General features: G+C 71.2%; 59 protein-coding genes and 1 pseudogene (1 of these 60 cut by a window edge). 32 read left to right on the top strand and 28 right to left on the bottom strand.

Translation table 11 applies throughout. The features are described 5' to 3' along the window. The 6 genes from CF165_RS25005 to CF165_RS24980 all read left to right on the top strand — a co-directional run. Positions 1-340, top strand: partial view of a sensor histidine kinase gene (locus CF165_RS25005; protein ID WP_093949998.1) — the 3' end only. 2,810 nt of this gene lie to the left of the window's left edge; the window shows 340 of its 3,150 coding nt (coding positions 2,811-3,150); its start codon lies off the left edge, out of view; it ends in the stop codon at positions 338-340. 20 nt (positions 341-360) lie between these two features. Next, a complete protein-coding gene (locus CF165_RS25000) occupies positions 361-822 on the top strand; it encodes a roadblock/LC7 domain-containing protein (RefSeq protein ID WP_020641706.1) in 462 nt (153 codons plus the stop codon). Positions 823-847: 25 nt separating this feature from the next. Next, entirely contained in the window at positions 848-1,630 is a 783-nt protein-coding gene (locus tag CF165_RS24995) for a DUF742 domain-containing protein (protein WP_093949997.1), read from the top strand. Then, positions 1,611-2,219: a GTP-binding protein gene (locus tag CF165_RS24990; protein WP_020641704.1), complete on the top strand. Its 609-nt coding sequence runs from the start codon at positions 1,611-1,613 to the stop codon at positions 2,217-2,219. The genes CF165_RS24995 and CF165_RS24990 overlap by 20 nt, the downstream gene beginning before the upstream one ends. A gap of 403 nt (positions 2,220-2,622) precedes the next feature. After that, entirely contained in the window at positions 2,623-3,039 is a 417-nt protein-coding gene (locus CF165_RS24985; protein ID WP_093949996.1) for a roadblock/LC7 domain-containing protein, read from the top strand. Between the two features lie 6 nt (positions 3,040-3,045). After that, positions 3,046-4,011 carry a DUF742 domain-containing protein gene (locus CF165_RS24980; RefSeq protein ID WP_093949995.1) on the top strand — a complete coding sequence of 322 codons (966 nt, stop codon included), beginning with the start codon at positions 3,046-3,048 and terminating at the stop codon, positions 4,009-4,011. Between the two features lie 9 nt (positions 4,012-4,020). Here CF165_RS24980 and CF165_RS24975 read toward each other — a convergent pair whose 3' ends face one another. Further along, positions 4,021-4,608: a hypothetical protein gene (locus CF165_RS24975; RefSeq protein ID WP_240521773.1), complete on the bottom strand. Its 588-nt coding sequence runs from the start codon at positions 4,606-4,608 to the stop codon at positions 4,021-4,023. A 56-nt stretch (positions 4,609-4,664) separates the two neighbouring features. Further along, positions 4,665-6,902: a helicase-associated domain-containing protein gene (locus CF165_RS24970; RefSeq protein WP_093949993.1), complete on the bottom strand. Its 2,238-nt coding sequence runs from the start codon at positions 6,900-6,902 to the stop codon at positions 4,665-4,667. Positions 6,903-6,992: 90 nt separating this feature from the next. Here CF165_RS24970 and CF165_RS24965 point away from each other — a divergent pair, with 90 nt between their 5' ends. Together CF165_RS24965 and CF165_RS24960 are read left to right on the top strand one after the other, a co-directional pair. Beyond that, complete coding sequence (locus tag CF165_RS24965; protein ID WP_013230250.1) at positions 6,993-7,172, top strand: hypothetical protein; 180 nt, start codon at positions 6,993-6,995, stop codon at positions 7,170-7,172. A 104-nt stretch (positions 7,173-7,276) separates the two neighbouring features. Beyond that, positions 7,277-8,665: an NAD-dependent malic enzyme gene (locus tag CF165_RS24960; protein WP_093949992.1), complete on the top strand. Its 1,389-nt coding sequence runs from the start codon at positions 7,277-7,279 to the stop codon at positions 8,663-8,665. 3 nt (positions 8,666-8,668) lie between these two features. On the opposite strand, the gene CF165_RS24955 is transcribed toward CF165_RS24960, so the two are convergent. Next, entirely contained in the window at positions 8,669-9,079 is a 411-nt protein-coding gene (locus tag CF165_RS24955; protein ID WP_093949991.1) for a PIN domain-containing protein, read from the bottom strand. Further along, positions 9,067-9,333: a type II toxin-antitoxin system Phd/YefM family antitoxin gene (locus CF165_RS24950; RefSeq protein ID WP_093949990.1), complete on the bottom strand. Its 267-nt coding sequence runs from the start codon at positions 9,331-9,333 to the stop codon at positions 9,067-9,069. The genes CF165_RS24955 and CF165_RS24950 overlap by 13 nt, the downstream gene beginning before the upstream one ends. A gap of 80 nt (positions 9,334-9,413) precedes the next feature. On the opposite strand from CF165_RS24950, the gene moaC reads away from it, so the two are divergent. Further along, positions 9,414-9,884, top strand: a complete 471-nt coding sequence (moaC, locus tag CF165_RS24945; RefSeq protein WP_086852742.1) for a cyclic pyranopterin monophosphate synthase MoaC — start codon at positions 9,414-9,416, stop codon at positions 9,882-9,884. Further along, a complete protein-coding gene (locus CF165_RS24940; protein WP_093949989.1) occupies positions 9,881-10,804 on the top strand; it encodes a molybdenum cofactor biosynthesis protein MoaE in 924 nt (307 codons plus the stop codon). Before moaC ends, CF165_RS24940 begins: the two co-directional genes overlap by 4 nt. Positions 10,805-11,014: 210 nt before the next feature. Here CF165_RS24940 and CF165_RS24935 read toward each other — a convergent pair whose 3' ends face one another. The 3 genes from CF165_RS24935 to moaA all read right to left on the bottom strand — a co-directional run bounded on the left by CF165_RS24935 (position 11,015) and on the right by moaA (position 13,872). Continuing rightward, a complete protein-coding gene (locus CF165_RS24935; RefSeq protein WP_093949988.1) occupies positions 11,015-11,650 on the bottom strand; it encodes a LysM peptidoglycan-binding domain-containing protein in 636 nt (211 codons plus the stop codon). A 952-nt stretch (positions 11,651-12,602) separates the two neighbouring features. Beyond that, positions 12,603-12,863, bottom strand: coding sequence for a MoaD/ThiS family protein (locus CF165_RS24930; RefSeq protein ID WP_205660965.1), 261 nt, complete (start codon positions 12,861-12,863; stop codon positions 12,603-12,605). A gap of 1 nt (position 12,864) precedes the next feature. Beyond that, positions 12,865-13,872, bottom strand: a complete 1,008-nt coding sequence (gene moaA, locus CF165_RS24925; RefSeq protein WP_093949987.1) for a GTP 3',8-cyclase MoaA — start codon at positions 13,870-13,872, stop codon at positions 12,865-12,867. 160 nt (positions 13,873-14,032) lie between these two features. On the opposite strand from moaA, the gene CF165_RS24920 reads away from it, so the two are divergent. From CF165_RS24920 to CF165_RS24900, 5 genes are read left to right on the top strand one after another with little or no spacing between them, the layout of a single operon-like run. After that, complete coding sequence (locus CF165_RS24920; protein WP_093949986.1) at positions 14,033-14,512, top strand: MarR family winged helix-turn-helix transcriptional regulator; 480 nt, start codon at positions 14,033-14,035, stop codon at positions 14,510-14,512. Between the two features lie 33 nt (positions 14,513-14,545). After that, a complete protein-coding gene (locus CF165_RS24915) occupies positions 14,546-14,950 on the top strand; it encodes a TOBE domain-containing protein (RefSeq protein ID WP_093949985.1) in 405 nt (134 codons plus the stop codon). Continuing rightward, a complete protein-coding gene (modA, locus tag CF165_RS24910; RefSeq protein ID WP_093949984.1) occupies positions 14,947-15,759 on the top strand; it encodes a molybdate ABC transporter substrate-binding protein in 813 nt (270 codons plus the stop codon). The genes CF165_RS24915 and modA overlap by 4 nt, the downstream gene beginning before the upstream one ends. Positions 15,760-15,817: 58 nt before the next feature. Beyond that, the gene (locus CF165_RS24905; protein WP_093949983.1) at positions 15,818-16,585 is read left to right on the top strand and encodes an ABC transporter permease; all 768 of its coding nucleotides are present in this window, start codon (positions 15,818-15,820) and stop codon (positions 16,583-16,585) included. Beyond that, positions 16,582-17,649 (top strand): sulfate/molybdate ABC transporter ATP-binding protein, encoded by a 1,068-nt coding sequence (locus tag CF165_RS24900; RefSeq protein ID WP_093949982.1) that lies wholly within the window; start codon positions 16,582-16,584, stop codon positions 17,647-17,649. Before CF165_RS24905 ends, CF165_RS24900 begins: the two co-directional genes overlap by 4 nt. Before the next feature lies 1 nt (position 17,650). Here the strand turns inward: CF165_RS24900 and CF165_RS24895 are convergent, their stop codons facing one another. After that, a complete protein-coding gene (locus tag CF165_RS24895) occupies positions 17,651-19,423 on the bottom strand; it encodes a multicopper oxidase family protein (protein ID WP_093949981.1) in 1,773 nt (590 codons plus the stop codon). 190 nt (positions 19,424-19,613) lie between these two features. Here CF165_RS24895 and CF165_RS24890 point away from each other — a divergent pair, with 190 nt between their 5' ends. Next, positions 19,614-20,408, top strand: a complete 795-nt coding sequence (locus CF165_RS24890; RefSeq protein WP_093949980.1) for an HAD-IIA family hydrolase — start codon at positions 19,614-19,616, stop codon at positions 20,406-20,408. 37 nt (positions 20,409-20,445) lie between these two features. Beyond that, positions 20,446-21,246 (top strand): metallophosphoesterase, encoded by an 801-nt coding sequence (locus CF165_RS24885; RefSeq protein ID WP_093949979.1) that lies wholly within the window; start codon positions 20,446-20,448, stop codon positions 21,244-21,246. Here CF165_RS24885 and CF165_RS24880 read toward each other — a convergent pair whose 3' ends face one another. The 6 genes from CF165_RS24880 to CF165_RS24855 form a co-directional block, all read right to left on the bottom strand. After that, on the bottom strand, positions 21,247-21,621 hold the full coding sequence (locus CF165_RS24880) for a YccF domain-containing protein (protein WP_093949978.1): 375 nt from the start codon (positions 21,619-21,621) through the stop codon (positions 21,247-21,249). It lies immediately after the preceding gene. Continuing rightward, positions 21,621-22,376 (bottom strand): PhzF family phenazine biosynthesis protein, encoded by a 756-nt coding sequence (locus CF165_RS24875; protein ID WP_093949977.1) that lies wholly within the window; start codon positions 22,374-22,376, stop codon positions 21,621-21,623. The genes CF165_RS24880 and CF165_RS24875 overlap by 1 nt, the downstream gene beginning before the upstream one ends. A gap of 64 nt (positions 22,377-22,440) precedes the next feature. Then, a complete protein-coding gene (locus CF165_RS24870) occupies positions 22,441-23,862 on the bottom strand; it encodes a hypothetical protein (RefSeq protein ID WP_093949976.1) in 1,422 nt (473 codons plus the stop codon). A 14-nt stretch (positions 23,863-23,876) separates the two neighbouring features. Then, positions 23,877-24,434, bottom strand: coding sequence for a DUF3558 family protein (locus CF165_RS24865; protein WP_093949975.1), 558 nt, complete (start codon positions 24,432-24,434; stop codon positions 23,877-23,879). Next, positions 24,431-24,931 carry a hypothetical protein gene (locus CF165_RS24860; protein ID WP_093949974.1) on the bottom strand — a complete coding sequence of 167 codons (501 nt, stop codon included), beginning with the start codon at positions 24,929-24,931 and terminating at the stop codon, positions 24,431-24,433. Before CF165_RS24860 ends, CF165_RS24865 begins: the two co-directional genes overlap by 4 nt. Positions 24,932-25,002: 71 nt before the next feature. Beyond that, on the bottom strand, positions 25,003-25,722 hold the full coding sequence (locus CF165_RS24855; protein WP_240521772.1) for an ESX secretion-associated protein EspG: 720 nt from the start codon (positions 25,720-25,722) through the stop codon (positions 25,003-25,005). 43 nt (positions 25,723-25,765) lie between these two features. Between CF165_RS24855 and CF165_RS52780 the strand changes: the two are divergent. From CF165_RS52780 to CF165_RS24835, 5 genes and pseudogenes are all read left to right on the top strand, one after another. Then, positions 25,766-26,347, top strand: a pseudogene (locus tag CF165_RS52780) (RICIN domain-containing protein); the annotation flags it as partial. Between the two features lie 148 nt (positions 26,348-26,495). Further along, positions 26,496-28,526, top strand: a complete 2,031-nt coding sequence (locus CF165_RS24850) for a WD40/YVTN/BNR-like repeat-containing protein (RefSeq protein WP_240521771.1) — start codon at positions 26,496-26,498, stop codon at positions 28,524-28,526. A gap of 102 nt (positions 28,527-28,628) precedes the next feature. Continuing rightward, positions 28,629-29,159, top strand: coding sequence for a SigE family RNA polymerase sigma factor (locus CF165_RS24845; protein ID WP_093949973.1), 531 nt, complete (start codon positions 28,629-28,631; stop codon positions 29,157-29,159). Continuing rightward, positions 29,156-29,947: a hypothetical protein gene (locus CF165_RS24840; RefSeq protein WP_093949972.1), complete on the top strand. Its 792-nt coding sequence runs from the start codon at positions 29,156-29,158 to the stop codon at positions 29,945-29,947. The genes CF165_RS24845 and CF165_RS24840 overlap by 4 nt, the downstream gene beginning before the upstream one ends. Positions 29,948-30,019: 72 nt before the next feature. Then, positions 30,020-31,678, top strand: a complete 1,659-nt coding sequence (locus CF165_RS24835) for an AMP-binding protein (protein WP_093949971.1) — start codon at positions 30,020-30,022, stop codon at positions 31,676-31,678. A gap of 9 nt (positions 31,679-31,687) precedes the next feature. Here the strand turns inward: CF165_RS24835 and CF165_RS24830 are convergent, their stop codons facing one another. Both CF165_RS24830 and CF165_RS24825 read right to left on the bottom strand, forming a co-directional pair. Beyond that, positions 31,688-32,656, bottom strand: coding sequence for a R2-like ligand-binding oxidase (locus CF165_RS24830; RefSeq protein WP_093949970.1), 969 nt, complete (start codon positions 32,654-32,656; stop codon positions 31,688-31,690). Further along, complete coding sequence (locus CF165_RS24825) at positions 32,653-33,252, bottom strand: TetR/AcrR family transcriptional regulator (protein WP_093949969.1); 600 nt, start codon at positions 33,250-33,252, stop codon at positions 32,653-32,655. The genes CF165_RS24830 and CF165_RS24825 overlap by 4 nt, the downstream gene beginning before the upstream one ends. Before the next feature lie 95 nt (positions 33,253-33,347). Between CF165_RS24825 and CF165_RS24820 the strand changes: the two genes are divergently transcribed. Further along, positions 33,348-33,965 (top strand): HAD family hydrolase, encoded by a 618-nt coding sequence (locus CF165_RS24820; protein ID WP_093949968.1) that lies wholly within the window; start codon positions 33,348-33,350, stop codon positions 33,963-33,965. Here CF165_RS24820 and CF165_RS24815 read toward each other — a convergent pair. Beyond that, positions 33,962-34,198, bottom strand: a complete 237-nt coding sequence (locus CF165_RS24815; RefSeq protein ID WP_167441562.1) for a hypothetical protein — start codon at positions 34,196-34,198, stop codon at positions 33,962-33,964. The two genes, CF165_RS24820 and CF165_RS24815, sit on opposite strands and share 4 nt — an antisense overlap. Positions 34,199-34,329: 131 nt before the next feature. On the opposite strand from CF165_RS24815, the gene CF165_RS24810 reads away from it, so the two are divergent. Then, positions 34,330-34,716: a cold-shock protein gene (locus CF165_RS24810; protein ID WP_013230216.1), complete on the top strand. Its 387-nt coding sequence runs from the start codon at positions 34,330-34,332 to the stop codon at positions 34,714-34,716. Between the two features lie 10 nt (positions 34,717-34,726). Here CF165_RS24810 and CF165_RS24805 read toward each other — a convergent pair whose 3' ends face one another. The 3 genes from CF165_RS24805 to CF165_RS24795 are packed head-to-tail and all read right to left on the bottom strand — an operon-like array spanning position 34,727 to position 37,909. Next, positions 34,727-35,203: a DUF2771 family protein gene (locus tag CF165_RS24805; RefSeq protein WP_093949967.1), complete on the bottom strand. Its 477-nt coding sequence runs from the start codon at positions 35,201-35,203 to the stop codon at positions 34,727-34,729. A gap of 10 nt (positions 35,204-35,213) precedes the next feature. Further along, the gene (locus CF165_RS24800) at positions 35,214-37,091 is read right to left on the bottom strand and encodes an MFS transporter (RefSeq protein ID WP_093949966.1); all 1,878 of its coding nucleotides are present in this window, start codon (positions 37,089-37,091) and stop codon (positions 35,214-35,216) included. A 50-nt stretch (positions 37,092-37,141) separates the two neighbouring features. Then, positions 37,142-37,909 carry a glutaminyl-peptide cyclotransferase gene (locus tag CF165_RS24795; protein ID WP_093949965.1) on the bottom strand — a complete coding sequence of 256 codons (768 nt, stop codon included), beginning with the start codon at positions 37,907-37,909 and terminating at the stop codon, positions 37,142-37,144. Positions 37,910-37,960: 51 nt separating this feature from the next. Between CF165_RS24795 and CF165_RS24790 the strand changes: the two genes are divergently transcribed. Both CF165_RS24790 and CF165_RS24785 read left to right on the top strand, forming a co-directional pair. Further along, positions 37,961-39,589: a DUF3027 domain-containing protein gene (locus CF165_RS24790; protein WP_093949964.1), complete on the top strand. Its 1,629-nt coding sequence runs from the start codon at positions 37,961-37,963 to the stop codon at positions 39,587-39,589. After that, positions 39,570-42,389: a sacsin N-terminal ATP-binding-like domain-containing protein gene (locus tag CF165_RS24785; RefSeq protein ID WP_093949963.1), complete on the top strand. Its 2,820-nt coding sequence runs from the start codon at positions 39,570-39,572 to the stop codon at positions 42,387-42,389. Before CF165_RS24790 ends, CF165_RS24785 begins: the two co-directional genes overlap by 20 nt. Before the next feature lie 3 nt (positions 42,390-42,392). Here CF165_RS24785 and CF165_RS24780 read toward each other — a convergent pair whose 3' ends face one another. Continuing rightward, positions 42,393-42,620, bottom strand: coding sequence for a DUF2530 domain-containing protein (locus CF165_RS24780; RefSeq protein ID WP_093949962.1), 228 nt, complete (start codon positions 42,618-42,620; stop codon positions 42,393-42,395). Between the two features lie 83 nt (positions 42,621-42,703). Here CF165_RS24780 and CF165_RS24775 point away from each other — a divergent pair, with 83 nt between their 5' ends. Beyond that, positions 42,704-44,173: an NCS2 family permease gene (locus CF165_RS24775; protein ID WP_093949961.1), complete on the top strand. Its 1,470-nt coding sequence runs from the start codon at positions 42,704-42,706 to the stop codon at positions 44,171-44,173. Here the strand turns inward: CF165_RS24775 and CF165_RS24770 are convergent, their stop codons facing one another. Then, positions 44,174-44,761: a hypothetical protein gene (locus tag CF165_RS24770; RefSeq protein WP_093949960.1), complete on the bottom strand. Its 588-nt coding sequence runs from the start codon at positions 44,759-44,761 to the stop codon at positions 44,174-44,176. A 104-nt stretch (positions 44,762-44,865) separates the two neighbouring features. Between CF165_RS24770 and CF165_RS24765 the strand changes: the two genes are divergently transcribed. Together CF165_RS24765 and CF165_RS24760 are read left to right on the top strand one after the other, a co-directional pair. Further along, positions 44,866-45,297 carry a MarR family winged helix-turn-helix transcriptional regulator gene (locus CF165_RS24765; protein ID WP_020641661.1) on the top strand — a complete coding sequence of 144 codons (432 nt, stop codon included), beginning with the start codon at positions 44,866-44,868 and terminating at the stop codon, positions 45,295-45,297. Positions 45,298-45,410: 113 nt separating this feature from the next. Continuing rightward, positions 45,411-46,667: an MFS transporter gene (locus CF165_RS24760; protein WP_093949959.1), complete on the top strand. Its 1,257-nt coding sequence runs from the start codon at positions 45,411-45,413 to the stop codon at positions 46,665-46,667. Positions 46,668-46,908: 241 nt separating this feature from the next. Here the strand turns inward: CF165_RS24760 and CF165_RS24755 are convergent, their stop codons facing one another. From CF165_RS24755 to CF165_RS24735, 5 genes are all read right to left on the bottom strand, one after another. Further along, a complete protein-coding gene (locus tag CF165_RS24755; protein WP_167441565.1) occupies positions 46,909-47,712 on the bottom strand; it encodes an arylamine N-acetyltransferase family protein in 804 nt (267 codons plus the stop codon). Between the two features lie 104 nt (positions 47,713-47,816). Then, positions 47,817-48,440 carry a superoxide dismutase gene (locus CF165_RS24750; RefSeq protein ID WP_093949957.1) on the bottom strand — a complete coding sequence of 208 codons (624 nt, stop codon included), beginning with the start codon at positions 48,438-48,440 and terminating at the stop codon, positions 47,817-47,819. A gap of 197 nt (positions 48,441-48,637) precedes the next feature. Beyond that, entirely contained in the window at positions 48,638-49,300 is a 663-nt protein-coding gene (locus CF165_RS24745; RefSeq protein ID WP_093949956.1) for a biliverdin-producing heme oxygenase, read from the bottom strand. Positions 49,301-49,365: 65 nt separating this feature from the next. Next, the gene (locus tag CF165_RS24740) at positions 49,366-49,965 is read right to left on the bottom strand and encodes a TetR/AcrR family transcriptional regulator (protein ID WP_093949955.1); all 600 of its coding nucleotides are present in this window, start codon (positions 49,963-49,965) and stop codon (positions 49,366-49,368) included. A 16-nt stretch (positions 49,966-49,981) separates the two neighbouring features. Beyond that, the gene (locus CF165_RS24735; protein WP_205660964.1) at positions 49,982-51,481 is read right to left on the bottom strand and encodes a glutamate-cysteine ligase family protein; all 1,500 of its coding nucleotides are present in this window, start codon (positions 51,479-51,481) and stop codon (positions 49,982-49,984) included. A gap of 207 nt (positions 51,482-51,688) precedes the next feature. Between CF165_RS24735 and CF165_RS24730 the strand changes: the two genes are divergently transcribed. Next, a complete protein-coding gene (locus tag CF165_RS24730) occupies positions 51,689-52,495 on the top strand; it encodes a TrmH family RNA methyltransferase (protein WP_093949953.1) in 807 nt (268 codons plus the stop codon). Positions 52,496-52,526: 31 nt separating this feature from the next. After that, positions 52,527-53,147: a DUF2537 domain-containing protein gene (locus tag CF165_RS24725; protein WP_093949952.1), complete on the top strand. Its 621-nt coding sequence runs from the start codon at positions 52,527-52,529 to the stop codon at positions 53,145-53,147. Here CF165_RS24725 and CF165_RS24720 read toward each other — a convergent pair. After that, positions 53,144-54,589 (bottom strand): hypothetical protein, encoded by a 1,446-nt coding sequence (locus CF165_RS24720; protein WP_240521770.1) that lies wholly within the window; start codon positions 54,587-54,589, stop codon positions 53,144-53,146. The two genes, CF165_RS24725 and CF165_RS24720, sit on opposite strands and share 4 nt — an antisense overlap. A gap of 57 nt (positions 54,590-54,646) precedes the next feature. Between CF165_RS24720 and CF165_RS24715 the strand changes: the two genes are divergently transcribed. After that, positions 54,647-54,997, top strand: a complete 351-nt coding sequence (locus tag CF165_RS24715) for an MmcQ/YjbR family DNA-binding protein (protein WP_093949951.1) — start codon at positions 54,647-54,649, stop codon at positions 54,995-54,997. The last annotated feature ends 18 nt before the right edge of the window (positions 54,998-55,015 follow it).

The raw sequence follows: 55,015 nt of genomic DNA, 5'->3' as shown, positions 1-55,015 counted from the left end.
GCAAGCGGCGCAGTCGCTGCTGGAGTCCAAGAACGAGGAGATCACCACGGCCGGGCTGCCCAAGCGCATCCCGAACGCCTACCTGGTGCCGGGATCGATCAACAGCCCGAGTTCGACGCCCGAGGCACCGGCCCAGAACAACTTCGCGGATGCAGGAGCGGGCATGCCCGGAACGGGTGCGATCACCCGCTCGGCGTCCGCGGCGCGGAGCCGGATGGCAAGCTTCCAACGTGGCTACACCTCGGGGCGGCACGCGTTGAAGGAACTCCCCGCCGAGGAGAGGCTGGAAGGCAGCGGAGTTCCGGGACGTGGCAACACCACAGACAGCAGTGAGGAGTGAAAGTGACACGGGCGGGTGCAATGCAGCCGGGTGGCTCCGCGCAGCCGAACGGCCAAGCGCATGCCAAGGCGAACAATTCCGGCAGCTTCGCTTGGCTGATCACGGATTTCGTGCACCGGGTGCCCGGCGCGGCCCACGCGGTCGTGGTGTCGGCCGACGGCCTGCTCCTGGCGGCCTCGCGTGGCTTGCCGAAGGACCGGGCGGACCAGCTGGCCGCGGTGGCGTCGGGGCTGACCAGCCTCGCGCGCGGCGCGGCCAAGGTGTTCGAAGGCGGCACGGTGGCGCAGACCGTGGTCGAGATGGCCAACGGCTTCCTCTTCCTCATGTCGGTATCCGACGGTTCCTGCCTGGCGGTCCTGGGATCGCCGGAGAGTGACATCGGCCTGGTCGTCTACGAGATGACCCTGCTGGTGGAGCGGGTCGGGCAGCAGCTGACCCCGGAGATGCGGGCGCAACTGCAGGGTTCGGCTGTCCGCCGCTGAGGACGTGGGAACCGAGGAGAGAGCCGTGGACGACGGGCGCGTGAGGGGTGGTGGCCGGCTCGGTGACGACTTCTCCGGCGGGTGGTCCGATCAACCGGACGACGGCCGGGAGGACTGGCAGTCGTTCCGGGACCGCGTCGACCGTGAGTGGCGGGCACGACGGGTGCAGGCCTCCGACAGCGACCCCGTACGGGAACCACCGAACTGGCTGACCGACAGCAACGCCGGGCAGGAACCGCTCCGGCCGATCCAGGCCGGCGGCACCGAGTACCGTGACCGCCTGCTCGGCGGGCCGGGCTCGGAGCTGTTCGGCGGCACGAGCGGGCCGCTGTACGACGCGCACGAGTTCGCCGCGTACAGCACCGAGCGCGACTTCTCGTCGGGACCGGACTCCGGTGAGTTCGCGGCGGCCTTGCCGCAGCAGGCCCACCAGGAGTACGTGGACGCGCCGCCGCCGACCGAGATGGAGACGTCCGGCCTGGTCCGGCCGTACTTCCGGACCCGCGGGCGGACGAAGGCGACCCTCGACCTGGCCATCGAAGCGCTGATCTCGACCAGCGAACAGGGCCGGATGCTCGACCGGGTCCGGGTGCCCGAGCACCGGTCGATCTGCGACCTGTGCCTCGACACCCGGTCGGTGGCCGAGGTGGCGGCGCTGCTGCGCCTGCCGCTCGGCGTGGTGCGCGTGTTGATTGGTGACGTGGCGGGCCTCGGGCTGGTGCTGGTGCACTCCAGCAGCACGACCGTGGGCGACCGCCCGAGTATCGAGTTCATGGAAAGGGTGCTCAGTGGGCTTCGGAGAATTTGACTCCGACGCGAACGCGCCGCAGGTGACGGGTCCGACCTCGTCGGCCAAGATCGTGGTCGCCGGCGGGTTCGGTTCGGGGAAGACAACCATGGTCGGGGCGATCTCCGAGATCGACCCGCTGACCACCGAGGCCATGATGACCGAGGCGAGCGTCGGGCACGACGACACCTCGGCCACGCCCAACAAGACCACCACCACCGTGGCGATGGACTTCGGGCGCATCTCGCTGGACTCGGACCTGGTGCTGTACGTGTTCGGTACCCCGGGCCAGCACCGGTTCTGGTTCATGTGGGACGACCTCGCGGTCGGCGCCATCGGCGCGGTCGTGCTGGTGGACACGCGGCGGCTCGCCGACGCGTTCCCCTCGATCGACTTCTTCGAGAACCGGAAGCTGCCCTACGTCGTGGCCATCAACTGCTTCGACCGGCTGCTGCACCACCAGATCGAGGACGTCCGGCACGCGCTCACCATCGCGCCGTCGGTCCCGATCATGGCGTGCGACGCGCGCGAGCGCGAATCCGCCAAGCAGGTGCTGATCTCGGTCGTCCAGCACGCGATCGCGCACGATACGGCCCTGCGCGCGGGCTGAGGGTATGTCTCCCCGGACCGGATGCGGCCGTTGGAGTGAACTCCGCGTGCTTCACCCACTTCGGGGAGTGCTGCCGCCGTCCGGAGGAGGAGGCCGCCGCGGCGGTTCGGTAACGTCGAAGGTGGCGCCGTCGACCCTGGCCACCGGCAACCCGGCTGACCTGCGCGGAAACCTCGCCGGCCCGGGGCGGTGCCGACGCCGGGGAGTGACCCCCGGACGGGCGGAGCGGCCTGGCCCGGCGCGGAACGGGCCGTGGTGCACACGTAGGGTGCGCAGCGGCCGTTCGGTGGTGGACTCGACACCGCCGGCGGCGCGCATACGCTTTACCGTGGCGTCGCCTGCCGGCCGTGCCGGACGCTCCGGGGTGCGGCGCGCGGCGCCGCACGAGCAAGGAGGAGCAGGAGTGACGGCTTCCGGCCAGGGTACGTTCGGCTGGCTCATCACGGACTTCGTGCGCCGGGTACCCGGCGCCGCGCACGCCGTTCTGGTGTCCGCGGACGGGTTGCTCCTGGCGCCGTCGGAAGGGCTGCCCCAGGAACGCGCCGAGCAGCTGTCCGCGGTCGCGTCCGGGCTGATCAGCCTGACGGCGGGGGCCGCGCGCTGCTTCGAGGCGGGCGGGGTCAACCAGACCGTGGTGGAGATGGAGCGCGGCTACCTGTTCCTGATGTCCGTTTCGGACGGCTCGTCGCTGGCGGTGCTGGCCGCGCCGACGTGCGACATCGGCACGGTCGCCTACGAGATGACCCTGCTCGTCGAGCGGGTGGGGCAGCAACTGACGCCCGAGCTGCGCGCGCAGCTGCAGGGCGGCGTGCGTGGGTAGGGCGAGATGAGGATTTCGGGATTCGACGATCCGGACTCCAGCGGCTGGGACGCACTGCACCGCGGCACCGAGCGCGAGAGTTTCGATTCGCCCAGCAAGTTCGACATGTCGACGCTGTCGATGATCATGCCCAAGCGCAAGCCGTCGCGGCCGAAGCCGGATGCGCAGGGCTACACCGACGAGGACACCCGGGAGTGGGGTTCCGACGCCGAGGACGACGGCTACGACCCCGTCGAGCCGGAGTGGCAGGACGAGGAGCGGTACGAGCCGGAGCCGCCGCCGCTGGAGCCGGCGTGGACCCCGCCGCGGGGTGCCCGCCCACCCGCGCCGCCGCGGCCCGTGGCGCCCCGGCCACTGGCCCCGCGCCCGCCCGCGCCCCGGCCGCCCGCGCCTCGTCCGCCACTGACCGGACCACGGCCCCAGGCGCCGCTGACCGGACCACAGCCTCAGGCACCGCTGACCGGGCCCCACCCTCAGGCGCCGCTGACGGGACCCCAGCCCCAGGCGCCTTCGTGGGGGCCGCCGGCCGACTGGACACCGCCACCGGACCCGGGGACGCGCTGGATCCCCCACCCGGAGCCGTGGGAGGAACCGGCCTGGAACGAACCGGCCCGCGTGGCTCCCGTCGCTTCGCCGGGGTCACGGGTCCGCCCGTACACCCGGACGGGTGGCCGCACGCGGTCCGACCACAACCTGGCGCTGGAGGCCCTGGTCTCGACGTCCGACGACGGGCGCCGCTACCGCGGGGTCCGCTCGGTCGAACACCGCCGGATCTGCGACCTGTGCCTGGACACGCGCTCGGTCGCCGAGATCGCCGCGCACCTGCAGCTGCCCCTCGGCGTGGTGAAGGTACTGGTCGGCGACATGGCGGACATCGGGCTCGTCCTGATCCACCAGACCGAGCTGGTCCTCGGGGACCGGTCGTCCCGCGAGTTCATGGAACGCGTCCTGGCCGGCCTGCGCGCCCTCTAGCCGGAGCGCTCAGGCGGCGGTGAGGTCCAGGGTGAGAGTGTTGTCCGGGCCGGAGATCACGGCGTTGATCACCGGCGTCGCCGAGCCGCAGTCCGTGAAGGCGCCGAGCGCGTAGGTCGAGGTCAGGCGGCCGCCCTTGCCCGCGACGAAGTCGTCCGACGCCAGTTCGGTCGTGATCGGCTCGGCCGTGCCGCACGCCTCGCCGACGTCGTACGGCGCGCCGTTGACCCGGACGTCGGAGAGCTTGACCGGCCAGGTAGCCGAGCCGGAGAAGCCGCCGAAGACCGAGCCGTCCGCGTGACCCGGGCCGAGCGTGATGGTCCCGCTGACCTTGCCGAGGCCCGGGACCGACCGGGTGACCTCCACCGGCGGCAGCGTGACCGTCCCGTAGAACGTGTACGGCCCGACGAGCGTGTACATGTCGAACTGCCCCGGCCCGAGCTCGAGGTCGGCGTCCGGCTTCGCGATGTGCGTGGTCCCGCTGACGGCGTACTTCGAGTAGACCGGCGGCCCGGCCGCGTCAGCCGCGCCGGCGAACCCGATCCCGGTCAGCGCCGTTGCCGCCGCCAGTGCCGTCACGCGCGTTCCCCACTTCATGCACCAGGCTTACCACCTGCCCGGGCGGTTCGGCGGCGATTCACCGGATTCAGTAGTCAGTCTTCGACGATGGCCGCCGACGTGATGCGGTGCAGGGAGTAGCGCTCGTTGTTCTCGCCTTCGAGGACGCCGCCGCCGACGCGCACCGGCCGGATCACGCGCTGGCTGGCGGTGCCGCGGGAGTCGACGAAGCCGATCCACACCTCGCGGCGTTCGAGGGTCGCCCGTGACAGCAGCTCGAGCGTGGCCGACGTGTCCGCGCCCCCGCCGACCGGCGCCCGGACCGCCGAGCCGCGGCGCCGGGCCGATGCCGCGTCGCCCGCGCGCAGGTTCGAGACGATCCGGACCGCCTGGTCCTCGGTCAGCACCGCCTGCTCACCCGGGCTGCGGCGGGCTGCCCGCGCCTTCGCCGGCAGCCGGCGGCCGCCGGGCCGGATGTCGACGACCCGGCCGTCCGGGCCTTCCGCGGCGGGGGCGAAGCCGGCGGCGCGCAGCCCGGTCAGGACCTCGTGCAGCGGGTCCGGGCTGATCACGACGGTCGGGGCGATCAGCCGCAGGGCGTGCTCCGCGGCGACCGGGTGGGCCAGCACCTCGGCCAGCAGCGCCTCGTCGTCGCAGCGCAGGAACGACGCCGCGACCCCGCCGCGCAGCCGCCCGTGCCGCCGGGCGACGTCGTCGACGAGGTAGCTCAGCCCCTGCGGCACCGGCGTCGCCGACTTCGCCTTGAAGAGCGCGTGCAGCTCGTCGGCCGTGCGCCCGGTGTCCAGCGCACGCCGCACCGAGCCCTCGGTGATCCGGTAGACCGTCGCGTGCCCGGCCGACTCGACGTCGGCGACCGCGGCCATCTCCACCGCCAGCTCCGGCTCCAGCGGGCCCGGCGCGACGACCGTCAGGTCGGCCTGCAGCAGGACGCGGTCCACCGGCGCGGGCAGTGCGTCGAGGATGGCCTCGACCGCGCCCGGCCGGTCGTCGGCGAGCAGCGCCCGCGTCGCCGTCGTGACGCCGCCGAGCCCGACCAGCCCCAGCGCCGACGCCTCGGCCATCGTCCAGCGGACGGTCTCGTCCCGCAGCCGCCCGCCCCGCCTCGGCGCGCGCCAGGCCAGCACCGCGACGAGCTCGTCGACGCTCTTCACGCCGGCGCCCGCGGGGAGGCCGGCCAGGGTGGCGAGGACGCGGCGCCGCGTCACCGGCGCCAGCGGGCGGCGCAGGTCCTCCGACAGCGGTGCGATCGGCTTGTCCTTGGCGTCGCGCCCCCCGGCCAGCCCCGGCAGCCGCGGCAGCTCCAGCCACGCCTGGGCGAGCGTCATCCACCGCTGCGCGGTCGGCGACGCGAGCCACGAGTCGGTCAGCGTCGTCGGCACCCACTCGGGCACGGTCGCTTCGCTGTCGGCGACGAGCCCGGCGCCGACGACCAGCTCGGCCAGCAGCATCGCCTGCGTCTCGTCGATCTCCAGGTCCTTGGCGAGCTTCTTCAGCTCCCGCACGCCGAGCCCGCCCGACTTGAGCACCGGCGGCGGCGCGGCCGACCAGGCGCGCAGGAGGGCTTCGGTGCGGCGCAGGAACTCCATCGCCTCGCCGGCCGCCGCCTCGTCCACAGTGGATGGCTGGTGCCGGTGGACCGGCAGCTCGGGTTCGGTGAGGGAGCCCGGGGCGAACACCCCGCCGCGCACCGCGATGCCGAGCTCGCGCGGCAGCTCGACGGTCTGGTCGTCGCGGCGCAGCAGCAGCCCGCGGGCCAGCAGCTTCTGCACCGGCGTCCCGGCCTTCTCGAGCGAGAGGTCGAGACCGGCATCGCGGGTGCGGCCGATCGGCGGCCCGGCGGCGAGGGCGTTCAGCACGCCGCGCTCGTCGTCGGACAGCTCGGCCAGCCGTGCTTCGAGGTCCTCGCCGGCGAGCGAAGGCGACGACGCACCCAGCCCGGCCGGGAACGGCCCGAGTGCCTCCCTGGCCGCGGGGGGCACGCGCAGCGCGTCGTCCGAGCCCCAGACCAGCGCTCGCGCGCGCAGCCGGGCCAGCGGCGCGGCGACGTCGGTTCCGACCAGCTTCGCGACGTCTTCGACCGGCACCGGATCGCGGTCCGCGCCGGCCAGCAGGCACGCTTCGAGCACGGCCAGGGTGAAGCTGTCGAGGTCCTCGCAGGCGCGCGCGACCGAGCCCGGCGTGCCGGCCCGGGTGGCCAGCACCGTGCTGTCGGAGGGCGGGGGCGTGGACAGGTCGCGCCGCGTGCGGAGCAGCTCTGTGAGCGCGGCGTCGGACTCCGCTCGCAGCCAGTCCGCCAAAGAGGTCGCGGGCATAGAAGACCAGGATACCGGGCGGTTGCGCCGGGCCGCCGGGGCTGAGGCAGACTGTGCTGGCGAGAACCGAGAACGGCTGTGGAGGACGTTGTGGCCAAGGGTGAGAAAAAGCACAAGGGCATCGACCCGACCTGGCCGGGCGAGGACGGCGAGCACCCCGTGACCGAGCTCGCGGCCGACCGCCAGGGCGCGCTGTCGCCGTTCGGAGACGTCACCTTCCCCCTCGACACGGTGCCGTACGTGCACCCGGAGACCGAGATCAACCGCTGAGGACGTCGTTACTGGTCAGTACGGGTATCGGCCCCTCGTGAGGGCGGTCACGGGAGTAGGTTCGCTCCCGTCCCAGCCCACCTTTCCCATGCGGGGGTAGTGCCATGCCGGTTCCCGGTCCCGGATATTCGATCACCGTCCGGGTGGAGGCCCCGGCTTCGTCCAGCGCGGCCGGTGACCTCACCACCGCCGTCGGGCGCGTCGGCGGCGTCCTGACCGCATTCGACGTCGTCGAGTCCCACCCCGACTCGATCGTGGTCGACATCAGCGCCAACGCGCTGTCGGAGAACCACGCGAACGACATCACGCAGACGCTGGACTCGCTGCCCGGCGTCAAGGTCCGCAAGGTCTCCGACCGGACGTTCCTGATCCACCTCGGCGGCAAGATCGAGGTCACGCCCAAGGTCGCGCTCCGCAACCGTGACGACCTCTCCCGCGCCTACACCCCGGGCGTCGCCCGCGTCTGCCAGGCGATCGCCGCCAACCCCGAGGACGCGCGCCGGCTGACCATCAAGCGCAACACGGTCGCCGTCCTCACGGACGGCTCCGCGGTGCTCGGTCTCGGCAACATCGGCCCGGCCGCCGCGCTGCCGGTGATGGAGGGCAAGGCGGCGCTGTTCAAGAAGTTCGCCGACGTCGATGCCTGGCCGGTCTGCCTGGACACCCAGGACACCGAAGAGATCATCATGATCGCGAAGGCGCTGGCCCCGGTGTACGCGGGCATCAACCTCGAGGACATCGCCGCGCCGCGCTGCTTCGAGATCGAGAAGCGGCTGCGCGAGCAGCTGGACATCCCGGTGTTCCACGACGACCAGCACGGCACCGCGATCGTGGTCGTGGCCGCGCTGCGCAACGCCCTGCGCGTGGTCGGGAAGAGCATCGAGGACTGCAAGATCGTGGTCAGCGGCGTCGGCGCGGCCGGTTCGGCGATCATCCGCCTGCTGCTGCAGAAGAACCCGGCCGACATCGTCGCCGCGGACATCGACGGCGTCGTCCACTCCGCGCGCGGCAACCTGGACGACAACCTGACCTGGATCGCGTCGCACACCAATAAGCAGCAGGTCAGCGGCACCCTGCACGAGGCGCTCAACGGCGCCGACGTGTTCATCGGCGTCTCGGCGCCCAACCTGTTCGGCGCCGAGCAGGTCGCCACGATGAACAAGGACGCGGTGGTCTTCGCGCTCGCCAACCCGGACCCGGAGATCGACCCGCTGGAGGCGCAGAAGCACGCCGCCGTCGTCGCGACCGGCCGCAGCGACTTCCCCAACCAGATCAACAACGTCCTGGCGTTCCCGGGCGTCTTCCGCGGCCTGCTGGACGCGCACGCGCACAACATCGACGACACCATGCTGCTCGCCGCGGCCGACGCGATCGCCGACGTCGTCGACAACGGCCAGCTCAACGCGTCGTTCATCGTGCCGAGCGTGTTCGACACGGCGGTGGCGCCGGCGGTCGCCGAAGCGGTCCGGAAGGCTGTGCGCGCGGAGCGCTGAGCCTCAGCGGACCCGTTCCAGCAGCCTGACTTCGACGTCGGGCAGGTCCTCGAAGCGGGCGCGGCCGTCCGTGGTCACCAGCGTCCGGCCGGTGGCCCGGGCGGTGGCCGCGATGATCAAGTCGTGTGCGCCGCGGGCCTGCCCGGTCCGCTGCAGGTGTGCCAGAAGCTCGGCGTGGTGTTCGACGACACTCGCCGAGTAGTCGACAACCGGGGTGACGGCCAGTAACTCGGCCAGGAACGCGCCGTGCGCCGCCCGGCGGGCCGGGTTCGGGTCGAGCAGCAGGCCCACCTGGTACTCGGTGATCGCCAGGGCCGGCACGGCGACGTCGTCCCCGTCGCCGATCGCTCCCTCGGGCAGCCGCTGCCGCGCGGCGTCGATGAGAATCCCGGTGTCGAGGATCAGTCGCGCCACGGGTCGCCGTCCAGCTCGGCGGACGCGGTCTCGCGGACCTTGGCGACGGTCTCCTCGAACCGGTCGTCGACGTCGAGCTTCCCGGCCCAGCGGTGGAACACCGCGCACACCTCGGTGCCGTTCGCGCGCGGCGCGGGCACGATCAGGGCAACCCGCTTGCCGTTGCGGGTCACGACGATCGTCTCGCCCCTCTCCGCTTCGTCGAGCACCGCGGAGAACGACCGGGAGGCTTCCGATGCGGTCAGTTCCAGCATCGGATCAGATTATCAGATTCCGTGGTTCCGAAGCCCACGGCGGGCGGCGTCGTCCGCCGGTGCGGAAGTAGCCTCGGCGTGTGAGTGAACTCAGCCACGTCGACGAAACCGGCGCCGCCCGGATGGTCGACGTCTCCGGCAAGACCGCCACCGCGCGCACCGCCCTCGCGGCCGGGACCGTGCGGACCACCGCCGAGGTGCTGCGGCTGCTGGCCACCGACGGCCTCCCGAAGGGCGACGCGCTGGCCACCGCCCGGATCGCCGGGATCATGGGCGCCAAGCGGGTGCCCGAGCTGATCCCGCTGTGCCACCAGATCGCGCTGTCCGGGGTCAAGGTCGAGTTCACGCTCGGCGAGGCCGAGGTCGGCATCCGCGCGACGGCGAAGACCACCGACGTCACCGGCGTCGAGATGGAGGCGCTGACCGCGGTGGCCGTCGCCGGGCTGACGCTGCACGACATGATCAAGGCCGTCGACCCGGCGGCGACGCTGGACGAGGTCCGCCTGCTCCGCAAGGACGGCGGCAAGACCGGAACCTGGGAGCGGCCGTGAAGCGCACCGCGCGTGTCATCGTGGCGTCCAACCGCGCCGCGAAGGGCGTCTACGAGGACAAGACCGGCCCGGTGATCGTGGCCTGGCTGGCGGACCGCGGGTACGACGTGCCCGCCCCGGTCGTCGTCGAGGACGGCGACCCGGTGGGTGCCGCCTTGCGGGCCGCGCTGGCCGACGGCGTCGCCGTGGTCCTCACCACCGGCGGCACCGGCATCTCGCCGACCGACCGCACCCCGGACGTCACCCGGGCGCTGCTGGACCACGAGCTGCCGGGTGTCGCGGACGCGATCCGCGCGGCCGGGCTGCCGAAGGTGCCGACCGCGGTGCTGTCGCGCGGTGTCGCCGGGGTGGCGGGGCGGACCCTGGTCGTGAACCTCCCGGGCTCCAGCGGCGGCGTGAAGGACGGCCTGGGCGTGCTCGACGGCGTCCTGGACCACGCGGTCGACCAGCTGGCCGGTGGCGACCACCCGCGGCCGGCTGGGTCACCAGCGCCCGCGGTGCGCGTGGCGCGGGCGCTGGTGACCGAGGACGTGCTGTCGGTCGAGGAGCACGCCCGCCTGGTCGAGGACGACGCGGCGGGCGCGGTGGTGACGTTCGCCGGGGTGGTCCGCGACCACGACGGTGGCAAGGGTGTGCGCGACCTGACCTACGAGGGCCACCCGAGCGCGGACCAGGTGATCGCGGACGTGGTCGCGGACCTGTCGGCCCGGTGGAGCGGCGTCCGCGCGGTCGCCGTGAGCCACCGCCTGGGTGCCCTGACGATCGGCGACGTCGCGTTGGCCTGCGCCGTGGCGGCGGAGCACCGCGGCCAGGCGTTTTCGGCGTGTTCCGAGCTGGTCGACGAGGTGAAGGCGCGGCTGCCGGTCTGGAAGCACCAGCACTTCACCGACGGCACGGACGAGTGGGTCAACTCGCCCTGACGCGGGACGGCCTTGAAACGCCCGTGTGGCGCCTGGAGACGTCAGGACGTCTCCAGGGCCCGGATGGCGCCTCGGACACGTCAGGGGGCACGCAAACGGGGTCGATGGGGGTCACAAACACACCAAGCCCTCCACCGCCCGGGGGATTGGCGGTGGAGGGCTTGGTGGCGTCACGGCTCGAGGCCGGACTCACGCATCACTGCGCGATCGTCACTTGGTGGCGATCTTCTGCCCGACGAGGATCAGGTCCTTGTTCGGGATGTACTTCGCGTTCAGGTCCTGCAGCTTCTGGTAGCCGCCCTGGACGTTGAACTGCTTGGCGATCTTGGACAGCGTGTCGCCCGCCACGACGGTGTAGTCACCGGCCGGGTTGGAGCTGTTCACGCCGGTCGCCACCGGGGCCGCCGGAGCCGCCGCCTGCTTGGGGGCGGTCGTGCTCTTCTTCGGGGTCACCTTCTTGACGGTGGACTTGCCCGTGGCCTTGGGGGCCGACGAGCCGCCGCCACCCTTCTTGCCACAGACCGGCCAGGCGCCGATGCCCTGGCCCTGCAGGACGCGCTCGGCCACGGCGATCTGCTCGTCGCGGGAAGCGTTCGCCGCGCTGCCGGTGCCGCCGTAGGCCTTCCAGGTGCTCTGCGTGAACTGCAGGCCGCCGTAGTAGCCGTTGCCGGTGTTGGTGTTCCAGTTGCCGCTGCTTTCGCACTGCGCGATGGCGTCCCAGTTGGTCGCCGACGCGGGGGTCGCGGCGATCGCGAGGGGAGCGCCGACCGCGATGCCCGCGATGGCGACGCGAGCGACGGTGCGGGTGGCAGCGGACATCTTGCGGTGCTTGCCTCGGTAAGACATTTGGTCGTTTCTCGGTTTCCCAGCGCCTACGAACCGGTGTGAGGGTCAGGATCGGGGTCCTGGCGCCGGCCATCTCAGGCCGGCAGACGAGTCCGACGCACGGCGCGTCTTCGTCGTCCCCTCGTCCCTGTCCGGAAATGCTTTCGCTCGGGGTATGGGTCCGGGATTCCGTCGGACAGGGCTAGGCGCTACGGATTCCCGGTGTTGCGTGGTTGGTCGGGGCCAACCGAAAAGCGACGGTACGTAACGATGGCCGTGATCGGAAATTATTCGGGGCGTGACCTACGTCACAGTAACGACACGCAACGCCTGTCGATTGGCCTGTCTTCGCAGGTCAGCGGGCCGTTATCTGGCCGTTTCCTACCCGAGATAAAACACGGATCGTGAGGCTTGTGTCACGTGGTTCGGGCAGCGAATGGGCCATTCGCGCCAATGCCCTTCGCGGTGGAAGCGCGCATCTTATGACCACTGGCGGCCACGCGCCAGACTTGACAATGCCGCCTCATGTACCTCAGGAGTCACACCAGTCCCACCTCTTCGTGGGGTTTGACGTCACGCCGGAGTCATCCTGATCAGCCGTCTCGGCCGGTCCGGCCGACGCACCGCGACGGACCAGGTGAACAGGTCACCGGATGGCGTCGCGACCGGCCGGCTCAGCTTGCCGCGAACAGCCGGGTCGGCCGGTGCGCCACGCCGGAGGCGCGAAACGGCGTCGCCGAGCGGTCGGCTGCCGTACCCGAGTGGTCGCCGGAATACAGAGAAGCCGAACTCACGTCCCCAGACGGACGGCTCGCGCACCGGGAGGGTCGACACGCGTGATCAGCAGGTCGACACGCGTGATCAGAGGGTCGACACGTGGCCGCGGCGCTCCCGGCACCGTGTCGACCCTTCAATCACGGGTGTCGGCTCCTTGATCACGGGAGCCGACCTGCTGATCGCGGCGGGCTGGGGGTCAGCCGCCGGCGAACGGCGGGAGGACGTCGAGTTCGGCGCCGTCCTTCAGGGGGCGGGTCAGGTCGCGGACCGCGATGCCGTCGAGCAGGTAGCTCGCCGCGTCCAGGACCCGCGGCAAAGAAGAAGGGTGCAGGCGGCGCAGCTCGCCGACCGCGTCGGCGACCGACGCGCCCGACGGCAGCTGGACCTTTTCCTCGTCCGCGCCCGCCGCGGCACGGGCCGCGGCGAAGTACCGCACCACGATGGTCAGGGTCGCCATCTCAACCGCCGATCGCGCTCATCGGCCGGATCGGCTGCGCGAACCCGGCGTCGTTGATCTCGTGGCCCGCGAGCTTGCCCCACATCGTCGCCCGCCAGGCGTCGGCAATCTCTTCGTCGCGCGCGCCCGCGCGCGCGAGGGAGCGCAGGTCCGTCTCGTCGTTGCTGAACAGGCAGGAGCGCACGGCGCCGTCCGCGGTCAGCCGCGTCCGCTCGCACGCCGAGCAGAACGGCCGGGTCACCGACGCGATCACGCCGACGTCGCCGGGGCCGCCGTCGACCAGCCAGCGCTCGGCGGGCGCGCCGCCCCGCGCGGCCGGGAACGGCGTCAGCGTGAACGAAGCACCCAGCATCTCCAGGATCTCGGCCGCGGTGATCATCTCGCCGCGGTTCCAGCCGTGCTGGGCGTCCAGCGGCATCTGCTCGATGAACCGCAGGTGGTAGCCCTCGGCGAGGCAGAACTTCAGCAGCGGCACGGCTTCGGTCTCGTTGAGCCCGCGGATCAGCACGGCGTTGACCTTGACCGGCGCCATCCCGGCGTCCCGCGCCGCGGCCAGCCCGGCCACGACGTGCGAGAGCCGGTCGCGGCGGGTGATCTCCAGGAACGTCGCGGGGTCGACGGTGTCGAGCGAGACGTTGATCCGGTTCAGCCCCGCGGCCGCGAGCCCGGCCGCGCGCTTGGCGAGACCGATCCCGTTGGTGGTCATGGAGAGCCGGGGCCGCGGCGACAACGCCGTGATCCGCGCGACGAGGTCCTCGAGCCCGGGCCGCAGCAGGGGTTCCCCGCCGGTGAGCCGGATGTCGGTGACGCCGAGCATCTCGACGGCGATCCGCATCAGCCGGACGAGCTCGTCGTCGGTCAGCACCTGCTCGCCCGGCATCCAGTCGAGGCCTTCCGCGGGCATGCAGTAGGTGCACCGGAGATTGCACCGATCCGTCAGGGAAACCCGGAGATCGGTGGCCACCCGGCCGAAGGTGTCGATGAGGTGCGGGTTCTCGGGCCGGGGCACGCGAGACGACCCTCGTGTACCGGGGACGCGAGGAAACCCGAGATCCACTGCTGTCATTGCATCCAGCCTAGCTCCGGAACGCGCGAAGTGAGCTGATCGCTAGGATACTTTGCGGAGTGAGCTGCTCAGTGGGCGAACCAACGCCCCGGGAGAAGGACTTGTGACGGAAAAGACTTACCCGGTCACGGACGACGAACTCTTCCGCTTCGCGGAATTGGGTCGCGCGGGCAGCACCTTCACCGTCCTGCGGCACGCCAGGATCGCCGAGCGGATGGGCCTGTCCGGCACTGACCACAAGACGTTCGACCTGGTCATCCAGGCCGGTGGCCCGCTCACCGCCGGCCGGATCGCCGAGCTGACGGGCCTGTCGACCGGCGCGGTCACCGGCGTCATCGACCGGCTGGAGAAGGTCGGGCTGGTCCGCCGCGTCCGCGACCCCGAGGACCGCCGCAAGGTCCTCGTCGAGGTCGTGCCCGGAGTCGAGGACCGCTTCAGGCCGCTCTTCGAGTCGGCGTTCGACGCCCTGCGTGAGACGCTGGCGCAGTTCTCCCCGGCCGAGCGAAAAGCGATCGAGCGTTATCAGAATGTCATCCTCGAACAGCTGCGCGCCGAAGTCATGCACAATTCGCGCCCCGCGTAGCTTTTCCTCAACTGCGGAGATAATGTCTGCGGCATGCCGCAATTTCGGTTGTCCGAGGCCGCGCGCCTGCTCGGGGTCAGTGACGACACCGTGCGCCGCTGGGTGCGCGCCGGCCAGCTGACCGCCACCGACGACGCCGCCGGCCGCAAGGTCGTCGACGGCGCCCAGCTGGCCGGGTTCGCCCGGGCCCAGGCCTCGGGCCCCGACGACCCCTCGACGGTCGGCCGCTCGGCCCGCAATAGGTTCGTGGGGCTGGTCACCGAGGTCATCGCCGACAAGGTGATGGCCCAGGTGGAACTGCAGTGCGGGGCGCACCGCGTGGTGTCCCTGATGAGTACGGAAGCCGTCCGCGAGCTGGGGCTGCGCCCGGGGGTGCTCGCGGTCGCGGTGGTCAAAGCGACCACTGTCGTGGTGGAAACACCGGAAGGAAGTCGATGAAGAAGCTCGCTCTCGCCGTCGCGGCCGTCGCCCTGTTCGCGGGCGCGTGCAGCAGCTCGGACGAGCCCAGCACGCAGACCGGCGGCGCGTCGGTCACCGCACCCGCGCCCAAGGGGGCCGGGAACGCCGGCGGCGGTGGCACGCTGACCGTGTTCGCCGCCGCGTCGCTCACCGAGTCGTTCACCGCCCTCGGCAAGGAGTTCGAGGCCCAGCACTCCGGTGTCACCGTGAAGTTCAGCTTCGCGGGCTCGTCCGGCCTGGTCCAGCAGCTGACCAACGGCGCGAAGGCGGACGTCTTCGCCTCGGCCGACCAGGCCACCATGGACAAGGCCGTCCAGGACGGCGTGATCGACGGCCAGGCGACCGTGTTCGCCACCAACAAGCTCGCCATCGCCGTCGCGCCGGGCAATCCCAAGGGCATCAAGTCCTTCGCCGACCTCAACAAGGCCGGGCTGACCGTGATCACCTGCGCCCCGCAGGTGCCGTGCGGCGCGGCGGCGAAGAAGGTCGAGACGGCCACCGGCGTCACGCTCAAGCCGAAGAGCGAGGAGCAGGACGTCAAGCAGGTGCTGAACAAGGTCGCCACCGGCGACGCCGACGCGGGCCTGGTCTACGTCACCGACACCACCTCGGCCGCGGGCAAGGTCGACAAGGTCGACTTCCCCGAGGCGGCCCAGGCGCTCAACAGCTACCCGATCGCCGCGGTCAAGGGCGGCCAGGCCGACCTGGCGCACCAGTTCGAACAGTTCGTCCTCGGGACCGAGGGCAAGAACGAGCTGACGAAGGCCGGGTTCGGTTCTGCGCAGTAGGCGTTCCCCGAGTGGCCGGCCGGGCGCTGCCCCGGCCGGCCACTCGCGCGTTCCGTGGGTGCTCGCCGTCCCCGCGGCGCTCGCGCTGGCGCTGGTCGTGCTGCCCGTCGTCGGCCTGCTGGTCCGCACCGACCTCACGCGGCTGCCGTCGCTGATCGTCACGCCGTCGTCGTGGCACGCGCTGCGGTTGTCGCTGATCACGGCGGCACTGTCCACTCTGGTCTGCGTGCTGCTCGGCGTGCCGCTGGCCGTCGTGCTCGCGCGGGCCCGGTTCCGCGGGGTCCGGCTGCTGCGGTCGATCGTGCTGCTGCCCCTGGTGCTGCCGCCGGTGGTCGGCGGCCTCGCGCTGCTCTACCTGCTCGGCCGCAAGGGTTTCCTCGGCATCCTCATCACGACCCTGACCGGGGAGTCCGTGCCGTTCACGACGACGGCGGTGGTGATCGCGCAGTCGTTCGTCGCGATGCCGTTCCTCGTGGTCAGCCTCGAAGGCGCGCTCCGGAACTCCGGCGACCGCTACGAGCAGGTCGCCGCGACGCTCGGCGCGCGCCCGTGGACCGTCTTCCGCCGGGTCACGCTGCCGCTGCTGTTGCCCGCGCTCGGCTCCGGCGTCGTGCTCAGCTTCGCCCGCGCGCTCGGCGAGTTCGGCGCCACGATCACCTTCGCGGGCAGCCTCGAAGACGTCACCCGCACCCTGCCGCTCGAGGTCTACACGCAGGCCCAGGTGGATGTCGACAGCGCGGTGGCGCTCGCGCTGCTGCTGATCGTCGTGGCGATCGTCGTGATCGCCGTCGCGCGGCCGCGCTCGTGGGAAGGCGGCCTCCGGTGAGCCTCGCCGCCCGGATCGACGCCGTCCGCGGCTCGTTCCACCTCGAAGTGGACCTCGACGTGCCCACCGGGAGCGTGCTGGCGCTCCTCGGCCCGAACGGTTCCGGCAAGTCGACGGTCCTGGGCTGCCTCGCGGGGCTGGTCACGCCGGTGTCGGCGGAGATCACGGTGGCCGGGCGCGCACTGGACGGCGTGCCGCCGCACCGGCGCGGGATCGGGCTGCTGTCCCAGGACGCGCTGCTCTTCCCGCACCTGTCCGCGGTGGACAACGTCGCGTTCTCGCCGCGCTCGACGGGCGCCGGCCGCCACGCCGCGCGGGAGCGGGCCTTCTACTGGCTGGCCGAAGTCGACGCCGTCTCGCTGGCCGACCGGCGGCCGGGGCAGTTGTCCGGCGGGCAGGCCCAGCGCGTCGCGATCGCCAGGGCCCTGGCCGCCGAACCGGACCTGCTGCTGCTCGACGAGCCGTTCGCCGCCCTCGACGTCGACGCCGCGCCCGCGATCCGCGGCCTCCTGCGGCGGGTGCTCAAGACCGGGCCGACGACCGTGCTCGTCACGCACGACCCGCTGGACGCGCTCGCCCTCGCCGACCACGTCGCGGTGATGAACGACGGCCGCGTCGTCGAACGCGGCCCGACCCGCGAGGTGCTTTCCGCACCGCGGACGGCGTTCACCGCGCGGATCGCCGGGCTCAACCTCGTCGCCGGCGTCGCGGTCGCCGAGGGGCTGCGGACGGCGTCCGGCTCAGTGGTGGCGGGTATTCCGGCGGTCGACGTCGTGCGGGGCGAGCCCGCCGTGGCGGTGTTCCCGCCGAACGCCGTCGCCGTCTACCCCCACGACGGCGGCCACCGCGGCAGCCCCCGCAACACCACCGACGCCGTCGTCGCGGCCCTGGAGCCGCACGGGCCGGTGATCCGCGTCCGGGCCGAGGGCGACGGCTGGGCCCACGGCCTCACCGCCGACCTCACCCCGGCCGCCGTCGCCGAGCTCGCCCTCGAGCCCGGCTCGGCGGTGACGCTGTCGGTGAAGGCCGCGACCGTGGTGATCCACCCGGCCGCGGCCTCCTGACTCACCCGTCGTGGTGGTGGCCGCCCGGGTGGACGTGGAACTTCGCCACCTCGGGCGGGTGCACGACGAACGGCCGCATCATGCCCTCGTCCTCGTGGTCGAGGATGTGGCAGTGGAACATGAACTCGCCGGTGCCACCCCCGAACCGCCCGGCGACGCTCACCCACTGGCCGGGGTTCACGATGATCGTGTCCTTCCAGCCCTCCTCGTACTTCTCCAGCGGGACGTCGGTGAAGCCCTTGATCGCCGTCGTCGTCCGCTCCGCGGCCGGGTCGAACGTCGTCGTGAAGCTCCGCCGGAACAGCGCCTGGAACTCCGTCAGGTGGATGTGGATCGGGTGCGCCGGCGGGCGGCCCGCGAGGTGCACCAGGTTCCACACCGCCCACCGGTCGTGGTCGATGAAGATCCCCGTGGTGTCGTCGAAGACCCGGCCGTTCATCCGGAACGTCCGCAGCCCGCCGTTCGGGTCCTGCAGCTCGATGACCCCCTTGCCGCCCGGGTCCGCGTCGACCTCCTGGAGGTCCCACATCTCGGGATGGCCGTCGGCGTTGAGCAGCAACGCGATCCAGACGTGGTCGTGGTCGTCCGGCAGCGTCGAACCGTGCACGAGCCGCTGGTACGACGTCGAGACCTTCTCCGGCAGCTGGAACGGGTCGCGCTTCGCCCGGCCGTCCACCCGGAACTCCATCAGGTCCGGTTCGATCGTGCCCAGCGCCGGGTCGGCGTTGCGCAGCTTGAGCTTCTGCCCCTTGAAGCGGCTGAAGTCGATCAGGACGTCGAACCGCTCGGCCGGGGCGACGGTCAGCCCGCCCGCGGGCAGCTCGGCAGGCGCGGGCAGCAGGCCGCCGTCGGTGCCGATCAGGCGGACGGCCTCGTTGTGCGCCACGTTGTTCTCGTCGACCAGGTTCAGCGTGTAGAACCGTGAGTTGGCCGCGTTGAGCAGCCGGAAGCGGTACCACCGCGCGTCGACGTCGAGGTGCGGCCAGATCACGCCGTTGACCAGGTTGAACGGCCCCGAGAACGGGATCAGCGGCCCGTTCGGCGGCACGTACGGGACCTTGAACAGCAGTTGCCCGGTGAGCGCGCCGGTCGCCGGGTCGGTGTCCAGGTTGCGGTCGGTGATGATCAGCGGGATCTCGTGGTCGCCGTGCGGCAGGCCGAGCGCGTCCTCCTCGTCGTCGCGGATCAGGTACATCCCGGCCAGGCCCGTGTGGACGTTGAAGCGCGTGATCGCCATCGCGTGGTCGTGGTACCAGAGCGGCATCGCCTGCTGGCGGTTCTGGTACTCCGCCAGCTGGGACGTGCCCTTGAGACCCGCGTTGTGCGCCCAGCCGTCGTTGCCCGCGTTGGTGCGCGCGCCGTGGAGGTGGACGACCGTCCACGACGGCAGGTCGGTGACGCCCTCGATGATCGAGTAACCGTCCCGGTCGAGCTCGCGGCCCGGACGGCTGGCCGGCGCGGTGGCGACCGGCCCCTGAACCGCGACGAGCGGAATCTTGCCGTCGATTTCGTTCGACCACGAAATCCGCACCTGTCTGCCGCTGCGCACTTCGATCGTCGGACCCGGGAAATGTCCCGCGTACGTCCACAAAGTACTTTCGGGCAATTGCGAGTGCAGCTTCTGCCGGGTGGCGACCATCGGAATGGTGATCGTTTCCCGGTTGTGCGGCCGCAACACCGGTGGAACCGGCAGCGGGTCGAGGAACTTGGTGAGTCCCCAGTTCGGCTCGGCGGCGGGCGTGGTGGCCGCCGGGCGCTCGATGATTTCCGTCATGTGATTTCCCCCTTCGGTGCGGGGGCAGGAAGAATTGCGCGGCGACGGACGCACCGTCGACGTCGAAAAGTATTCCCCCGAACCCCCTCGGTGACCGGATACGCGACTCCCCTCGCGATAACGGCAATTCCCACTGTAGCCTTTTTCGGCGTGCGCCGCAGGTGTCTCGCGCGCGTGATAGGTTTCGCCCATGAACGAACGCCGGTGGACGTACCTCTCCGACATGGACGGCGTCCTGGTGAAGGAGGAGCACCTCGTCCCGGGGGCCGACGAGTTCCTCGCCGAACTGAAGGCGAACGGCATCGACTTCCTGGTGCTGACGAACAACTCGATCTACACCCCGCGCGACCTGCGGGCCCGGCTGGAGCGCACCGGGCTCGACATCCCGGAGGAGTCGATCTGGACGTCGGCGCTGGCGACCGCGAAGTTCCTCTCGTCGCAGCGGCCGAACGGCTCGGCGTACGTCATCGGCGAAGCGGGCCTCACCACGGCGCTGCACGAGGTCGGCTACGTGCTGACCGAGCGTGACCCGGACTACGTCGTGCTGGGCGAGACCCGCACGTACAGCTTCAGCGCCATCACCCGCGCGATCCGCCTCATCGAAGGCGGCGCGAAGTTCATCGCGACCAACCCCGACGCGACCGGCCCGAGCGTGGAGGGCTCGATGCCGGCCACCGGGTCCGTCGCGGCGCTGATCGAGAAGGCCACCGGGCGCTCGCCGTACTACGTCGGCAAGCCGAACCCGCTGATGATGCGCTCGGCGCTGCGCCGGCTCGGCGCGCACTCGGAGTCGACGCTGATGATCGGCGACCGGATGGACACCGACGTGCATTCGGGCATCGAAGCCGGGTTGCAGACCATCCTGGTGCTCACCGGCATATCCAGCCGGGAGTCGGCCGAACGCTATCCGTATCGGCCGACACTGGTGCTCGACTCGGTCGCCGACCTGATCGGGCGAACCCAGGACCCGTTCGGAGAAGGCTGACCTACGCCGTACCGGAAGCAGGGCTTATCGTCACCGGATGAGCAAGTCCACGTACGTGATCGGCGACGTTCACGGCCACCGTGACGAACTCGCCGACGCCCTGAGAGCCGAGGGCCTGGTCGACGACGAGGACAACTGGTCCGGCGGCGAGGACCAGCTGTGGTTCCTCGGCGACTTCGTCGACCGCGGCCCGGACGGCGTCGGCGCGATCGACCTGGTCATGCGGCTCGAAGGGCAGGCGGCCGAGGCCGGCGGCCAGGTGCAGACCCTGCTGGGCAACCACGAGATCCTCGCGCTGGGGATGTACCACTTCGGCGACGAGCCGGTGCCGTCCGACTTCGGCCCGCGCAGCTTCGCCCGCAGCTGGGAGATCAACGGCGGCCTGCTCTCGGACCAGGACCGCCTGACGCCGGAGCACATCGAGTGGCTGGCCGCGCGCCCGCTGGCCGCGCTCGCCGCCGACCACCTGCTGCTGCACTCGGACACGCTGGAGTACCTCGACTGGGGCTCGTCGATCGAGGAGATCAACGAAGCGGCGGGCGAGATCCTCACGGGTTCGGACATCGAAGCGTGGTGGGATGTGTGGCGCCGCATGACGACCCGGTACGCCTTCCGCGGCCCGGACGGCGAAGAGAACGCCGAGAAGCTGATGGAGGTCCTCGGCGGCTCCCGGATCGTGCACGGGCACAGCGTCATCGCCGACCAGCTGGGGATCCACCCGACCCAGATCGAGGGACCGTTCCTCTACGCGGGCGGCAAGGCGCTGGGCGTCGACGGCGGCCTGTTCGTCGGCGGACCCTGCCTGGTGGTCGAGCTGCCGTACGAGCCGGAGTCCTGATCAGGCGATCTCGACGATCTCCTTGCCGAGCGGCATCAGCGACACCGGGATCAGCTTGAAGTTCGCGACGCCGAGCGGAATGCCGATGATCGTGATGCACAGCCCGATACCGGTGACGATGTGCCCGATCGCCAGCCACCACCCGGCGAAGATGAACCAGATGACGTTGCCGAGGAACGACGCGGTGCCCGCGTCACGCCGGTCGACGACCGTGCGGCCGAACGGCCACAGCGCGTAGTGCGCGATCCGGAACGACGCCAGCCCGAACGGGATGGTGACGACGAAGATGCAGCAGATCACGCCGGCGACCAGGTAGCCCAGCGCCATCCAGAAGCCGCACAGGACGAGCCAGATGAGGTTCAGCAGCGTGCGCATCAGACGTGCAGCTCCCCGCTGACGACCGTGACGGCCTGGCCGGCGAGGTGGACCCGGTCGCCGTCCTGGCGGGTCCGGACGATCCCGCCGCGCGTCGACACCTGCTCGCCGGTCAGCTCGTCCTTCCCCAGCTTCCCGGACCAGTAGGGCGACAGGATGCAGTGCGCCGAGCCGGTGACGGGGTCTTCGTCGATGCCGACGCCGGGCGCGAAGAAGCGGCTGACGTAGTCGACGTCGTCGCCTCTCGCGGTGACCAGCAGCCTGCCGTTCCAGGTGTTCTTGAGCTTCGCGAGGTCCGGTTCGAGCGCCCGGACGGCCTTGGCGTCGGGCAGGACGGCGAAGAGGTTCTCGACGCCGCGCCCGGTGTACTCGATCTCGGCGCCGGGGAGGATTTCGGACAGGTCGTCGCCGGTCTCCCGCGGCGGGTCCGAGGGGAAGTCCAGCTCGACCCAGCCATCCGCGGCCTTGGCACGCAGCTCGCCGCTCTTCGTGGTGTACGTCTGTTCGCCGCCGAGGACGTGGGTGGTCGCGACGGTCGCGTGGCCGCACAGCGCGACCTCGACCTCGGGCGTGAACCACCTGAGCGACTTCGGGCCGTCCTGGGACGTGACGACGAAGGCGGTCTCGGCGTGCTTCATCTCGGCGGCGACCGCCTGCATCCAGGCGGCGTCGGCGGGCTCGTCCAGCAGGACGACCCCCGCGGAGTTCCCGGCGAAGGCCCGGTCGGTGAAGGCGTCGACGATGAAGAAGCGCATGCCACCAATGTAACCGCGGCCCGCGCCGCCGATCTTGATCGGCGCGGGATTTAGGGGATGCCCCCTAGGACGTCTCACCGATGGTCGGCCGCATGATCTTCTCGCCGTCGGGTCCCTCGTCCGGCTTGAGGTCGAAGACGTCGTCGTCGACGCCGTACTTGTTCTTGTGCTCCTGGTCGTCTTCCTTCTTCTTGCCGGCCCCGGCGGCGCCCGCGGCCCCGGCACCACCGGCCTTGCCCTTGGCCGCCGCGGCGGCGGTGGCACCGCGTTCGAGACGTTCGCCCGGTGCCTTGCCCGTGCTCTTCCCGGTGGCCTTGCCGCCTTCGCCCGGCGTCTCCTTCGGCGTGCCGCCGGCGCTGCCGGACACGCGGGAACCGGCGAACCCGGTCCCGGCCCGGCCGGACCCGATGCCGGGCTTGCCGCGCGTGGTGTCCCCGCTGCCGCTTCCGCCGCCGACGCCCGGGTTGCCGGTCATGGCGAGCCCGTCGGGAGTGAGGCGGCTGAACCCGCTCGCCGCCGGTGCGGCGCGGAAGTTCGTGTTGCCGCTGAAGGTGCCGGTCCCGCTCGTGGTGCCGGGCGGAACGTACGGCGGCGTCGTCCCGGGCGGTGTCGTTCCCGGCGGGGTGGCCCCACCGGGGACGAAGGTGCCGCTCGTGCCGCCCGGCCCGGTGGTCCCGCCGGCGGCCGCGGTGCCGCCGAGGCCGGTGGTGCCCGTGCCGCCGCTGCCGTGGAACCCGGACGCGGAGGTGGAGTCACCCTGCCCGAGCTGCGGCGGCGGGGCGTAGGTGGGCTGGGAGCCGGCGGTCTCGTGGTAGGTCGAGTCGAGGTTGTGGAGGACCTGCACGGCCTGCTGGTGCGCGGCGTCGGCCTGCTGCTGCTTGGCCTGGATGCCGTCCATGGTGCCGCTCATGCCGATGAGGTCGCCGGATTCGTACTGCCGTCGCGCCTTGTCCAGCTCGGCCTGCTGGTCGAAGCCGGTGGGCTCGGGCATGTTCGTCTTGGCGTAGTGGGCCGCGGCGGACTGCTGGGAGTAGTGGTTGGAGACCAGCTGCATGGCGTTGCCGGTCTGCTCGGTGTGACTGGCGGTGCTTTGGAAGAAGGTGCTCGCCTGGTCGGCCGCGGGTCCCTGCCAGGAGCCGCCCGCCGCCGTGGCGGCGTCGCGGAACTGGTTGGAGGCGTCCGCCAGCCAGTTCCCGTAGACGTTGGCGACGCGGCTGCGATCGTTGATGCCCTCGATGTCGAGGTCCTTGTGGACCATGTCGTACAGCACTTCGTGCGGGCTGTTCGCGTAGTTCTCGCCCGGGGCAGGCGAATCGCCTCGCAGCGTCTGCCCGTCCTGCAAGAGTTTCCCTTGCGCGACCGAGTAGTCCGACGCGGCTTTCTGCGTCAGCTGCTGCGCGTCGCCGTGGCCTTGGAGCTTCTGTGCGGTTTCCGCGTAGTAGTCACCCTCGGATTCGCGATGCTGCGCCCGGTGCGGCTGACTCATGGCTGGACTCCGTCTCAGTTCTTCGGCAGTAGTGGCTCGACCTTCGCGGCGATGTCTTCGACCTGCGTACAGGCGGTCGCGGTGTCCGAGCCGGAACTGACCAGGACCAGCGCCCGCGAGCTGGGCTTCACTTCCAGCCACACGCCGCACTGCCCGGACGAATGCTCCGGTTCACGTTCTTCGACCGCGGGACGCCCGTTCACATTTCCTTCGCTCGCCTGGCTGGGATTGCCGACGTTGTCCCGGTAGTTCTGGCCGGCCTGAAGGGAGAGAATCACATCCACGCCTGGCGTGTCACCGGCTGTCGCCTTCGAAGTGCGACAGCTGTCCTTGGCCCGCGCGACCGTGGGAGTCGCTCGGGGAAAGCCTTGCCCGGTAAGTGCTTGGTCGAGCACGGTGCATTGGTTCAAGCCCGCGAAAGGAGAGGCGCTCGCGCTGTCGGTTCCAGGAGCGGTCGATGCTGCCGCTGACGAGCTGGGGCTCGCCTGCCCTCCTACCTGGCTCGTGCAGGCGGTCAGACTCAGTGCGAGGGTCAGCGCGGCCAATGCGCGCGGAGCACGACGTGCTGTCACTTCCCCTGCAGCCCCTTGTCGAGCTGGGCGAAGGTCATGCTGTGGGCATCCTCGGTCTCGCGGTAGTTCTTGCGGGCGATGACCATTGCCTCGCGGGCCTGCTGAACGCCTTCGCGCATCTTGATGAGGTTGGGGATCAAGGACTCTTCGTCGCCATTGGCGACCTTGACGTTGAAGGCGGCCACGGACTTGGCGTACTCGCTGCCGCCCATGTCGGCTGCGGTCGCCAGGAGGCTGACGTCACCGATCATCCGGTTGTAGCCGTCGATGAAGAAGTCGCAGGCCTTCATGTACGCCTGGAAGCCTTCCTCGTTGACCGCGAACTGGCCGCTTTCCGCGAGTGACTTCAGGTGGCTGCCACCCTCGCTGACCCGCTGCGCCGCGGCCGAATCCACCGGCCCGGCGACGATGCCCGAGAGGAAGTTCGAGCCCGCGTCACCGGCGGCGGCGGGCGGAGGTGTGAAGGACCCCGGTGCGCCGAACTGCGATCCGCCCATGACGCCCTCCCCGTCGTCCGGTGACACCCTGCGTGGTCCTCTCGCACTGTACTAGTGACGAACGAGGGGCGTCAGTGGTTCCCGGGTGCGGCGGAGTTCCTGCCACGCTCGTGGAGCCGGCTTCGCAGGTGAGAACCGTCCGATGGGATGAACCGAACCCGGCTTTCGCCGCCCGGCAGGGCCTCGGTGACCATCAGGAACCGGCCGCCGTCGTTGTCGACGAACGTCGTTGTGCTGATCGGGTGAAGCGCGCCTTGGCCGTGCCGGGCCGACAGCTCGAACGTGCCGTAGCGGTGCAGGGGCCACGCCGAGAACTCGGCCGCCGCCGCGGCGTCCTGGCGGGAGCCGGGGGAGACGAACGCGAGCTCGGCCAGCGGCACCGGCGGGTAGCTCGGCAGCATCCCGACCACGAGGTCGACCAGCCGGTCCGGGCGGGCCTGCGCGAAAAGGATCTCCTCGCCGGCCAGCTCGGAAAACACGCCGAGGCCGTGGCCGATGGCCGCCCGGTAGAAGACCTGCCGGTTTTCGGCGATCTCGGCCGCCCGGACGATGATGAGCACTTCGGGCTGCGTCCACGCCCTGAGCGTCTGCTCGACCTCGACGTCCAGCTTGTCCGGAGTCGCCAGCCCGCGCGCCCGCATCGATTCCCACGACTCCGCCGCGATGCGGTCGTGCTCCTCCACGGTGCGTCCCGGGCTGCGGATCTCGAACGGGTGCCAGTTCGCCGGAAGACCGGCCCGCCGGACCGCGACGTCGACCTCGGCCAGGCCCAGTGAGAATTCCTCCGGCACGTCCCCGAGCGTAGCGGAACCACCACCCGGCGCCCGGCTGTCGATGATTCGGCGAAATCTTCGTGGCGGCGGAAACCTTTTCGGAAGCAGCGGCAACTTGCGGGCAGAACCGAGGACGTCAAGGAGAGCTGCGATGAGTGAGACCGGGTCCGCCAGGCCGCGGATACGCCGACGCTGGGTGGTGATCGCCCTGGCGTTGGCCGTGCCGGCGCTGGTCGTTCCGTACCTGCTGCTGACGCGCGGCGAGCCGGAGGCGGTGGCGGTGGACACCGCCGCCTACTACCAGTTCGTCTCCGTGCGCAGCGGCAACGCGCTGGACGTGGCCGGTGCGGACCACGCGGACGGCGTCCGGATCCAGGAGGAGAAGCGCACCGCCGGTGCCGCGAGCCAGCAGTGGCAGGTGAAGCTCGTCGACGGCGGCTTCTGCCAGTTGGTCAACCACAACAGCGGGAAGGTGCTGGGCGTACGGAAAGCCGGCACCGGGCCGGCCGACGTCGAACAGCAAACGGACACCGGCGCCGCCGACCAGCAGTGGAAGCTGACCGATGCCGGACACGGCGCGGTGAAGATCGTCTCGCGCGGCAGCGGCTTGGTCCTCGGCGTGCACAACGGCGGCGACACCGCCATCGTCCCGTCCGCCGACACGGGCGGCTCCGACCAGCAGTGGACGCTGGCCAAGACGGCCACCCCCGCCAAGCCCTCGGCTCCCACCCGGCCCACCGCGTCCCAGCCTTCCTCCAGCGCGTCCGCCACGCCGCCGGCGACGCCGGCCGGTGCGGGGGGGCTACAGCTGGCGCAACGTCCAAATCGCCGGTGGCGGCTTCGTCACCGGCTTCGTCTTCAACCCCAGCCGCAAGGGCCTGCTGTACGCGCGCACCGACATGGGTGGCGCCTACCGCTGGGACGGCGGCGCCGGTCAATGGGTCCCGCTGACGGACTGGGCCGCGGACTGGAACCTGTACGGCATCGAGAGCGTGGCGACCGACCCGGCCGATCCCGATCGCCTGTACCTCGCGACCGGCACCTACACCAACGACTGGGCCGGTAACGGCGCGATCCTGCGCTCCACCGACCAGGGACGAACGTTCCAGCGCACCGACCTGCCGTTCAAGCTGGGCAGCAACGAGGACGGCCGGTCCATGGGCGAACGGCTCGCGATCGATCCCGCCGACCACCGGACGCTGTACCTGGGCACGCGCGAGAACGGGCTGTGGCGCAGCACCGACTTCGGCGTGACGTGGAACCAGGTTCCCGGCTTCCCCGTCACCGACGGCGCGAGCAGCGGCGTCGGCCTGTCCTTCGTGACCTTCGGCCCGGCCGGGAGCAGGACGATCTACGTCGGTGCCGCCGACAAGACCACCTCGCTGTACCGCTCCACCGACGGCGGCGCCGGCTGGCAGGCCGTGCCCGGCCAGCACACCGGGCAATTGCCCCAGCACGGCGTCCTGTCCGGAGACGGTTCGCTGTACGTGAGCTACACCGACGTCCCGGGCCCGAACGGCGTGAAAGCCGGTTCGGTGTGGAAATACACGCCGTCCACCGGGGCCTGGAAGGACGTCTCGCCGGTTTCCGGCGACGGGTTCGGCTTCGCCGGGCTGGCGGTGGACCCGCAGCACCCGGCCACGGTGATGGTCACCACCCTCGACCGCTGGTGGCCCTCGGACGAGCTGTACCGCTCCACCGACGGCGGGGCCACCTGGAAAGCCCTGGGTGCCACGTCGGTCCGGGACGCCTCCGGCGCACCGTACGTCGGCACCGGCATCGGTCACTGGATGGGCGCGCTGGCCCTCGACCCCTTCGATTCGGGCCACGTCCTGTACGGCACCGGATCGGGCCTGTGGGCGAGCAACGACGTGACCGCGGCCGACCGTGGCGGCGCCACGCACTGGACCGTCCCCGCCAAGGGCCTGGAGGAGACCGCGGTGCTCGGCCTGGTCGCGCCGCCCGGCGGCAAGCTGGTCAGCGCACTCGGCGACGTCGGCGGGTTCCGCCACGACGACCTGGACAAGGTGCCGGCCGCGGCGTCGTCCGGACCGCGCTTCAGCAACACCACCGGCATCGACTTCGCCCAGGCCAAGCCGGACGTCGTCGTCCGCGTCGGCTACAGCGACCAGGCACGCGGCGCCTACTCCACCGACGGCGGTGCCACCTGGCGGCCGTTCTCCGGGTCTCCGGTGAGCGCCGCGGGCGGCGGCAGCGTGGCGATCTCGGCCGACGGCGCCACCGTGGTGTGGACCGCGGCCGGGCAGGTGCCCGCCGTCTCCACCGACCGCGGCGCGACCTGGACGGCGTCGGCCGGCCTGCCCAAGGGCACGGCCGTGGTGGCCGACCGCGCCGCCGCCGGCACCTTCTACGCGCTCAGCGGGGGCACCTTGTTCGCCAGCACCGACGGCGGCCGGAGCTTCACCGCTCGCGCCGGCGGTCTTCCCGGCGGGCACCTCGAGGCGGTTCCGGGCCTCACCGGGGATCTGTGGATCGCGGACGGCGGGGGGCTCTGGCACTCCACCGACGGCGGCGCGGGCTTCCGCAGGCTGGATGGTGTCCAGGCGGCCGGCGCCGTCGGCTTCGGCAAGTCCGCCCCCGGTGCCAGCTACCCCGCGGTCTACCTCGTCGGCACGGTGAACGGCGTCACCGGCATCTTCCGCTCGGCCGACGGCGGCGGCGCCTGGAAGCGGATCAACGACGACCGGCACCAGTACGGCGGGGGCGCGGGCTCCGGCGTCATCACCGGTGACCCGGACGTGTACGGGCGGGTCTACGTCGGCACGAACGGCCGCGGCGTGCTGTACGGCGAGCCCGCCTGACCTGCGGCCGGGCCGGCGTTCGCGCCGGCCCGGCCGCAGGTCGCCACTGGTAGGTTGCCGCCTTGGACGGGGGCATGAGCAGGAAGCGGGCAGCCAGGACACATGCTCCTCGATGACACGTCGGCGGAGTTCCACGACTTCTTCGAACGGCACTACGCCGGGCTGGCCCGGTTCTCCTTCCTGCTGACCGGGGAAGCGGATGCCGCCGACGACCTCGCCGCCGACGCGCTGATCGCCCTGTGGCAGCGCTGGGACCGGCTGCGCGGAGCCGAGCACCCGCTGGCGTACGCCCGTGGTGTGGTCGCGAACCTGGCACGGGAACGGGTCCGCAGCGCGACACGCGAGCGCCGCCGGATCGCCCTGTTCTGGTCGCCGGGTTCGCAGCCGGAGCGGAGTTCCGACGTGGCCGCCGTGGTGGACGTGCGGGTGGCACTGGACCGGTTGCCCTTCGGGAAGCGGGCCTGCGTCATCCTCCGGCACGCCTTCGACCTGTCGGAGAAGGACACCGCGCGGGCGCTGGGCATCTCGGTCGGCGCGGTGAAGAGCCAGACCTCGAAGGGACTGGCCGAGCTGGAACGCCTGCTCGGTGGACGAGCGGCCGGGGACCTGGCGGCGGAGAGGAGGAGCCGGTGAACGAGGACATCGGCAGGCGGCTGCGCGAGGCCGCCGAGGCACACCAGCCCGACCGCGACCGGATGCTGGCCCGCGTGCACCGCGGCATGGGCGGCACCGCCGTCCCGCGGCGGCCGGGCATCGCGAGGTCATGGCCCAAAGTGGTGCTCGCGGGCTCCGCCGCGGCGGGCATCCTGGCCGTCGCCGGTCTCGCCGTCGCCGGAAGCGGCCAGACCGCGCCGGCACGCCCGGACGGCGAGATCACGCTCACCGTCCCGACCACGAGCGCCACGCCACCCTCGAGCTCCACCGGTGGCTCGGCTCCGCCGCCCGCGCCGGGCCACCCCGGCCGGACGACCACAGCCCGGCCGTCGCCGAGCAGCACCGACCAGGCCGCACCGGCCGGCAGCCGGGTCTCGGACGGGCCGTTGTCGGCGCAGGGCTCCATCGATCCGCACAGCACTGTCTACTGGGCCCAGGGCAACCTCACGCTCGACGTCGCCCAGCCGCTGACCGCGCTCACGGTCGAAGTGCGCGTCGCGCAGACCGGTGGCGTGCAGAGCACCGGCCAGTGGCAGACCGGGCCCGCCGACGACTTCACCGTCACCGCGCAGGAGAGTGACGGCGTCGTGGTCTACCGCTGGGAGCTCAAGCCGGGCCGAACCGTGCCGGCCGCGCAGCAGTTCTTCGCCGTCCAGTACAACCACATCGCCGGCACGCGGGACGCCGGTTCCGACAGCTACGCGGTGCAAGCGACGTCCGCCGGCGGCTCACACGCGCTCCAAGGCCGCTTCAGCCGGGCGAAGTGAGACTCCGAGCAGTCGCCACGAGCGGGTTCGCTTCCTAGACTCGGCGAGTCACCGTCGACTTCAGGAGGCACCATGCCTGACGCGCCCGCCCGGCCGAGTTACGCCTCGGGGATTTCGGAGGTCCCGCTGCTCGGGGACACGATCGGCGACAACTTCGACCGGACGGTGGCCGCGTTCGGGGACCGGGACGCGCTGGTGGACCGGGCCGGCGGCGGGCGGTGGACCTACCGGGAGCTGGCGGGCGAGGTGAACACGCTCGCGCTCGGGCTGGTCGCGCAGGGCATCGGCAAGGGCGACCGGGTGGGGATCTGGTCGCCGAACCGGGCGGAGTGGACCTTCCTCCAGTACGCGACGGCGAAGATCGGCGCGATCCTGGTCAACATCAACCCCGCCTACCGGTCGCACGAACTGGAGTACGTGCTCAACCAGGCCGGGATCCGGCTGCTGGTGGCGTCGGACGAGTTCAAGACCTCCGACTACCCCGCGATGGTCGAAGAAGTGCGCGAGAAGTGCGCGCGGCTGGAGCACGTCGTGGTGCTCGGCGGCGAGAGCTGGCGGGAGCTGATGGACGCCGGACGGCGCGGGGACCCCGCCCGGCTCGCGCACCTGCAGGCCGGGCTGTCGGCCGACGACCCGATCAACATCCAGTACACGTCCGGGACCACGGGCTTCCCCAAGGGCGCCACGCTGAGCCACCACAACATCCTCAACAACGGCTACTTCGTCGGCGAGCTCTGCAACTACACCGAAGAAGACAAGGTGTGCATCCCCGTGCCCTTCTACCACTGCTTCGGCATGGTGATGGGCAACCTGGCCTGCACCAGCCACGGCGCGTGCATGGTCATCCCGGCTCCGGCGTTCGACCCGCGCGCGACGCTCGAAGCCGTCGCCGCCGAGCGGTGCACGTCGCTCTACGGCGTGCCGACGATGTTCATCGCCGAGCTCAACCACCCCGACTTCGGCGAGTTCGACCTGTCGTCGCTGCGCACCGGGATCATGGCGGGCTCGCCCTGCCCGGTCGAGGTGATGAAGCAGGTCATCGACCGGATGGGGATGAGCGAGGTGTCCATCTGCTACGGCATGACCGAGACGTCCCCGGTGTCGACGCAGACGCGCGCCGACGACTCGGTCGAGCGTCGCGTGTCGACGGTCGGGCGGGTCGGGCCGCACCTGGAGGTCAAGGTCGTCGACCCCGAATCCGGCCTGACGGTCCCGCGCGGCGAGCCGGGCGAGCTGTGCACGCGCGGGTACTCGGTGATGCTCGGGTACTGGGAACAACCGGACAAGACGGCCGAAGCGATCGATGCCGCCCGCTGGATGCACACCGGCGACCTGGCGGTCATGGACGGCGACGGGTACGTCAACATCACCGGCCGCATCAAGGACATGGTCATCCGCGGCGGCGAGAACCTCTACCCGCGCGAGATCGAGGAGTTCCTCTACACCCACCCGGACATCCTCGACGCGCAGGTCATCGGCGTCCCCGACGAGAAGTACGGCGAAGAGCTGATGGCCTGGGTCCGGATGCGTGAAGGCGCTTCGCCGTTGACGGCCGAAAAAGTGCGCGAGTTCTGCAGCGGCAAGCTGGCGCACTACAAGATCCCGAGGTACGTCCACGTCGTCGACGAGTTCCCGATGACGGTGACCGGCAAGGTGCGCAAGGTCGAGATGCGCGAGAAGTCGATCACCCTGCTCGGCCTGGAGAAAGCAGCCGGGACCAAGCACGCCTGAACCGGCGTGTCAGCCGACCGCGGCGGCGGCTTCCGCGATCGCTTTGGCGTCTTCCTCGCCGAACGTCTCCTCGAGGTGCTCGGGCGAGTAGTCGAGGTCGATCTGCTCGACCGGCATCCCGCGTGCCGACTCGATCGCGCCCAGTCGGCGCTGCGCCCGGTCCGCCGCGTACTGGACGATCTCCTGCGGGTCGTTGTCGAACGGCAGTTCCTCGAACTGGTCCTGCACCCACTGGATCATGTTGAGCGCGTGCGGCAGCAGCTCGCCCATCCGCTGCTGCACGGCGTCCCACAGCGAGTCGTCCGCGGCGACGTGCCGCCGGCAGGTGAACGTGCCCCAGGCCATGTGGCGGCGCTCGTCGTCGCCGATGCGGCGGACCAGTTCCTGCATGCCCGGCAGGATGTCGTGCTGGGTGCAGATCAGCTGCCACGAGTAGTAGCCGGTCAGCGCGAGGCTGCCCTCGATGACGTGGTTGTACGTCACGCTCGCGCGGATCTGGTTGAGCGGGCTGGGATCGTCCTCCAGCGCCCGCAGCGACTGCGGGAGCTCTTCGTAGAACAGCTTGCGGTAGTGGGGGTTCTCGGCGACGTACGGGTGGAGGTCGTCGGTCAGCCCGACCGCGTCCATCCAGCGCCGGAACACTTCCGTGTGCTTGGCTTCCTCGAAGCAGAACTGGGTGAGGTACATCTCGTCGCCGAACCGGCCGGTCGCCGACATCGCCCGCATGAACGGCTGGATGTCCTCGGTGACCGCCTCTTCGCCGGCGATGAACTGCGCGACGAGGTACGTCGTGCTTCGCTGCTGCTCCGGGTTGAGCTTGTCCCAGCCTTCGCGTTCGTGGCTGAAGTCGATGTCGGCCGGGTTCCAGAACTTCTTGTTGCCCTTGGCGAACAGCCGCAGCGGGAAGGAGTCCCAGTTCAGCCCGCCCTTGCGCAGCGAGGAAAAACCGGTCCGGAGCTCCGGGAGCGTGTCGGTCATCGGTTCACTCCATTGTGGACGAATTGGCGGATGGCGGGTTCCATGACCGCGGTGACGGCGTCCGCCGCCTCCGCCGCCGAGTGCGTCGGGAGGACCAGGTGCGACAGCGAAAGCCGCACGACGGTCTCCGCGAGCAGGGCGGCCGCCTCGGCGGGCAGCCGGGGTTCGAACTCCAGGTACTGCTCGGCGGCGAGGTCCGTGGCCGCGCTGAGGATCGGCTCGCCCTTGGTCGTGAGCAGCGGCAGCAGGTCCTCGGCGGCTTCCGTGCCGAGCGCCGCCGCGACCAGGCGGTTCTCCCGCGCGTGCTCGATCGTGTAGACGACGGCGTGGTGGATGCCCGCCAGGAGCCCGTCCGCCGTTTGGAACCGCTGCCGGATCCCGTCGAGGAACTCCGACGCGGTGCGCAGCGCCACCGCCTGGGTCAGCGCCGCCTTGTTCCCGAACTCGTTGTAGACCGTCTGCCTGCTCACGCCGGCCCTGGCCGCGACGTCGGCCATCCGCAGGCCCGCGTGACCCCGGTCCGGCAGCAGGTCGGCGGCGGCGTCGAGCAGGGCTTCCCGGAGGGACGCCTTGGTCCGGTCAGTGAAGCTGGTCACACCCTCACCTTGACACAGATCGCGCCGCTGTCAAGGCGCTGTACATGATCGGTTTGGGTGTAAAACTGTCGGTGGTGGCCAGTAGCGTGTGGGTTGTGGGCATCACGGTGGGGTTTGACCTCGACATGACACTGATCGACGCGCGGCCGGGCATGGCCGCGGCGATGAACGCGCTCGGCGTCGAATCCGGCTTGCCGCTGGACGGCGACGCGTTCGCGGCCAACCTCGGGCCGCCGCTCGACGACATCCTGCGCGGCTTCGAAGCGCCTGAGGAACGCATCCCCGGGCTCGTCGACCGGTTCCGCGCGATGTACCCCGAGGTGGTCGTGCCGAGCACGGTCGCGCTGCCGGGCGCGGTCGAGTCCCTCCGCGCGGTGCGGGCCGCGGGCGGGCGCACGCTGGTCGTCACCGGGAAGTACGGGCCCAACGCGCAGCTGCACGTGGACGCGCTCGGGCTGGACGTCGACGAGGTCGTCGGCGAGCTGTGGTCGACGCAGAAGGCCGAGGCGCTCCTGGCGCACGACGCCCGGGTGTATGTCGGAGATCACGCCGGCGACATCCGCGGTGCCCTCGCGGCCGGGGCGATCCCGGTCGGCGTCACCACCGGGCCGTGCGACCGCACGCTCCTGCTGAGCGAAGGAGCGGAGGTGGTGTTCGAGTCGCTGACGGAGTTCCCGGAGTGGTTCGAGAAGACGTTCGCGGCGGTCGCCTAGTTCTTGGCCCGCGCTTCCAGGACCAGCGCGATCAAGCCCAGCAGCAGGCCCAGCGGCGTGATGACACCGGCGGCGACGGACAGCCAGATCGGCAGGTTCTCCAGCCCGGCGGCGAACATGATGAACACCGCCAGCACGGCGATCATGCCGAGGCCGAACAACCCGATGCCGACGCGCATCAGGAACGGTTTGCCGGGAGCGGCCACGCCGGCCTCCTTCGTCCTCGTCTTCATGACGCAAGAGGGTATCCGCCGGTATCGACTTCTCCCCAGGGCCTGTGGCGAGATACCCTTTCAGGAGCGCGCCCTGGGTACGCCCCGGGCGCGTTCGTCGTGAGCGGACAGCAGAAAGACTGGTGAGGGAAGTGCCGACCGGCAAGGTCAAGTGGTACGACGCGGAGAAGGGGTTCGGGTTCGTCACGCAGGACGGTGGCGCCGACGTCTACATTCGCAAGGCCGCGCTGCCGCAGGGCGTCGAGGGGCTCAAGGCCGGACAACGGCTCGAGTTCGGCGTCGCCGACGGCCGCCGCGGGCCCCAGGCCCTCTCCGTCCGGCTGCTCGACCCGCCGCCGTCCGTGGCCGAGGCGCGCCGCCGCCCCGCCGAGGAGCTGCACGGCCTGATCGAGGACATGATCAAGCTGCTGGAGCTCAAGGTGCAGCCGGACCTGCGGCGCAACCGCTACCCGGACCGCAAGCACACCAAGCAGATCGCCGAGATCATGCGCGCCGTCGCCCGGGACATCGACCCCTAAAGCGGGACCCCTAAGCCTCGAGCCGCAGGCCCCAGACGTCGCTGGGCAGCAGGCCGGACTCGCCGGTGTCCGCGTTGAGCACGGCCGTGTACTTTTGCACGTCCACCGCCGAGATGCGGTCGGCGGGCGTCGGCGGCGTGACCGTGTAGGCGTAGCGGTCCAGCGATGTGAACGGGATCGGGTCGCTCTGCTTGTACTCGCCCCGCGGGGTGACGTACTCGTAGACGATCTGCCACGGCGCGTCGGCGACCTCGCCGGGCACCGAGATCTGGACCGGCTTGCCCGGGCGGACCTTCAGCGTCTGCGTCGTGCCCTTCGCGCTGCACGGCTGCGCGAGCTTCTGCGAGTAGTCGCACGTGAGCACCGGCGTCGTGTTGATCGTGTGGCCGTCGGCGTAGAAGGTGACCTCGGCCGGGCCGGGCGCCGAGCAGCCGGCCACCGCGAACCCACCGGCCGCAAGCAGGGCCACCACCCGGGAACGTCGCATGGGCCGGAGCCTACCGGCGGGGCGCCGCGTCCCCGGGCAGGCCCTGGGCCGGGAAGCTGCCGGTCGGCTCGGGGCGCAGCGGCCGGTCGCCGCCGAGTCCCGGCACGAGCGAGCCCCCGCGCTGGACCAGGTACGTCTGCGCACACCCGATGGCCAGCACGATCGTGATCACCAGGAAGCCGATCCAGTACGTCGGCGGCAGCAGCAGGCCGACCGCCCCGCCGAGGCACCAGGCCAGCTGCAGCACGGTTTCCGAGCGGCCGAACGCGGACGCGCGCGACTCCTCGGGCAGGTCTTCCTGGATGACGGCGTCGAGGCTGATCTTCGCCAGCGCGCTGGCGGTGGCGCCGATCAGGCCGACGATCGCGGCCGTGGCCAGGCCGGGCAGCACGGTCGCGACCAGCGCGGCCAGCACGCAGCCCGCCACACACCCGACGATCACCTGGTCGGGGCTGCCGAAGTGCAGGCGCGAGCCCAGCGCGTTGCCGAGGAACCCGCCGGCGCCCGCCGCGACGCCGATGACGCCGAGCAGCAGCAGCTGCATGAACGGCGTCTGCCCGCTGCCCTCGGTCTGCGCCTTGACCGCGAACGCGGCGAACATCATGAGGAACCCGGTGAGCACGCGCACCGAGCCGTTGCCCCACAGCGCGACGACGATGTGGCGGCCCATCGGCTGGCGCCGCTTCTTCTCCTTCGGGTGGGCCCACAGCGACGTCGGGACCTCGCCCTCGGTCGCCTCCACCCACGCCGGGATCCGCATCGACTGCACGGCGGCGGCGACGCAGATCAGCGCCGTGAACCACAGCGCGCCCGCCGAGCCGGTGATCGCGTTGACGCCGCTGGCCAGCGCGCCGAACACGCCGGCGGCGACCAGCCCGAACGTCGTGAGCCGGGCGTTGGTCTTGGAGAGCGTGATCTCCGACGGCAGCACCCGGGGCGTCACCGCGGCCTTGAGCACGGTGAACGACTTCGACAGCACCATCATCCCGAGCGCGGCCGGGTAGAGCAGCCAGTCGTCGAAGTGCAGCGCCATCACGACGGCCATCAGCCCCTGGCCGATCGAAGACGCGCACATCGCCAGCCGCCTGCCGCGCTGCACCTTGTCGAGCGCGGGCCCGATCACCGGCGCGACCAGCGCGAACGGCGCGATCGTGATGAGCAGGTAGAGCGCCACCTTGCCCTTGCTCTCGCCGCTGGTCGCGGCGAAGAAGAGGGTGTTGGCCAGCGCGATCGCCATCGCCGCGTCGCTGGCGTAGTTCAGCATCACGGCGTAGGTCAGCGAGGTGAGGCCGGACTTCTCGGCGCCGTCGGCCTTCGTCGCGCGCTGGAAGGCGTCGACGGCCTGGCCGGTCAGCTGACGGCTGCGCATCGCGGCCACCCGCGTGACGGTGATCTTCTTCGGCATCTTCGGCGTGCCACCCGGCGTCCGCGGTTCCTCCCGCGGCGGCTCGGGCTCCGGCGGACGCGGTTCGCCCGCGTAGCCGCCGGTGTCGTAGTGCTCGTATTCGCCGCTGCCGGGATGGCGTTCGCCCTGGTAGAAGCCGGGTGGCTCCCGGCGGACGGGCTCGGTGCGGTGCGGGTCGTACGGCCGTGCCCCGCGCGGGGGCGGCGGACGGTGCCCCCGCGGCGTGGCGGCGGTCGGGGCCTCGTTCGCGTTCGGCCCGGCTTCTTCGCGGTAACCACCGCGCGGGACAGGCCGTTCGACGCGGGTCGGGGGAGGCGCGCTGTGGTGCTCGACGCGGGTGTGCTCGGCGCGGGGTGGCGCGGCGGCCTCCCGCCACGGCTTGGCCTGCGTCGCGCCGGGCTCCGGGGTCCAGCGCCGCTTGGACTTCCGGCCGCGCGGCTGCCCCGGCGGAGTGCCGTCGGAGCGGGAGCCGAAGAGTGCCACGTCTCAATCCTGCCTTACCGGGGGCCGGTTCCGCCTGCTCATCCGTGCTTTCACGCCGGTACCGGGACAAACCTCACCCGGAACGTGACCGGCCACTGCTTCCCCGTGAGGAGGAAGTCGCCGGTTCCGGGGATCGCGGCGATACCGTTGAGCACGTCTTCGGCGCCCGTCGCGTTCACTTGGGCACGCAGCTGACCAGCGTCGATGGTCCCGGTGACGCGTCCGGTCGCGGCGTCGACGCGCAGGATGGTGTCGGTGTGCCAAACGTTTGCGTAGACGTCGCCGCCGACGCACTCGAGCTCGTTGAGCTGGTCGCGGCCGACGTCGACGCCGCCGGTGGCGGCGAAGGTCTTCGGGTCGCGGAAGGTGAGCCGCGAGGAGCCGTTGCTCATCACCAGCCGTCCGCCGTCCTGGTGGCACAGGCCCCAGCCTTCGCCCTGGTAGGGCACGCGGCGGAGCTCGGCGAGGGTCTTCGAGTCGCGTTCGATGGCGAAGCCGTCCTGCCAGGTGAGCTGCCAGAGCGTCGGCCCGAGCACGGTGACGCCCTCGCCGAAGACCGGCGAGGGCAGCGTGGCCCTCGTCGTCGGCGGTCCGCCGGCGGGGCCCGCGGTGAGCGTCGACTGCCCGGCGAGCCCGGTGCTTTCGTAGAGGGTGTCGCCGGCGAACTCGAGGCCTTCGGTGAACGCGGCGGGGTCGTGGGGCAGGGTCGAGAGCACCTGGACGGTGAGGCGTTCGGGGCCTGGTTCCTGCGCGGGCGCCCCGGCGCAGCCGCCGAGCGCGGCGGCCAGCAGCAGCGAGGTGACGATCGGCGTGCGCACGTTGAACAGCCTGGCACGGGCGCCGCGGATGCGTGCGGCACAATTGGCCGCATGACTCTGCTGCTGACCCTGGACGACGGTTCCGTGCAGCGCAAACTCGCCGACGCGGTGGAGTTCGCGCGAGCCGCGGTGCTGGAGAACTCACCCGAGGAGCAGCTCGGCGCACACGTGGGGGTCACCCGCGAGGATGCGGTCACGGCGAGTCACCTGTTCGAGGCCCAGGTGCCCGGCTACGGCGGCTGGCGCTGGTCGGTGACAGTCGCCCTGGCGGGCGACGACGAGCCGGTGACGGTCAGCGAGGTCGTGCTGGTGCCGGGCCCGGACGCGCTGATCGCCCCGCCGTGGGTGCCGTGGGAGCGGCGCGTGCGGGCGGGCGACCTCGGTGTCGGCGACATCTTCCCGACGGACGAGAACGACCCCCGGCTGGCCCCGGCGTACCTCCAGTCGGACGACCCGGCGGTGGAGGAGGTGGCGCACGACGCCGGCCTCGGCCGCATCCACGTGTTGTCCCGCTTCGGCCGCACGGAGGCGGCGACCCGCTGGCACGGCGGCGAGTTCGGACCGCGGTCGGACATGGCGCGCAGCGCACCGGACGTGTGCGGGACGTGCGGGTTCTTCGTGCCGCTGGCGGGTTCGCTGCGCGGGAGGTTCGGAGTGTGCAGCAACGACATCGCCCCGGCGGACGGCCACGTGGTCGACGTGGAGTACGGCTGCGGCGCGCACTCGGAGGTCGAGGTCGAGCTGACGTCCTCGGTCCCGGTGGCGGAGCTGGTGTACGACGACTCGCTGCTGGACTACACGCCGGCCCCGGAGGTGGTCGAGACGGCGGCGGCCGAGCCGGAGACGGGGGTCGCGGAGTCGGATGTCTCACCGGCCGAGGTGGAGCCGGAGATCGAGGTCGAGCTGCTGGTCGAGCCGGTGGAGGCCGAGCCGGTGGAGGCGGAGCCGGTGGAGGTGGAGCCGGAGATCGAGGTCGAGCTGCTGGTCGAGCCGGTGGAGGCCGAGCCGGTGGAGGCTGAGCCGGAGTCGGCGGCGGTGGCTGAGCAGGTCGAGCCGGTGGCGGCGGTTGCTGAGCCGGTGGCGCCTGAGGCTGCTGAGCCGGATGGTTTGGTAGCCGAGCCGCAGGCGGCGGAGGCCGGTGCGGTCGCCGAGCCGCAGACGGTGGAGGCCGACGCGACCGCCGAGCCGGTTGTGGCCGAGGTGCCCGAGCCCGCGGAAGCGGAGCCGACGCAGGCCGAAGTGACCGACTCGCCTGCGCCCTCGGAATCGGCGACCGAGCCTCAGTCGCTCGACGAGCCGGTGCCCGAGGCTGCTCAGGTCGAGGTGGCCGAGTCGCCGGAAGCCTCGGCTTCCGAGGCCGGGGTGCCCGAGCCTGCAGAGGCCGAACCCACTCAGGCCGAGGTGACCGATGCGGTGGCTGAGCCGCAAGCCGAGGCGCCCGAGCCTGCCGAGGCCGAACCGACCGATGCGGTTCCCCCGTCGGCCGACGCCGAGGTGCCCGAGGCTGCCGTCGCCGGCAATGTGGTGACCGGGGCCGAGGATGTGCCCGCCGCGGCTGAGGTGCCCGAGCCCGCCGAGGCCGAGCCCACCCAGGCCGAGGTGAGCGACGCCGTGCCCACCCACGCCGACGAGGCGCAGGCCCGAGTTGACGAAGTGACCGGTGACCAGCGCGACGCCTGAGCCGTCCGTGGCCGATCCCTTCGGCACCGCGCGGCTCCGGGAAGCGACCCTGCGCGCCTGGCAGGACTCGCCCACCCGGCTCATCGAGGACACCAACGTCGAGCGCGACCTGCGCGTCGGCGCCTATCGGGATCGGCTTTTCGTCGAACTCGCCCAGAACGCCGCCGATGCCGCCATGGCCGCCCGCGCTCCCGGGCGCGTTCGCGTGTCCCTTGTGGACTCCGAACTCAGGTTCGCCAACACCGGCGCCCCGCTCGATGCGCGTGGTGTCGCGTCGCTCGCTTCGCTGCGGGCTTCCGGCAAGACCGGTGAGACCGTCGGGCGGTTCGGGGTCGGGTTCGCCGCCGTGCGGACCGTCTCCGATGCACCCCGCGTCGTCTCCACCACCGGTGGTGTCGCCTTCTCCGCCGAGCGCACCCGGCAAGCCGCCGGCATCGACGGGGAAGTTCCCGTCCTGCGGCTTCCGTGGCCCGTGCCCGCCGACCCGCCACCCGGCTTCGACACCGAAGTCCGGCTGCCGCTGCGGGACGATGTCGACGGGCAAACCCTTCTCGACGAACTCGCGCACGACGTCGCCGATCTCCTCCTCGCCCTTCCCTGGCTGGGTGAAGTCGACGTCGACGGTCGCGTGTGGACACGGAAGACCGACGGGAACGTCGTCGAAATCCGGGGCCCGCAAACGGAAACCCGCTGGCTGACCCACCGCGGCGACGTCGTGTGGGCCGTCCCCGTCGGCGCCGACGGCACGCCGGAGCCGCTCGAAGAAGACGTCCTGCACGCGCCGACCCCGACCGACGACGGGCTTTCGCTGCCCGCCCGGCTGCTCGCTTCCGTGCCCGTCGAGCCCTCGCGCCGCCGTGCGCAGCCTGGGCCCGACTTGGCGAAAGCCCTTGAAGGGGCCGCGAAGGAGTACGTCGGGCTCGTCCGGCTGCTGCCGCCGGAGCACCGGTTCGCGCTCGTCCCCGTTCCCGGGTTTCCGAAGTCTACTGTGGACGCGAAGTTGCGTGACGAAGTGCTGACGGGGCTCAGCGCCGAGCCGTGGTTGTCCACTCAGGACGGAAAGGAAGTCGCCGGGCGCCAGGCGAAGGTGCTCGACGTCGATGTCCCCGGTCTGCCCGAACTGCTGGTCGACCTCATACCCGGTCTGCTCAAGGGTTCCGCACCCGCGCAAGCGCTGAAAGCCGTCGCGGTGCAGGTGATCGGCATCGAAGAGGTGCTGGACACGCTCACCGGAGTCACTCGCGACCCGGGCTGGTGGCGCGATGTCTACGCGGCTCTGGCGATCGCCGTCGATTCGCACGCGCTCGCCGCGGAACGGCTGGACGGTCTTCCCGTCCCGCTGTCGGACGGCCGGACGCTGCCGGGTGCCCGGGGGTGCCTGCTCGTCGAAGGATCGGCCGAGCTGCTCGATCTTCTGTCCGATGTGGACATTCCTGGCCTGCGGCTGGTGCACCCCGCCGCGTCGCACCCGCTCCTGGAACGCTTGGGCGCCAAGCACGCCGACGCCCGCGAGCTGCTCAACGCCGACCAGCTGCGTGACGCCGTCGAGCGCAGCGTCGAGGACGTCCGGTCCGGATTGGACGGTACGACGCTCGCCGGTGCGGTGCTGCGCCTGATCGCCGACTGCGGGGACGACGCTCCGAGCTGGGTGGGCGCGCTCGCCCTCCCCGGCACCGACACCTGGCGCCGTGCCGACGAACTCGTCCTGCCGGCGTCGCCGCTGCTGGACATCTTCGACGAAGAGGTCTTCGAGGAAGACGGGGCGATGGACGTCCTCGACGAGGACTTCGCCGAGGACTGGCCGCAGAGCACCCTCGAGGCCGCCGGAGTGCTCGACTCGTTCGCTCTCGTCGTCGACGACGAACCGCACGAGCCCGACCACGACCTGCCCGACGAGGAAACCTGGTGGGACGCGCTGCCGGAGCCGCCGTCGACGCTCGTCGCCGTCCGGGACCTCGACCTCGTCGCCGACGACACGTGGCCCGCGGCGCTGCGGCTGCTCGCCGCGCGACCCGAAACCTGGCACGCCCTGCGTCAACCGCACGGCCACGCGGCCTGGTGGATCGCGCGGTACGCCGTGCTCGGCGGCCTCGCGCCGAACGAATGGCGTCTGCCCGGCACGGACCTGGCCGGGCTCTACGACGAGGTCCCCGATCTCGGCTTGAGCGAGGAACTCCTCAAAGCCGCCGGGGTGCGCGCTGATCTCGTTCTGTCCACAGTGGAGGAGGCCGACGATCTCCTCGGCCGGCTCGCCGATCCGGAACGCACGGTCTCGGCCGGGCTGACGACGCGCGCCTACGACGCCGTCGTCGAGTCCGGGTTCGAGCCGCGTGCGCCGCGAGCCGTCCGGGCGGCGGACGGGTCCGTTGTGGACGACGCGCTGGTCCTCGACGTGCCGTGGGTCGCGGGCGCGCTGGAGCCGGCGGATTACGTGGTCGCCCCCGAGGACCCGGAGCGGCTCGCGGACCTGCTCGACCTTCCGCTCGCGAGCACCGAACCGGCCGAGGTGACCAGCGAAGGCGAGTACGCGCCCTGGGCCGAGCTGCCCGCGCTGAAGCTCGTCGCGGACCAGCTCGGCATCCGGCTGCCCGAGGGCGGCGTCCTGGTGCACGACCCGCTCACCGTGCGGATCCAGGGCGCCGAACACGACGTCCAGTGGTGGTCCGACGACCGGCTGCACGCGGCCGACACGTCGGAAGGCCTGGCGCGTGCCTTCGCCTGGGCGACCGGGCGCTGGCCCGACCGGCACCTGATCACGGCACTGCTCGACGACCCGTCGCCGAAGACGCTGCTCGCGTAATCGTCAGAGCCGCTGGGCCGACTTCGACCCGCGACGGGCGGCGGCGCGCTGCCAGGCGATGATCGCCAAGCCGGCGAAGCCGAGCGCGAAACCGGACAGCGCCGTCTGCACCCACAGCCCCGAAGTCGTGAAGAACAGCACCACCAGCGCGACAGCCCAGACCGAGGTGCCTACGATCACCACCGGTGTCAGGTCGGTCAGCCTCTCGGGCAGCTCCGGCGTGTGCCGCAACGAGCCCGTAACCTCCGGTGGATTGATCGGTTCACTCACGTGGTGAAGGGTACTCCGCAGCAGCGACAGAATGGGCAGGGCGAATGGCGGAGCAGGAGACGACCCGCACCGGGACGTCCACACTGGACCGGTTCTTCAAGATCACCGAGCGGGGTTCGACCGTGTCGCGCGAGCTGCGCGGCGGTCTGGTCACCTTCGTCACGATGGCCTACATCGTGGTGCTGAACCCGCTGATCATCGGCAGCTTCTCGGCCGACGACGCGGGCGCGCACAAGGACGTCCTCGGCGGCATCCTCCCGGTGCCGCAGGTCGCGGCCGTGACCGCGCTCGTCGCCGGCGTCATGACCATCCTCATGGGCCTGATCGCGAACTACCCGTTCGCCATCGCCACCGGCCTGGGCATCAACAGCCTGGTCGCGGTCACCATCGCCCCGCAGATGACGTGGCCAGAGGCGATGGGCCTGGTGGTCATCGAGGGCGTGATCATCGTGGCGCTCGTGCTCACCGGGTTCCGGACCGCGGTGTTCCGGGCGGTCCCGGCGTCGCTGAAGTCCGCGATCGCCGTCGGCATCGGCGTGTTCATCTGCCTGATCGGCCTGGTCGACGCCGGGTTCGTGCGCCGGCTCCCGGACGCCGCGCACACCACCGTCCCGGTGGGCCTCGGCATCAACGGCTCGATCGCGTCCTGGCCGACCGCGGTGTTCGTCGTCGGCCTGCTCGTCACCGGCATCCTGGTCGTGCGCAAGGTCAAGGGCGCGATCCTGATCGGCGTGCTGACCTCGACCGTGCTGGCCGTCGTCGTCGAGGCGATCGTCAAGGCCGGGCCGTCACAGGGCACGAACCCGAAGGGCTGGAACCTCGGCTACCCGGCGCTGCCGGACCAGGTGCTCGGCCTGCCCAACCTCTCGCTGGTCGGCGACGTCTCGTTCGGTGCCTGGACGCGGCTGCCGATCATCACCGTGGTGCTGCTGGTGTTCACGCTGGTGCTCGCCGACTTCTTCGACGCGATGGGCACCATGACCGGCCTCGCGAAGGAGGCCGATCTGCTCCCGAAGGACGGCCAGCTGCCCAACGTCGGCAAGGCGCTGTTCGTCGAGGGCCTCGCCGGCGCGGCCGGCGGCTTCGGCTCCGCCAGCTCGAACACGGTTTTCGTCGAGTCGGCGTCGGGCATCGCCGAGGGCGCGCGGACCGGCCTGGCGAACATCGTCACCGGCCTGCTGTTCATCGCCGCGATGTTCCTGACCCCGCTGTACCAGGTCGTGCCGGTCGAGGCGGCCGCGCCCGCGCTGGTCGTCGTCGGCGCGATGCTGATGTCGCAGGTCCGCGACATCGACTTCACCGACTACTCGATCGCGCTGCCGGCGTTCCTGACCATCGTCGTCATGCCGTTCACGTACTCGATCGCGAACGGGATCGGCGCCGGCTTCGTCAGCTACGTCGTCATCCGCGCGGCGACCGGCAAGGCCCGCCAGGTGCACCCGCTGATGTGGGTGATCGCGGTGGCCTTCGTCGCCTACTTCGCGGTCGGGCCGATCCAGGCGGCGTTCAAGTGATCAGCCGGCGCCGCCCACCTGCAGCGCCGCGTCGAGGACGCCCCGGTTGCGCTCGAACTCGGCGGTCGGCGCCTCGAAGCGGATCGTGATGAGGGTGTCGCCGACGCCGAGGCCGACCACCGAAACCCGCCGCGGGCTTCCGCCGCGGGGATCGGTGTAGTCCCACTCGGCGGCGTCGTAACCGGAGATCTGCGCGTGCTCGGCGACCGTGCCGCCGTGGCCGGCGGCCTTCGCCGTGGCGCGGAGGCCCCTCACCGGGTCCTCCTGTGCGAGGGGCACCCGGTCGGTCTCCAGCAGGAGGTCGCCGTGGCGGTAGCTGGCGCGGTCCTTGTCGTGCGTGGCGGCCCAGGTCGCGGGCACGGGGACCGTGATGGAGAAGCCGCCGGACTCGCTGCCCGGCTCGGCCGGGAAGTCGTAGTTCTCCTCGGCTTGCGGGGGCGGTGGCGTCGTGGACGCCAGCACCGGCGAAGGTGGTGGAGGTGGCGGCGCGGCCTTCGGTGCGTCGTCACCGCCGCCGAGCAACTGTGCCACCACTACCGCCAGGACCGCCGCGCCGACCACGGCCGAGCCCACCAGCTTCTTGTTCATCCGACTCCCCAGGTTCTCTCCGGGGAGGACGCGCGGGTGTATTCCAGGTTGCCGGTTGATGAGGATCACCGTGCGTCGGAAGTTTCGTAAGGTATGCTAACTATATGTCCGGCGACACGCACGAACGCTCCTTGGCGAGCCGTCTGCGTCTCGCGGTGGTCCGGCTCAACCGCCGGCTGCGGGCACAGCGCGTCGGGGACGACCTCACGTTGACGCAGGTCGCCGCGCTGTCCACCTTGCACAAGTGCGGTGCGCTGACCCCGGGTCAGCTCGCCGCGAAGGAAGGCGTCCAGCCACCTTCGATGACGAGGGTGATCGCCGCGCTCGAGGAGATGGGGTTCGTCGAGCGGCGCCCGCACCCGACCGATGGCAGGCAAGCCATCGTCGAGTTGTCCGAGAGCGGGCTGGCCTACGTTCGGAAGGCCATTTCCGTCCGGGAGGCGTGGCTGGACCGGCAATTGGCGGAACTCGGCGACGAAGAGCGTGAAGTGCTCTCGAAAGCCGCCGAAATCATCGACAGGATGGCGGGGAACTAACCACGGTGACGGCCACGGGTAGCGAAACGAAGCGTTCCATCGAGACCACTGCTACCCGGGACACGGCCCCACCGCCGTCCTCTTCGCCACCGTCTCCCGCCCGGCGCGGCGGGATGTTCGCCTCCCTGCGGGTCCGCAACTACCGGCTGTTCTTCACCGGCCAGGTCATCTCGAACATCGGCACCTGGATGCAGCGCATCGCCCAGGACTGGCTGGTGTTCACCCTCAGCGGCAACAACCCGATCGCCCTCGGCGTCGCGGTCGCGCTGCAGTTCACGCCGACGCTGTTCCTCTCGCTGTGGGCCGGCGTCCTCGCCGACCGCGTCGACAAGCGGCGGCTGCTGGCCTGGATCCAGGCGGCGTCGTGCGCGCAGGCCGTGGTGCTCGGTGTCCTGGACCTGACCGGGCTCGCCGCGCTGTGGCAGGTCTACGTCCTCTGCTTCACGCTCGGCGTGACGGCGGCACTGGAAGTGCCGACGCGGCAGTCGTTCGTCGCCGAGATGGTGGGCCGCGACCAGGTCGCGAACGCCGTCGCGCTGAACTCGTCGATCTTCAACATGGCGCGGATCGTCGGCCCGGCGATCGCCGGGTTCGCCATCACCTGGATCGGCACCGGCTGGCTGTTCATCGCGAACGCGCTCAGCACGGTCGCGGTGATCACCGGGCTGGTCCTGATGAACCCGGACAAGCTGTTCCGCGTCGCGGCGGTGCCGCGCGAGAAGGGCCAGCTGGCCGAGGGCCTGCGGTACGTCCGCCGCCGCTCGGACCTGATGACGGTGATGGTGCTGGTCCTGTTCGTCAGCACGTTCGGCATCACGTACTTCAGCTCGCTCCCGATCGTCGCGGCGAACGTCTTCCACACCGCGGCCGACGGCTACGGCCTGCTGTCGACGCTGGTCGCGGTGGGCACGTTCACCGGTGCGGTGATGTCGGCCCGCCGCGGGACGAAGGGCAGGCCACGGGTCCGGCTGATGCTGGTGGCGGCCTTCTTCCTCGGCGTGTTCGAGCTGCTCACGGCGTTCATGCCGACGTACCTGACGTTCGGCCTCGCCCTGATCCCGCTCGGCTTCGCCACGATGACGTTCCTCAACACCGCGAACGCGCTGGTGCAGACGTCGGTCAGCCCGGAGATGCGAGGCCGGGTGATGGGTCTGTACGTGCTCGTGCTTATCGGCGGCAACCCGATCGGCGGCCCGATGGTGGGCTGGATGGCTCAGGAGTTCGGGGGGCGGTCGCCGTTCTACATCGGCGGGGCGGTTTCAGCCGTGGCCGCGGTCGTCTGTGCCGTCGTGCTGATCCGGCGGGGCGGGGTTTCTTGGCCGGTGAAGCGCGGGCTCGGGTTGCGGGTGCTCAAGCGGGCCAAGGTCTGACGAAGAGTATCGGTTCGAGTTCACGGCGTGACGGTATCGCCGGGCACCGACAAAAAAGGGCGGTCGGAGGCGTGGACGTCCCTCGGACGAGTGAGATTCGAGTCTCCCTGACCAGCCTCTTGCTTCGCGATATGAGGTTAGGCTAACCTCATGCATGTCCGCTTCGTGGTGGGAGCGGCAGTCAGTTCGGGAACGGACGGAGCCCCGGCCCTGGGAACCCCAGGCCGGGGCTTCGTTCATTTCACGGCAGTGTCGGGCTGAGCGCTCCGCTCGTCAAGGGACTCTCACCTGGCGGAGTCGGCAGCCGCGTCAAGGTCATCCCGAAGTACACGCGGTAGGCCGCGCGGATCGCCTCCGGGCTCGTCAGCAAAACCTCGTTCCGGACGCCGTCGACCGTCTCGATCAGCTTGTCGCCCGACAGCGTCACCCACCCCTGGGATGTCGGGCGGGAGCACGTCAACGAGCGCGTGAAGTGCGATGACGGCGACGTCGCCTGCCACCACGCCATCGGGACGAAGTCCGCCAGCGGGCGCGGGCGGCGCTCCAGGCGGTACTGCGGCTTGCCGTCCATGAGGACGTCGATGTCGCCGTGGGGTGCGTCCAGCAGCAGGAACTCGCCCTCGGGATCGACCTGGGCGTCCACCCCGGACAGGCGCAGCGGGTGCCGGGAGAACCGGCCTAAGCCGACGTCGACCAGCCACTGCTCGTCCAGTGAGACGACGATCGCCGCGTGATCGAGCGGTGGGCCGGGGGTCCCGTCTTCGTGGAACACCTGTGCCGCGCGCAGCGAAGCGTCGTACCCCAGTGCGCGCAGCAGCGCCGCGAACAGGCCGTTCAGCTCGTAGCAGAATCCGCCTCGCCGCCGGCGCACGATCTTGTCGAAGAGGGCGTCCTCGTCCAGCGCGACGTGCTCGCCGAGGTGGATGCTCAGGTTCTCGAAGGGAACCGCGGCCAGGTGGCGTTCCTGCAGGTGACGCAGGGTCGCGAGGCCGGCCGCCGCGGGCCGTGCCACGCCGAGCCGGGTCAGGTACTCGTCGACGTCCATGGGGTCCACTGAAACACCTCGACCGCACTCGAGGTCAAGCTGTTCACCCGCCGACGAAAACGGGGCCCTCCCGGAAGGGAGAGCCCCGTCGAACGCGGAGAAGCTCAGCCGAGCAGCAGGCCGTTGCCGCCCGCGACAGCGTTGTCGAAGCGCTTGCTGATCTCGGCCCAGTTGAAGATGTTCCACAGGGCCTTGACGTAGTCCGGCTTCACGTTCTTGTAGTCCAGGTAGAACGCGTGCTCCCAGACGTCGACCAGCAGGATCGGCACGGTCGGCAGGATCAGGTTGTTGTGGTGGTCGCGCAGCTGCTGGGTGATCAGCGTCTTGCCGATCGGGTCCCAGGAGAGCGCGCCCCAGCCGTTGCCCTGGATCGTGGTCGAGACGGCGGTGAACTGCGCCTTGAACTTGTCGAAGGAGCCGAACGCCTCGTCGATCGCCGCGGCCAGCTCGCCGGTCGGCTTGTCGCCGCCTTCCGGCGACAGGATCTTCCACCACACGACGTGGTTGGCGTGGCCGGCCAGGTTGAAGGCCAGCGTGGTCTCCAGACCGACGATGTTGCCGAAGTCGTTCGCTTCGCGGGCGGCTTCGAGCTTGTCGAGCGTGTCGTTCGCGCCCTTGACGTAGGTCGCGTGGTGCTTGCTGTGGTGCAGCTCGTTGATCTCGCCGGAGATGTGCGGCGCGAGGGCGCCGTAGTCGTAGTCGAGATCGGGCAGCTCGTAGCGGGCCATTGGCCCTCCTTCTGTCTTCGACACAAGTTTCCGGTACCGAACCTAGTAGCACACGCCCCTTCGCGGCGAGTGGGGGCGGGTGGCCGTCACCACTTGGGACGGCGGTCCGTCAGTGGCGTACCCCGGAGGTGCGCCTCCTGAAACCGAGCCTGCAACTTGGACTTAGGTGGAGGTCAACGAGCTGTGACGACGATCATTCACCCCACGCGGACCTCGTCCAGTCGCAAGGCCAGTTCGTCGAAGACGGCGACGTTGCATTCGAACGCCGCCAATGCCTCGTCGATCACCCGCGCACGCTCGTCGTCGTCCCACGGTGCGGTGTCCAGCTTCGCCCGGTAAGCATCACGGAAGCGGGGCGCGCTGCCGATCCCGTCGAAGTGGTAGAAGAGCGCGCCCGCCTCGGCGACGTCGTAGTTCTTCTCGAGCGTCCGCCGGATGACCTGGCCGCCGGCGATGTCGCCGAGGTAGCGCGTGTAGTGGTGGGCGACGTACCCGCCTGCCCACGAAGCCGCTTCGCGGATCCGCGAGACGTACGCCTGCGTGGACGCCAGCGGGGAGATCGTCGAGCGCCAGCCGGGGCCGACGAGGTGGGCGAGGTCGCGCTCGAGGTGGGGCAGCCGCCGCAGCGCGTCGAAGACGAACTCGCCGCCGACCGGGTGGCCGGCCATCGCGTCGCTCGCCGCCTCGATCGCGCCGTAGACGAAGTAGTACTGGATCGCCAGGCGGGTGTAGCCCTCCTGCGTCAGCTCGCCGCCGAGCAGGGCGCGCATGTACGGGGAGTAGTTCGCCCGGTCGTGGACTTCGAGGGTTGACGCCCGCAGCGCCGCCGAGAACGGGCGGGTGTCCGTGGGCACCGACATGGGCAGGCCTCCCGGGGCGATCGTTCTGACACGCTGTCAGAACGATGGTAGGGCAGAACCCGGGCTCAGGCCACCGACGCCCCGACCGCCCGCAGCACGAACCGCACCGCCGCCTCGACGACGTCGTCCAGCCGGTCGGCGGACCCGTCGACCAGTGCGCGGTTGCCCAGCGCCGCGGTGATCATCGGGATGAGGACGTCCGGGTCCTCGGCGGGCCAGCGGCCGAGGTCGGCGCCGTCGGCGAGGATCGCGCGCAACCGGCCGGTGATCGGGTCGGCGTGCGCGCTGATCCGCCGGTACGCCGCAGGCGCCAGCGCGGACGCGAGCGCCGTGCCCGGCGGCATGTGGTACTCGGCCAGCACGCGCAGCTGCAGCCGGACGAACGTGGCCAGCCGGTCGACCGGATCGGCCTGGGCCTCGACGGCTTCGGTCAGCCGCGTGACGTACCGCGCGGCTTCGTCCTCGACGAAGGCGACGAGCAGGCTTTCCTTGTCGGGGAAGTGGTTGTAGAGCGCGGTCCGGCCCACACCGGCCGCCGACGCGACGCCGGCGAGCGTGATCGCGTCGAAGCCGCGCTCGTAGAGCTGCGCGCGCAGGACGTCGAAGACCCGGGTCCGCACCTCGCGCCGGTGCGCCTCGAGCGACGCACCGAGAATCTTCGGCATCCACCCAGGCTAACGGTCAATCGGCGACCGGCCAGGTGTGGACCGGTTCACCCGACTCGGACAGCTCCAGGTAGCGCCCCAGCATCAGGCTCAGCGCGGCTTCGCGGTCCATCCCGCGCGCCTGCGCGCGCAGGACGCAGTCGCGCTGCCAGGTCGCCCCGTTCCGCCGCGCGAGGCAGCGGCGCTCGATGATCCCGAGGTAGCGCTCGCGGGCCTCGTCGGAGACGTCGGAGCGGCGCAGCCCCTCGTGGGCGAGCGGCAGCAGCACGCGCAGCGCCAGCTCGTCCGGCGGAATCCAGCCGATGCCCGGCCAGTACAGCTGAGCGTCGAAACCCCGGCGCGCGCCCGCGTAAAGGTTTTCCTCGGCGGCCTGGAACGACATCTGGCTCCACACGGGGCGTTCCGCGTCGGCGAGCGCGCGCTGGGCGCCGTAGAAGAACGCCGCGTTCGCCACCGTGTCGACGACCGTCGGGCCCGCCGGCAGCACCCGGTTTTCCACGCGCAGGTGCGGCAGGCCGTCGACGACGTCGTACACCGGCCGGTTCCACCGCCAGATCGTGCCGTTGTGCATGCGCAGCTCGGTGAGCTTCGGCGCCTGGCCCGCGTCGAGTGCCTCGATGGGATCCTCGGCGTCGGTTTCCGGGAGCAGGCCGGGGAAGTACCGGACGTTCTCCTCGAACAGGTCGAAGATCGACGTGATCCACCGCTCGCCGAACCACACCCGCGGCCGCACACCCTGGTTCTTCAGCTCTTCCGGCCGGGTGTCGGTCGCCTGCAGGAACAGCGGGATGCGCGTCTCGTGCCAGAGCGCCTTTCCCAGCAGGAACGGCGAATTCGACGCGAGCGCGATCTGCAGCCCGGCCAGGCACTGCGCCGCGTTCCAGTGCGCGGCGAACTCTTCGGGCGCGACCTGCAGGTGCAGCTGCACGCTGGTGCACGCGGCCTCCGGCAGGATGGATTCCGCGTAGCTGCGCAGGCGTTCGGGCTGCTGACCCGGCAGCGGCGCGCCTTCCATGGCGAGCACCGTGCGCTCGCCGCGGGCGGCGAAGATCTGGTCGTTCAGCGTCGCGTAGCGGGCTTTGTTGGTGAGCCACTTCTGGTCGAAGTGCTCGTGCTTCAGCGTCGGCAGGATGCCGATCATGGCCAGTGACGACCCGGTGTCGCGGGCCTTCGCGGCCGCGGTGTCGAGGTACGCGCGGAGATCGTCTTCGAGCTGGAGGGCCGAATCACCCGCGAGCGGCCGCGGCGGGACGTTCAGCTCGATGTTGTGCTGGCCCAGCTCGGTGGTGAACGACGGGTCGTCCAGCGCCTCCAGCACCGCGGTGTTCGTCATCGACGGGCGCAGCTCGCGGTCGACCAGGTTGAGCTCGACTTCGAGCCCGATGTTCTTGCGGGGGAACGAGAAACTGCCGTCGGTGAGCATGCGGGCCAACGTGTCAAGGCAGCGCTGCACCTTGCGGCGGTACCGTCCTCGGTCCAGCGTGTTGAACGGCTGAGCCGCGAGGTCCATCCCCATGACCATCCCTGCTTTGCGTCGGCGTGGACAGGACGTGTTCAGGCCCCGGCGGACAACCGTGTCACAGCCGGTGACCCCGGGCTAGCGGCCAAACTGGTGCTCTCAGTCACGGGTAGTTAACCGAAAGCAAAATGGCCCGTTCGCAGTACCGCCGGGTCGACGTTCGGACCAGCCGGACCCCCGGCAAGCGGGTGACAGACTGGGGGGATGGGCGTGATCCACATCGATGACTCCGGCGACCCCCGGGTCGGCGATTTCCGCGACCTGTCCACAGCGGACCGTCGTCCCGACCGCCCCGGTGGCCGGGGGCTCGTCATCGCCGAGGGCGCCGTCGTGGTGTCCCGGCTGCTGGCTTCCCGCTACCCGGTGCGGGCGCTGCTGGGCGTGGAACGGCGGTTCGCCGAACTGGCGGGCGACCTCGCCGGGATCGACGTGCCGCAGTACGTCGCGTCCGCGGAAACCATGGCCGACGTGGTCGGTTTCCACCTGAACCGGGGAATCCTCGCGGTCGCCGACCGGCCGGCGCCGCTGACGGTTGCCGAAGTCGTGGCCGGTACCGGCCCGGTGGCCGTGCTGGAGGGCGTCGGCGACCACGAAAACCTCGGCGCGCTCTTCCGCAACGCGGCCGCGCTCGGCGTCGGCGGCGTGCTGCTCGGGCCCGGCTGTTCCGACCCGCTGTACCGGCGCAGCGTGCGCGTGTCGATGGGCCACGTCCTGCGCGTGCAGTTCGGGCACCTGACGGACTGGCCGGGCGGGCTCGACGACCTGCGGGCGCGCGGGTTTTCGGTCGCGGCGTTCACCCCGCGGCCGGGCTCGGTCCCGCTGCGCGAGCTGCGGCAGGTCGCGCCCGGGCGGGTGGCGTTGCTCTTCGGCGCCGAAGGTCCCGGCCTGACCGAAACGGCGCTCGCGGCGGCTGATCACGCCGTCCGGATACCCATGCCGGCGGGAGTCGATTCACTGAACATCGCGACGGCCGCCGCCATCGCCTTCTACGAACTGGCCCGGTGCGACTAAAGTTCGGGCACTGGAGGCGAGAAAGGACACCATGGAGCTGCGGATCCGCGGCGAGCGCGCCGTGCTGGCCGGCCCCGGCGGGGAGCACGCGCGCGAGGTGGACCCGCACAAGCTCGCGATCGGCGCCGACCTGGCGCAGGCCCTGCACGAATGGGCGCGCGTGGCGTCCGCCGTCTCCACCGATCCGGCCGACTCCGGCGGGGAGGCGGCCGCGGTGGTTTCGCAGCGCGGCCGTCAGCTCGCCGGCAGGCTGGCCTCGGTGATGGGCACGGCCGTGCGGTTCGTGGACCCGGTGACCGGCGCCGACACGGTCGTCGAGCCGCCTCCGCGCGCCGCGAAGGCGGCCCACCGGTTCGTCCGGTCGGTGCTCGGGCCGCCCGGCCCGCCCGGCGAGCCGACCCCGTGGCTGACCGGCCTGACGGTGTCGGCGTTCATCGCGGCCGTGGTGGTCGTCGCGATGCTGGCGCTGGCGACGTCGCTGGCCCGCGAGACCGCGGGCTGGCTGGCGCTCGTGGGTGCGGTCATCGTGACCGCCGGGATCGGGCCGTCACTGTGGCTGATCCGCCGCACCCCGATCCTGCGCTGGGCCGCGTACGGCGCGGCGGCCGGCGTCGTGATCGCGTGGATCGGCGTGCTGGTGATCGCCTTCTAGCGTCGCCTGCCGTAGGTGACGAGCGTGCCCTGGGCGTTGGTCGAGGTCTCGTCGAGGTAGAAGTAGCCGTGGAACGCCGCGATCTGGCGGACCAGCTCGGGCGAGACGTCGAACTGGCCGGAGAAGAACCGCACGGTGTCCCGGCCGGTGAACTCCCCGGCAAGCCAGCCGACGCGAACCGAGCGGGGAAAGATCCGCAGGACCCACAACAGCGGGGGCACGCCCAGGAACGTGAGGGCGAAGCCGATCGCGAAGACGCGTTCGTCGCCGGTGATCGCCGTCGTCAGGCCGCTGCCGCCGAAGCACAGCAGGATCCACGCCGCCGGGGCGAGGAAGCCGGCGAACGACATCCGGAACCTCCGTCCGGTGACCGGCGGTGGCGGGTCGCGGCGCAGCAGCACGATCCGGTCGGTGGTGTCGGCGAACTCGGCGACGGGGACCAGGCCTTCGCCGCCCGCGATCTCGGCGATCCGGGCCGGCGTCAGCTTCGCCTCGCGGACGCTCACCCACAGTTCGGCGCGGCCGTCGAGGTGGTTGCGCAGCCACTGCTCACGGCCGGGGGTCTCGGCCGGGACCGTGAAGACGGCCGGCGGGACCGGCGCGGGCGTGCCGAAAACCAGCCCCGGACGGCACTTCGCGAACAGGAAGCTCACGTTGTTGCGGCCGGAGTGGCGCATTCCGGCGAAGAAGTAGCCGTAGAGCGAGGCGACTTCGCCGAGCAGTTCGGTGGACACCGACGGCGGCGGATCCACGACCACCCGCGAGGTCCCGCCGAACCGCTCGTCCAGCCATGGCATGCGGGGCGACCGGCCGGCCACCGCGCGGATCAGCACCTGGGCGCCGATCGTGATGCCGAGGCCGACCGGGATCACCAGGAGCGGCCACTGCCGCCCGGACTTCGCCGCGATCCCGATACCCACGGCGAACCCCAGGACGCAGACGACCGCGACCACGCCCTGGACCACGCCGAGGGCGGGCCCCCGCCTGACGGTGCGCGGCCGCAGTTCTTCGTCCGGCAGGCCGTTCCGGCGCAGCAACAGCAACCGGTCGGACGTATCGGCGACCTCGGCGGCCACGGCCATCCCGGCGGCGGCCGCCACCGCGCCGACGTCCGCGCGGCTCAGCCGCAACCGTCGCAGGCTCGCCCAGAACTGCTCCTGTCCGCCGAGCAGCCGCGCGAGCCGGCGCCGGTCGGCGTCCGTGCCCGGTCCGGGGTCGAAGTGCGGCGGGAAGAAGCCGGGCGCGAACTCGAAGCGCAGGAACCCCGGCTGGTCAGGCGGGGTTTCGCGGTACCGGCGCGAGGCCGCGGCCTGCCGGACGGACCCGGCGTCGAGACCCCACTGCTCCGGGGACACCTCGACCACCGGCGCACCGGAGAAGACGCGGAACCTGAGTTCGCCGAGGCGGAGCAGCCAGGCCTGTTGAGGCGGCGCCATGGTCATCGGACATCACGCTGCATGATCGATCCCTCTCTCAGCGTGACATCGTAGCCTGGCGGGATGGAGCAGCTGGACGCGTTGCGGAAGTTGTGCCTGGCGTTGCCGGAGACGACCGAGCGGCTCAGCCACGGCGAGCCGACGTGGTTCGTGCGCGGCAAGAAGACGCTCGTCATGTTCGCCGACCACCACCACGACGACGTGCTCGCCTTCTGGTGCCCGGCGCCGCCCGGGGTGCAGGAGGAACTGGTGCGCACCGAGCCCGGGCGGTTCTTCCGGCCGCCGTACGTCGGGCACCGCGGCTGGCTGGGCGTGCGGCTGGACGTCGACGTCGACTGGGGCGAGATCGACCGGATCGTGCGCGAGGCCTACCGCCAAGTGGCGCCGAAGACGCTCGCCGCGCTGGTGGATTAGCGCCCCAATGTGGCGTTC

Source organism: Amycolatopsis vastitatis, from assembly GCF_002234595.1.
Classification (GTDB): Bacteria; Actinomycetota; Actinomycetes; order Mycobacteriales; family Pseudonocardiaceae; genus Amycolatopsis; species Amycolatopsis vastitatis.
The sequence above is the reverse complement of the archived record's forward strand: the minus strand, read 5'-3'. Positions and strand labels throughout refer to the sequence as shown.

Bases quoted from the DNA above. Each gene is read 5' to 3' on its own strand.
- CF165_RS24765 (WP_020641661.1), top strand. From the start codon at position 44,866: ATGTCCGGCGACACGCACGAACGCTCCTTGGCGAGCCGTCTGCGTCTC.
- CF165_RS24930 (WP_205660965.1), bottom strand. From the start codon at position 12,863: ATGGCGACCCTGACCATCGTGGTGCGGTACTTCGCCGCGGCCCGTGCC.
- CF165_RS24870 (WP_093949976.1), bottom strand. From the start codon at position 23,862: ATGAGTCAGCCGCACCGGGCGCAGCATCGCGAATCCGAGGGTGACTAC.
- CF165_RS24730 (WP_093949953.1), top strand. From the start codon at position 51,689: ATGGGCGTGATCCACATCGATGACTCCGGCGACCCCCGGGTCGGCGAT.
- CF165_RS24750 (WP_093949957.1), bottom strand. From the start codon at position 48,440: ATGGCCCGCTACGAGCTGCCCGATCTCGACTACGACTACGGCGCCCTC.
- CF165_RS24890 (WP_093949980.1), top strand. From the start codon at position 19,614: ATGAACGAACGCCGGTGGACGTACCTCTCCGACATGGACGGCGTCCTG.
- CF165_RS24975 (WP_240521773.1), bottom strand. From the start codon at position 4,608: ATGAAGTGGGGAACGCGCGTGACGGCACTGGCGGCGGCAACGGCGCTG.
- CF165_RS24775 (WP_093949961.1), top strand. From the start codon at position 42,704: ATGGCGGAGCAGGAGACGACCCGCACCGGGACGTCCACACTGGACCGG.
- CF165_RS24715 (WP_093949951.1), top strand. From the start codon at position 54,647: ATGGAGCAGCTGGACGCGTTGCGGAAGTTGTGCCTGGCGTTGCCGGAG.
- CF165_RS24755 (WP_167441565.1), bottom strand. From the start codon at position 47,712: ATGGACGTCGACGAGTACCTGACCCGGCTCGGCGTGGCACGGCCCGCG.
- CF165_RS24935 (WP_093949988.1), bottom strand. From the start codon at position 11,650: ATGTCTTACCGAGGCAAGCACCGCAAGATGTCCGCTGCCACCCGCACC.
- CF165_RS24960 (WP_093949992.1), top strand. From the start codon at position 7,277: ATGCCGGTTCCCGGTCCCGGATATTCGATCACCGTCCGGGTGGAGGCC.
- CF165_RS24950 (WP_093949990.1), bottom strand. From the start codon at position 9,333: ATGCTGGAACTGACCGCATCGGAAGCCTCCCGGTCGTTCTCCGCGGTG.
- CF165_RS24980 (WP_093949995.1), top strand. From the start codon at position 3,046: ATGAGGATTTCGGGATTCGACGATCCGGACTCCAGCGGCTGGGACGCA.
- CF165_RS24740 (WP_093949955.1), bottom strand. From the start codon at position 49,965: ATGCCGAAGATTCTCGGTGCGTCGCTCGAGGCGCACCGGCGCGAGGTG.
- CF165_RS24770 (WP_093949960.1), bottom strand. From the start codon at position 44,761: ATGAACAAGAAGCTGGTGGGCTCGGCCGTGGTCGGCGCGGCGGTCCTG.
- CF165_RS24880 (WP_093949978.1), bottom strand. From the start codon at position 21,621: ATGCGCACGCTGCTGAACCTCATCTGGCTCGTCCTGTGCGGCTTCTGG.
- CF165_RS24815 (WP_167441562.1), bottom strand. From the start codon at position 34,198: ATGAAGACGAGGACGAAGGAGGCCGGCGTGGCCGCTCCCGGCAAACCG.
- CF165_RS24885 (WP_093949979.1), top strand. From the start codon at position 20,446: ATGAGCAAGTCCACGTACGTGATCGGCGACGTTCACGGCCACCGTGAC.
- CF165_RS24875 (WP_093949977.1), bottom strand. From the start codon at position 22,376: ATGCGCTTCTTCATCGTCGACGCCTTCACCGACCGGGCCTTCGCCGGG.
- CF165_RS25000 (WP_020641706.1), top strand. From the start codon at position 361: ATGCAGCCGGGTGGCTCCGCGCAGCCGAACGGCCAAGCGCATGCCAAG.
- CF165_RS24735 (WP_205660964.1), bottom strand. From the start codon at position 51,481: ATGGGGATGGACCTCGCGGCTCAGCCGTTCAACACGCTGGACCGAGGA.
- modA (WP_093949984.1), top strand. From the start codon at position 14,947: ATGAAGAAGCTCGCTCTCGCCGTCGCGGCCGTCGCCCTGTTCGCGGGC.
- CF165_RS24745 (WP_093949956.1), bottom strand. From the start codon at position 49,300: ATGTCGGTGCCCACGGACACCCGCCCGTTCTCGGCGGCGCTGCGGGCG.
- CF165_RS24830 (WP_093949970.1), bottom strand. From the start codon at position 32,656: ATGACCGACACGCTCCCGGAGCTCCGGACCGGTTTTTCCTCGCTGCGC.
- CF165_RS24725 (WP_093949952.1), top strand. From the start codon at position 52,527: ATGGAGCTGCGGATCCGCGGCGAGCGCGCCGTGCTGGCCGGCCCCGGC.
- CF165_RS24720 (WP_240521770.1), bottom strand. From the start codon at position 54,589: ATGACCATGGCGCCGCCTCAACAGGCCTGGCTGCTCCGCCTCGGCGAA.
- CF165_RS24790 (WP_093949964.1), top strand. From the start codon at position 37,961: ATGACTCTGCTGCTGACCCTGGACGACGGTTCCGTGCAGCGCAAACTC.
- CF165_RS24835 (WP_093949971.1), top strand. From the start codon at position 30,020: ATGCCTGACGCGCCCGCCCGGCCGAGTTACGCCTCGGGGATTTCGGAG.
- CF165_RS24845 (WP_093949973.1), top strand. From the start codon at position 28,629: ATGCTCCTCGATGACACGTCGGCGGAGTTCCACGACTTCTTCGAACGG.
- CF165_RS24805 (WP_093949967.1), bottom strand. From the start codon at position 35,203: ATGCGACGTTCCCGGGTGGTGGCCCTGCTTGCGGCCGGTGGGTTCGCG.
- CF165_RS24970 (WP_093949993.1), bottom strand. From the start codon at position 6,902: ATGCCCGCGACCTCTTTGGCGGACTGGCTGCGAGCGGAGTCCGACGCC.
- CF165_RS24915 (WP_093949985.1), top strand. From the start codon at position 14,546: ATGCCGCAATTTCGGTTGTCCGAGGCCGCGCGCCTGCTCGGGGTCAGT.
- CF165_RS24895 (WP_093949981.1), bottom strand. From the start codon at position 19,423: ATGACGGAAATCATCGAGCGCCCGGCGGCCACCACGCCCGCCGCCGAG.
- CF165_RS24860 (WP_093949974.1), bottom strand. From the start codon at position 24,931: ATGGGCGGATCGCAGTTCGGCGCACCGGGGTCCTTCACACCTCCGCCC.
- CF165_RS24760 (WP_093949959.1), top strand. From the start codon at position 45,411: ATGTTCGCCTCCCTGCGGGTCCGCAACTACCGGCTGTTCTTCACCGGC.